Annotated in this window: 51 protein-coding genes and 1 riboswitch (1 of these 52 only partly in view); of the genes, 19 read left to right on the top strand and 32 right to left on the bottom strand. The window is 62.3% G+C overall.

The annotated features are described in order from the left end of the window. Positions 1 to 72 precede the first annotated feature (72 nt). The 10 genes from AB5Y89_RS18070 to AB5Y89_RS18115 form a co-directional block, all read right to left on the bottom strand. A complete protein-coding gene (locus AB5Y89_RS18070) occupies positions 73 to 261 on the bottom strand; it encodes a DUF2065 family protein (protein ID WP_010673197.1) in 189 nt (62 codons plus the stop codon). Between the two features lie 91 nt (positions 262 to 352). Beyond that, on the bottom strand, positions 353 to 1,237 hold the full coding sequence (hflC, locus tag AB5Y89_RS18075; protein ID WP_010673196.1) for a protease modulator HflC: 885 nt from the start codon (positions 1,235 to 1,237) through the stop codon (positions 353 to 355). Positions 1,238 to 1,240: 3 nt separating this feature from the next. Further along, the gene (hflK, locus tag AB5Y89_RS18080) at positions 1,241 to 2,392 is read right to left on the bottom strand and encodes an FtsH protease activity modulator HflK (protein ID WP_010673195.1); all 1,152 of its coding nucleotides are present in this window, start codon (positions 2,390 to 2,392) and stop codon (positions 1,241 to 1,243) included. 93 nt (positions 2,393 to 2,485) lie between these two features. Beyond that, a complete protein-coding gene (gene hflX / locus AB5Y89_RS18085) occupies positions 2,486 to 3,772 on the bottom strand; it encodes a ribosome rescue GTPase HflX (protein ID WP_010673194.1) in 1,287 nt (428 codons plus the stop codon). Between the two features lie 63 nt (positions 3,773 to 3,835). Further along, a complete protein-coding gene (gene hfq / locus AB5Y89_RS18090) occupies positions 3,836 to 4,099 on the bottom strand; it encodes an RNA chaperone Hfq (protein ID WP_011704864.1) in 264 nt (87 codons plus the stop codon). A gap of 72 nt (positions 4,100 to 4,171) precedes the next feature. Then, positions 4,172 to 5,089, bottom strand: a complete 918-nt coding sequence (miaA, locus tag AB5Y89_RS18095; RefSeq protein ID WP_080770083.1) for a tRNA (adenosine(37)-N6)-dimethylallyltransferase MiaA — start codon at positions 5,087 to 5,089, stop codon at positions 4,172 to 4,174. Between the two features lie 92 nt (positions 5,090 to 5,181). Next, positions 5,182 to 7,065 carry a DNA mismatch repair endonuclease MutL gene (gene mutL, locus AB5Y89_RS18100; protein ID WP_368212127.1) on the bottom strand — a complete coding sequence of 628 codons (1,884 nt, stop codon included), beginning with the start codon at positions 7,063 to 7,065 and terminating at the stop codon, positions 5,182 to 5,184. Positions 7,066 to 7,171: 106 nt separating this feature from the next. Then, entirely contained in the window at positions 7,172 to 8,722 is a 1,551-nt protein-coding gene (locus AB5Y89_RS18105; RefSeq protein ID WP_041211134.1) for an N-acetylmuramoyl-L-alanine amidase, read from the bottom strand. Next, positions 8,713 to 9,186: a tRNA (adenosine(37)-N6)-threonylcarbamoyltransferase complex ATPase subunit type 1 TsaE gene (gene tsaE / locus AB5Y89_RS18110; protein ID WP_286700526.1), complete on the bottom strand. Its 474-nt coding sequence runs from the start codon at positions 9,184 to 9,186 to the stop codon at positions 8,713 to 8,715. Before tsaE ends, AB5Y89_RS18105 begins: the two co-directional genes overlap by 10 nt. Before the next feature lie 17 nt (positions 9,187 to 9,203). Further along, positions 9,204 to 10,706: an NAD(P)H-hydrate dehydratase gene (locus tag AB5Y89_RS18115; protein WP_286700527.1), complete on the bottom strand. Its 1,503-nt coding sequence runs from the start codon at positions 10,704 to 10,706 to the stop codon at positions 9,204 to 9,206. A 99-nt stretch (positions 10,707 to 10,805) separates the two neighbouring features. On the opposite strand from AB5Y89_RS18115, the gene queG reads away from it, so the two are divergent. Together queG and ppgK are read left to right on the top strand one after the other, a co-directional pair. After that, positions 10,806 to 11,960: a tRNA epoxyqueuosine(34) reductase QueG gene (gene queG, locus AB5Y89_RS18120; RefSeq protein ID WP_324050194.1), complete on the top strand. Its 1,155-nt coding sequence runs from the start codon at positions 10,806 to 10,808 to the stop codon at positions 11,958 to 11,960. 83 nt (positions 11,961 to 12,043) lie between these two features. Beyond that, positions 12,044 to 12,787 (top strand): polyphosphate--glucose phosphotransferase, encoded by a 744-nt coding sequence (ppgK, locus tag AB5Y89_RS18125; RefSeq protein ID WP_010673187.1) that lies wholly within the window; start codon positions 12,044 to 12,046, stop codon positions 12,785 to 12,787. A gap of 52 nt (positions 12,788 to 12,839) precedes the next feature. Here ppgK and AB5Y89_RS18130 read toward each other — a convergent pair whose 3' ends face one another. Beyond that, entirely contained in the window at positions 12,840 to 13,295 is a 456-nt protein-coding gene (locus tag AB5Y89_RS18130) for a hypothetical protein (protein WP_010673186.1), read from the bottom strand. A 472-nt stretch (positions 13,296 to 13,767) separates the two neighbouring features. On the opposite strand from AB5Y89_RS18130, the gene metN reads away from it, so the two are divergent. From metN to rfaH, 4 genes are all read left to right on the top strand, one after another. Beyond that, positions 13,768 to 14,811, top strand: coding sequence for a methionine ABC transporter ATP-binding protein MetN (metN, locus tag AB5Y89_RS18135; RefSeq protein WP_128274134.1), 1,044 nt, complete (start codon positions 13,768 to 13,770; stop codon positions 14,809 to 14,811). After that, positions 14,792 to 15,445 carry a methionine ABC transporter permease gene (locus tag AB5Y89_RS18140; protein ID WP_029313844.1) on the top strand — a complete coding sequence of 218 codons (654 nt, stop codon included), beginning with the start codon at positions 14,792 to 14,794 and terminating at the stop codon, positions 15,443 to 15,445. Before metN ends, AB5Y89_RS18140 begins: the two co-directional genes overlap by 20 nt. Positions 15,446 to 15,471: 26 nt before the next feature. Further along, the gene (gene metQ / locus AB5Y89_RS18145) at positions 15,472 to 16,272 is read left to right on the top strand and encodes a methionine ABC transporter substrate-binding lipoprotein MetQ (protein WP_010673183.1); all 801 of its coding nucleotides are present in this window, start codon (positions 15,472 to 15,474) and stop codon (positions 16,270 to 16,272) included. A gap of 97 nt (positions 16,273 to 16,369) precedes the next feature. Further along, entirely contained in the window at positions 16,370 to 16,870 is a 501-nt protein-coding gene (gene rfaH, locus AB5Y89_RS18150; protein WP_010673182.1) for a transcription/translation regulatory transformer protein RfaH, read from the top strand. Between the two features lie 167 nt (positions 16,871 to 17,037). Here rfaH and AB5Y89_RS18155 read toward each other — a convergent pair whose 3' ends face one another. The 6 genes from AB5Y89_RS18155 to arcB all read right to left on the bottom strand — a co-directional run bounded on the left by AB5Y89_RS18155 (position 17,038) and on the right by arcB (position 28,890). Continuing rightward, complete coding sequence (locus tag AB5Y89_RS18155; protein ID WP_039040956.1) at positions 17,038 to 19,014, bottom strand: methyl-accepting chemotaxis protein; 1,977 nt, start codon at positions 19,012 to 19,014, stop codon at positions 17,038 to 17,040. 37 nt (positions 19,015 to 19,051) lie between these two features. Continuing rightward, positions 19,052 to 20,263 carry an EAL domain-containing protein gene (locus tag AB5Y89_RS18160; RefSeq protein ID WP_124245406.1) on the bottom strand — a complete coding sequence of 404 codons (1,212 nt, stop codon included), beginning with the start codon at positions 20,261 to 20,263 and terminating at the stop codon, positions 19,052 to 19,054. Continuing rightward, a complete protein-coding gene (locus AB5Y89_RS18165) occupies positions 20,256 to 24,530 on the bottom strand; it encodes a transporter substrate-binding domain-containing protein (RefSeq protein WP_368224242.1) in 4,275 nt (1,424 codons plus the stop codon). Before AB5Y89_RS18165 ends, AB5Y89_RS18160 begins: the two co-directional genes overlap by 8 nt. A gap of 144 nt (positions 24,531 to 24,674) precedes the next feature. After that, complete coding sequence (locus AB5Y89_RS18170; protein WP_368224243.1) at positions 24,675 to 24,878, bottom strand: hypothetical protein; 204 nt, start codon at positions 24,876 to 24,878, stop codon at positions 24,675 to 24,677. 293 nt (positions 24,879 to 25,171) lie between these two features. Further along, the gene (gene dgt / locus AB5Y89_RS18175) at positions 25,172 to 26,548 is read right to left on the bottom strand and encodes a dGTPase (protein ID WP_368224244.1); all 1,377 of its coding nucleotides are present in this window, start codon (positions 26,546 to 26,548) and stop codon (positions 25,172 to 25,174) included. Positions 26,549 to 26,577: 29 nt separating this feature from the next. After that, positions 26,578 to 28,890, bottom strand: a complete 2,313-nt coding sequence (gene arcB, locus AB5Y89_RS18180) for an aerobic respiration two-component sensor histidine kinase ArcB (RefSeq protein WP_368224245.1) — start codon at positions 28,888 to 28,890, stop codon at positions 26,578 to 26,580. Positions 28,891 to 29,092: 202 nt separating this feature from the next. Here arcB and AB5Y89_RS18185 point away from each other — a divergent pair, with 202 nt between their 5' ends. After that, a complete protein-coding gene (locus AB5Y89_RS18185) occupies positions 29,093 to 30,091 on the top strand; it encodes a DUF2860 family protein (RefSeq protein WP_324037141.1) in 999 nt (332 codons plus the stop codon). Between the two features lie 61 nt (positions 30,092 to 30,152). On the opposite strand, the gene AB5Y89_RS18190 is transcribed toward AB5Y89_RS18185, so the two are convergent. The 4 genes from AB5Y89_RS18190 to AB5Y89_RS18205 form a co-directional block, all read right to left on the bottom strand. Continuing rightward, positions 30,153 to 30,845, bottom strand: a complete 693-nt coding sequence (locus tag AB5Y89_RS18190) for a DUF3334 family protein (RefSeq protein ID WP_029313837.1) — start codon at positions 30,843 to 30,845, stop codon at positions 30,153 to 30,155. A gap of 118 nt (positions 30,846 to 30,963) precedes the next feature. Continuing rightward, positions 30,964 to 31,410 carry an HIT domain-containing protein gene (locus tag AB5Y89_RS18195; RefSeq protein ID WP_048208798.1) on the bottom strand — a complete coding sequence of 149 codons (447 nt, stop codon included), beginning with the start codon at positions 31,408 to 31,410 and terminating at the stop codon, positions 30,964 to 30,966. Between the two features lie 73 nt (positions 31,411 to 31,483). Further along, the gene (locus AB5Y89_RS18200; protein WP_368224246.1) at positions 31,484 to 32,107 is read right to left on the bottom strand and encodes a DUF2057 domain-containing protein; all 624 of its coding nucleotides are present in this window, start codon (positions 32,105 to 32,107) and stop codon (positions 31,484 to 31,486) included. 74 nt (positions 32,108 to 32,181) lie between these two features. Continuing rightward, positions 32,182 to 33,084 carry a LysR family transcriptional regulator gene (locus tag AB5Y89_RS18205; protein ID WP_042016837.1) on the bottom strand — a complete coding sequence of 301 codons (903 nt, stop codon included), beginning with the start codon at positions 33,082 to 33,084 and terminating at the stop codon, positions 32,182 to 32,184. Positions 33,085 to 33,181: 97 nt separating this feature from the next. On the opposite strand from AB5Y89_RS18205, the gene AB5Y89_RS18210 reads away from it, so the two are divergent. Beyond that, a complete protein-coding gene (locus tag AB5Y89_RS18210; RefSeq protein WP_041211120.1) occupies positions 33,182 to 33,784 on the top strand; it encodes a short chain dehydrogenase in 603 nt (200 codons plus the stop codon). Positions 33,785 to 33,908: 124 nt separating this feature from the next. On the opposite strand, the gene AB5Y89_RS18215 is transcribed toward AB5Y89_RS18210, so the two are convergent. The 3 genes from AB5Y89_RS18215 to dapA form a co-directional block, all read right to left on the bottom strand. After that, the gene (locus AB5Y89_RS18215; RefSeq protein WP_010673169.1) at positions 33,909 to 35,012 is read right to left on the bottom strand and encodes a phosphoribosylaminoimidazolesuccinocarboxamide synthase; all 1,104 of its coding nucleotides are present in this window, start codon (positions 35,010 to 35,012) and stop codon (positions 33,909 to 33,911) included. Positions 35,013 to 35,181: 169 nt separating this feature from the next. Beyond that, a complete protein-coding gene (bamC, locus tag AB5Y89_RS18220; protein WP_029313833.1) occupies positions 35,182 to 36,300 on the bottom strand; it encodes an outer membrane protein assembly factor BamC in 1,119 nt (372 codons plus the stop codon). Beyond that, the gene (gene dapA, locus AB5Y89_RS18225; protein ID WP_029313831.1) at positions 36,293 to 37,180 is read right to left on the bottom strand and encodes a 4-hydroxy-tetrahydrodipicolinate synthase; all 888 of its coding nucleotides are present in this window, start codon (positions 37,178 to 37,180) and stop codon (positions 36,293 to 36,295) included. Before dapA ends, bamC begins: the two co-directional genes overlap by 8 nt. A 188-nt stretch (positions 37,181 to 37,368) precedes the next feature. Between dapA and AB5Y89_RS18230 the strand changes: the two genes are divergently transcribed. The 3 genes from AB5Y89_RS18230 to AB5Y89_RS18240 all read left to right on the top strand — a co-directional run bounded on the left by AB5Y89_RS18230 (position 37,369) and on the right by AB5Y89_RS18240 (position 39,085). Then, positions 37,369 to 37,902, top strand: a complete 534-nt coding sequence (locus tag AB5Y89_RS18230; RefSeq protein ID WP_010673166.1) for a glycine cleavage system protein R — start codon at positions 37,369 to 37,371, stop codon at positions 37,900 to 37,902. Between the two features lie 23 nt (positions 37,903 to 37,925). Continuing rightward, on the top strand, positions 37,926 to 38,390 hold the full coding sequence (gene bcp / locus AB5Y89_RS18235) for a thioredoxin-dependent thiol peroxidase (protein ID WP_368224247.1): 465 nt from the start codon (positions 37,926 to 37,928) through the stop codon (positions 38,388 to 38,390). A 194-nt stretch (positions 38,391 to 38,584) separates the two neighbouring features. Further along, a complete protein-coding gene (locus AB5Y89_RS18240) occupies positions 38,585 to 39,085 on the top strand; it encodes a YfbU family protein (protein ID WP_039040945.1) in 501 nt (166 codons plus the stop codon). 52 nt (positions 39,086 to 39,137) lie between these two features. Here AB5Y89_RS18240 and yfbV read toward each other — a convergent pair whose 3' ends face one another. After that, positions 39,138 to 39,578 carry a terminus macrodomain insulation protein YfbV gene (gene yfbV / locus AB5Y89_RS18245; RefSeq protein ID WP_029313829.1) on the bottom strand — a complete coding sequence of 147 codons (441 nt, stop codon included), beginning with the start codon at positions 39,576 to 39,578 and terminating at the stop codon, positions 39,138 to 39,140. Between the two features lie 301 nt (positions 39,579 to 39,879). Between yfbV and AB5Y89_RS18250 the strand changes: the two genes are divergently transcribed. Together AB5Y89_RS18250 and pta are read left to right on the top strand one after the other, a co-directional pair. Beyond that, positions 39,880 to 41,082, top strand: coding sequence for an acetate kinase (locus AB5Y89_RS18250; RefSeq protein WP_010673162.1), 1,203 nt, complete (start codon positions 39,880 to 39,882; stop codon positions 41,080 to 41,082). A 70-nt stretch (positions 41,083 to 41,152) separates the two neighbouring features. Further along, positions 41,153 to 43,306, top strand: a complete 2,154-nt coding sequence (gene pta / locus AB5Y89_RS18255; protein WP_041214580.1) for a phosphate acetyltransferase — start codon at positions 41,153 to 41,155, stop codon at positions 43,304 to 43,306. Positions 43,307 to 43,784: 478 nt separating this feature from the next. Here pta and ilvN read toward each other — a convergent pair whose 3' ends face one another. From ilvN to AB5Y89_RS18285, 6 genes are all read right to left on the bottom strand, one after another. Beyond that, entirely contained in the window at positions 43,785 to 44,279 is a 495-nt protein-coding gene (gene ilvN / locus AB5Y89_RS18260) for an acetolactate synthase small subunit (protein ID WP_010673160.1), read from the bottom strand. After that, the gene (locus AB5Y89_RS18265) at positions 44,279 to 45,997 is read right to left on the bottom strand and encodes an acetolactate synthase 3 large subunit (protein WP_010673159.1); all 1,719 of its coding nucleotides are present in this window, start codon (positions 45,995 to 45,997) and stop codon (positions 44,279 to 44,281) included. Before AB5Y89_RS18265 ends, ilvN begins: the two co-directional genes overlap by 1 nt. Before the next feature lie 390 nt (positions 45,998 to 46,387). Continuing rightward, positions 46,388 to 46,540, bottom strand: a complete 153-nt coding sequence (locus tag AB5Y89_RS18270) for a hypothetical protein (protein ID WP_010673158.1) — start codon at positions 46,538 to 46,540, stop codon at positions 46,388 to 46,390. A 35-nt stretch (positions 46,541 to 46,575) separates the two neighbouring features. Then, a complete protein-coding gene (locus AB5Y89_RS18275; protein WP_043156168.1) occupies positions 46,576 to 47,685 on the bottom strand; it encodes an MJ1255/VC2487 family glycosyltransferase in 1,110 nt (369 codons plus the stop codon). Further along, entirely contained in the window at positions 47,682 to 48,185 is a 504-nt protein-coding gene (locus AB5Y89_RS18280) for a phosphatase PAP2 family protein (protein ID WP_202044164.1), read from the bottom strand. The genes AB5Y89_RS18275 and AB5Y89_RS18280 overlap by 4 nt, the downstream gene beginning before the upstream one ends. 125 nt (positions 48,186 to 48,310) lie before the next feature. Then, entirely contained in the window at positions 48,311 to 48,934 is a 624-nt protein-coding gene (locus AB5Y89_RS18285; protein ID WP_010673155.1) for a TetR/AcrR family transcriptional regulator, read from the bottom strand. 405 nt (positions 48,935 to 49,339) lie between these two features. Between AB5Y89_RS18285 and leuA the strand changes: the two genes are divergently transcribed. The 5 genes from leuA to AB5Y89_RS18310 all read left to right on the top strand — a co-directional run bounded on the left by leuA (position 49,340) and on the right by AB5Y89_RS18310 (position 55,183). Beyond that, positions 49,340 to 50,902 carry a 2-isopropylmalate synthase gene (gene leuA / locus AB5Y89_RS18290; protein ID WP_368224248.1) on the top strand — a complete coding sequence of 521 codons (1,563 nt, stop codon included), beginning with the start codon at positions 49,340 to 49,342 and terminating at the stop codon, positions 50,900 to 50,902. A 111-nt stretch (positions 50,903 to 51,013) separates the two neighbouring features. After that, complete coding sequence (gene leuB / locus AB5Y89_RS18295; RefSeq protein ID WP_069651849.1) at positions 51,014 to 52,099, top strand: 3-isopropylmalate dehydrogenase; 1,086 nt, start codon at positions 51,014 to 51,016, stop codon at positions 52,097 to 52,099. 32 nt (positions 52,100 to 52,131) lie between these two features. Then, complete coding sequence (gene leuC, locus AB5Y89_RS18300; RefSeq protein ID WP_069784572.1) at positions 52,132 to 53,529, top strand: 3-isopropylmalate dehydratase large subunit; 1,398 nt, start codon at positions 52,132 to 52,134, stop codon at positions 53,527 to 53,529. A gap of 12 nt (positions 53,530 to 53,541) precedes the next feature. After that, the gene (gene leuD / locus AB5Y89_RS18305; RefSeq protein ID WP_113069684.1) at positions 53,542 to 54,141 is read left to right on the top strand and encodes a 3-isopropylmalate dehydratase small subunit; all 600 of its coding nucleotides are present in this window, start codon (positions 53,542 to 53,544) and stop codon (positions 54,139 to 54,141) included. 112 nt (positions 54,142 to 54,253) lie between these two features. Further along, positions 54,254 to 55,183, top strand: a complete 930-nt coding sequence (locus tag AB5Y89_RS18310; protein ID WP_368224249.1) for a transglutaminase domain-containing protein — start codon at positions 54,254 to 54,256, stop codon at positions 55,181 to 55,183. Between the two features lie 51 nt (positions 55,184 to 55,234). Here AB5Y89_RS18310 and AB5Y89_RS18315 read toward each other — a convergent pair whose 3' ends face one another. Further along, positions 55,235 to 55,525 (bottom strand): PilZ domain-containing protein, encoded by a 291-nt coding sequence (locus AB5Y89_RS18315; protein WP_010673149.1) that lies wholly within the window; start codon positions 55,523 to 55,525, stop codon positions 55,235 to 55,237. 91 nt (positions 55,526 to 55,616) lie between these two features. Further along, a riboswitch (TPP riboswitch) is annotated at positions 55,617 to 55,707 on the top strand. An 83-nt stretch (positions 55,708 to 55,790) separates the two neighbouring features. Here AB5Y89_RS18315 and thiB point away from each other — a divergent pair. After that, on the top strand, positions 55,791 to 56,551 hold the 5' portion of the coding sequence (gene thiB / locus AB5Y89_RS18320; protein WP_201995988.1) for a thiamine ABC transporter substrate binding subunit. 220 nt of this gene lie beyond the right edge of the window; 761 of the gene's 981 nt are visible here — the first part of the coding sequence; the start codon lies at positions 55,791 to 55,793; the stop codon falls past the right edge of the window.

Raw genomic sequence — 56,551 nt, forward strand, 5'->3', positions numbered from 1 at the left:
ATAAAAAAGAGGCCCTCTGGCCTCTTTTTTATTGTCCGAATTCCCCGTGCCACTGTCGTATCAACACAGGCTCTAACGGGCCAACGCCCACAAGATGACACCACCTGCCACCACCAGACAGCCGCCGATGCGGCGCAGCTGTTCCGGCGGCAACTCCCCGAGCAGGCGCAGCATCTGCTGCCATGCCCTGGGAGCGAGCAAGGGCCCCAATCCTTCGAAGAGCAGCAGCAACCCCAGCCCCATCAACATGGATGTCAGCATCACCTCTCCCTATCCCTGTTCCCCTGCCGGTCTGTGGCCGGCAAACAAAAGGGCCTGAATCATCAGGCCCTTGGGTCATATCAACACATGTTTACTGCTTGTTGCCGTGCGGCGACTTGAGGTAGCGGAAGAACTCGCTGTCCGGTTTCAGGACCATGAGGTCGTTGCCACCGGCGAAGCTCTTGCGATAGGCCTCCATGCTGCGCACGAAACTGAAGAACTCCGGGTCCTTCTTGTAGCTGTCGGCATAGATCCTGGCGGCTTCGGCATCCCCTTCACCACGCAGTTGACGGGCATTACTCTCGGCGTCGGCGATCATCACGGTCACCTTGCGGTCGATGTCGGCACGCAGGATCTCGGCCTGCTCGCGGCCCTGTGAACGGTGTTCACGGGCAACCGCGGTCCGCTCGGCACGCATCCGCTGATAGATGGAACTGGAAACTTCCACCGGCAGGTTGATCTGCTTGATGCGCACATCCACCACCTTGATGCCGAGCTCGGAGGAGCGCGCCATCTTCATCAGGGCATCTTCCATCACGGTACTGCGCTCGCCGGAGACGATGTCCTTGATGGTGCGGTTACCGATCTCGGAACGCAGGCCGTTGTTGATCTTGCGCTTGAGCAGGTCTTCAGCCTGGATCTTGTTGCCACCACCGGTCGCCAGGTAGTACTTGGAGAAGTCCTCGATCTTCCACTTCACGTAGGAGTCGATGATGAGGTCCTTCTTCTCGGACGTAACGAAGCGATCAGCCTGGCCTTCCAGAGTCTGGATGCGGGCATCCATCTTGCGTACCTGGTCGATGAGCGGCACCTTGAAGTGCAGACCCGGCTCGTACAGGCGCGGTTCACCAGAGTCGACCCGTTTCACCTTGCCAAACTGCACCACGATCCCCTTCTGTCCTTCATCGACGATGAAGATGGAAGAGAAGCAGACCATGGCCGCCACAGCGATGACACCAATAGCTAGCTTTTTCATCTATCAGTTTCTCCCTGTGCTGAAACGATCACCGCCACGCAGCGGGGTCGGAGTGGAGTTGGCCCCTTCGTTGGACGGCTGGGCCGCCTCGACTGCCGGGGTGCCCGCAGGACGTGCCGGTTGCACGGCATTCGCCTTGCCAGAGAGCTTGTCGAGCGGCAGGTAGATCATGCTGTTGTTGCCAGCCGGCATGTCGACCACCACCTTGTTGGCCTGCTGATAGAGCTCTTCCATGGTTTCCAGGTAGATACGATCACGGGTCAGCTCGGGCGCGGCCTGATACTGGGGCAGCAGCTCGTTGAAGCGAGCGACTTCACCCTTGGCCTTCAACACGATCTGGGACTTGTAGGCTTCGGCCTCCTGCTCCAGACGTTTGACCTGGCCACGAGCCTTGGGCTCCACTTCACGGGCATAGGCTTCCGCTTCACGGATGAAACGCTGCTCATCTTCCTGGGCGGAGATGGCGTCATCAAACGCATCCTTCACCTCTTCCGGCGGACGCGCCGGCAGGAAGTTGACGTCCACGATCTGCAGACCCATCTGATAGGGCTCGATGATGCTGTCGATCACCTGCCAGGTTTCCTGACGCACCTTCTCACGACCCGTGGTCAGCACATCGTCCATCCGGGTGTGACCCACCACGTAGCGCAGGGCGCTGTCGGTGGCCTGGCTCAGGCTCTCGTCGGCGTTGGTCACGCTGAACAGGTACTGCTCGGGATCGACCACGCGATACTGTACGTCCATCTCGACCCGTACCACGTTCTCATCCTGGGTCAGCATGAAACCGGACGCCGGCAGGGAACGGACAGACTCCACGTCCACCGGGATCACCCGGTCGATGAAGGTCGGTTTCCAGCGCAGACCGGGATCCACGTTGTGGGAGTATTCGCCAAAGCGCAGCACCACGCCCCGCTCGGCTTCGCGAATGGTGTAGAAGCCGCTGACGACCCACACCACCACGGCCACCACCAAGGCGATGGAGAGGCCGAACTTGCCGACGTCACCACCACCGGATTTGCCACCACCGAGCAGACCGCCAAAACGACGGCTCACCTTGCGAAGCATCTCGTCCAGATCAGGGGGGCCCTGATTCTTGCCGTTGTTCCCCCAGGGGTCACGGTCTTTGCCATTGTTACCAGGCTCATTCCAAGCCATCAGCGTCTCCATTAATACATGCGGATGGATATCATCTCTATCGGGCCACAGAGGGGTGATGAAATCAGCAAACCAGTTATGTTCATCGACCCATCAATGCCTGATAAAGCGTTGTAAACTCTCACCTTCTTGTTTCATGAGGCGGTTCCAGTCAGCCAGTTGCAGGCGAACTTCCAGCACAAAGTCCCCCTCCTCGCTGAAACCTTCCTGCTCGATACCTTTCAGCCGATAGAGCGCACTGCGCAGTCTGGCGGCGGAAGGGGGCAGTTGCAGGGTGTGATGCACCATGGAGCCGGCCAGCAGTTCAGTCAGTGCCTGGAACAGGTATTCACTGCCCTCGCCAGTCTGGGCCGACAACCAGACTCGCACCGGTCGTCCAGCCTCATCCCGTTCAAGACCAGCCGGACGATCCCCCAGCTTGTCGATCTTGTTGCAGATCATCAGTTGGGGACGGTCATCCGCCTCGATCTCGGCCAGCACACGCTGGACCGACTCGATATTCTCCTGCATCTGTTCATCGGCGCAGTCCACCACATGCAGCAGCAGGTCCGCTTCGCGAGTCTCCTGCAGGGTCGCCTTGAAGGCCGCGACCAGATCATGGGGCAAGTGCCGAATAAATCCAACTGTATCCGCCAGGATCACATCACCCACATCCTGGATCACCAATTTGCGCAGGGTGGGGTCCAGGGTTGCGAACAATTGGTCGGCAGCATACACGCTGGCATCTGTAAGTTGGTTGAACAAAGTGGATTTTCCGGCGTTGGTATACCCCACCAGAGAAACGGTCGGCACTTCGTTGCGGTTGCGGGCACGGCGCCCCTGCTCCCGCTGCTTGGCCACCTTGTCGAGGCGGCGCAAAATGGCCTTGATGCGCTCACGCAGCAGGCGTCGGTCGGTTTCAAGCTGGGTTTCACCCGGGCCGCGCAGACCGATCCCCCCCTTTTGTCGCTCAAGGTGGGTCCAGCCTCGCACCAGACGAGTGGAAAGATGGCGCAACTGGGCCAGTTCGACCTGCAACTTGCCTTCGTGAGTGCGGGCGCGCTGGGCGAAGATATCGAGGATAAGGCCAGTCCTGTCCACGACCCGGCACTGGAACAGACGCTCCAGGTTGCGCTCCTGGGCAGGGGTCAGGGCATGGTTGAAGATGACCACGTCGGCGTCCAGCATCTGGACCTGGGACGCGATCTCTTCCGCCTTGCCGCTGCCGACAAAAAATTTGGCGCTGGGTGCGCTGCGACTGGTGGTGATCACCCCCAGTGCATTGACCCCGGCCGAGCTCACCAGCATCTTGAGCTCGTCCAGATCCTCCCGCTCGCCCTCATCGCTGAAGTTGACATGTACCAGAACGGCCTGTTCACCAGCTTCGTAACGGTCAAACAAGCGCTTGCTCCTTGACAGGTATCATGATGGATCTGAGTTGGCGAGTGAACTCGCCGCAGGATATCACGCCTCGGCTTCACCCTGCTCTTCACCGGCGGCGCCCGGGGCGTGCTGGTGATGGTTGACGGCACGGGCCGGCACCACGGTGGAAATGGCGTGCTTGTAGACCATCTGGCTCACGGTGTTCTTCAGCAGAATGACAAACTGGTCAAACGATTCGATCTGACCCTGCAGTTTGATGCCGTTCACCAAATAGATAGAAACAGGAATACGCTCACGGCGCAGCGCATTCAAAAACGGGTCTTGGAGAGATTGCCCCTTAGCCATCTTTCTTTTCCTTATAGTTTGTTGTTTTTAAACACCGGATATTCAATATAACAACCTGATTATACAGGAGTGTCAAGCCGGACCAGCTTGGGCGACGACCCTGGCCAGATTGCCAGACTCACCAGATTCCAACCAGGTCACATCAGGCCAACCGCGCAACCAGGTCATCTGACGCTTGGCCAACTGGCGGGTGGCAACAATGCCGCGATAACGCATCTCATCATACTCCACTTCCCCCGCCAGGTAGTCCCACATTTGGCGGTATCCCACGCAGCGAATGGAGGGAAGATCCGGGGTGAGATCCCCCCGCTCGTAAAGCGCCCTGACCTCCTGCTCGAAGCCGCTGCCCAGCATCTTGTCAAACCGCTGTTCGATGCGCTGGTGCAGCACGGCCCGATCCCTCGGCGCGATGGCAAACTGCAGCGCCCGGTAGGGCAGCCCCTCTCCCTGTACCTGGGTCAGCTCGGTGAGGGTCTTGCCGCTGATGCGGTAAACCTCGAGCGCCCGGCACAGGCGCTGGGGATCGTTGGGGTGGATGCGGGCACCGGCCACCGGGTCGATGCGCACCAGTTCGTCATGGAGCGCCTGCCAGCCGAGGCGGGCAGCCTCTTCCTCGATGCCGGCCCGAATGGCGGGATCGGCGGAAGGCAGCGGAGAAAGCCCCTCCAGCAGCGCCTTGAAATAGAGCATGGTGCCGCCCACCAGCAGCGGAATGCGACCACGGTCGGCGATCTCTTTCATCTCCCGCAGGGCATCCTTGCAAAAATCCGCCGCCGAATAACTCATGGCGGGATCCAGGATGTCGATCAGCCGGTGCGGGGCCTGCGCCAGCTCGGCTGGCGTCGGCTTGGCGGTGCCTATGTCCATGCCGCGATAGATTAGCGCGGAGTCCACGCTGATGATGTCGCAGGGCAGGGCCTGGCACAGTTCAATGGCGAGATCCGTCTTGCCGGAGGCCGTCGGCCCCATCAGAAAAATTGCAGTCGGCAAGTCAGCCACGTTAAACACTCCCTTCGGCCGCCCCTTCACGGGCGAACCGGCATAAAACTGGTCATATGGATGCAACAGACGACGAGACGCCGTCAGTTGCCATCGGCAAACTCGGCCAGCACGTTCGCCAGCGGCAACGGACGCACCATGCGAACGTCTGCCAGTTGGTCACTGAAATCGGCAACAAGTTCCGTCAACAACCGGGTGGCAGTGGCAAAATCGTATATTTTTTCGGCACTTATGCCTTGCTCCACCAACCACTGGCATAGTACTCCAGCCTGCGCATCGGCATCACTGTCAGATCCGCTCTCGACCAGCTGCAACAATTCGGGTAAGAGGCGGGCCAGATCGGTCTGGCGCAGCAGGGCAGGCACCCGAGTCAGGATCATGGTGTCGCGTCCCCCGCTTTTCAACTCCAGCCCCATGCGTTTGAGCAGACGTTCCCGCTCCTCCACCAGGGCGACCAGGTTTTTCGGCAGCTTGAAGGAGACCGGCAGCAACAGAGGCTGGGCCGCCAGCCCCTGGCCCCAGGCATCCAGCAGCCAGTGGCGCAACAACAGACGCTCGGCACGTACCAGGGAGAGCAGCGCCAGTTGCCCCTGACGCTCCATCAGCAGATAGGCCTGCTCGACCAGGCTCAGGGCACGCCACACCCCCGTTCGGGCAGGCGTCTCGACGGCACCGCTCTCGGCTACGGGCCGGGATGCCGGCATCGCCACCTCGGGCAGGGTGGTGAGCAAGGCGCCCATGCCTCGCATGGCGGCCCGGCTCGGGGGTTCGGGAGGCTGGTAGTGTCCTCCCCTGCCACCACTGCCTTCCCGCACGCCGTCGCCATCTCGCGCAGGGGCAGGAGCCCGATAGCCGTGTTCGGCACCGTACCACTCGGTGCGCGGCGCCTGACCCGGATAGGTGACCTCCGGGCTGCCCGGCAGCTCGACCTGGGTCTCGGCCAGGGGGGCATCGGTGGCGCTCCCTGCCCCGTCCTGGCGCAGTGCGGTAAACAGCGCCTGGAAGATGAAATCGTGGATGAGACGCGCCTGATGGAAACGCACTTCGTGCTTGGCCGGATGGACGTTGACATCCACCTGGCGGGGATCCAGCTCGATATAGAGCACATAGGCCGCGAAGCGATCGGCGGGCAGCAGCTCGTCATAGGCCTGGCGAATGGCGTGATTGATGAGCTTGTCCCGCATCATGCGGCCATTGACATAGGTGTATTGCAGGTCGTTCTGCGGCCTGGCTCCTGCCGGGGTGGCCAGCCAGCCCCACAACCGCACGTCGCTGTGTTCGCTCGATACCGCCAGGGCATGGTGCATGAAGGGGGAACCGCAGACGGCGGCGAGGCGGCGCTCCTGCTCCGCCACCGTGTTGGCCGCCTTGTACTGGCGCACCACCTTGCCGTTGTGGCGCAGGATCAGGGTAGCGTCGAAGCGGGAGAGCGCGATGCGGCGCACCAGTTCGTCGATATGGGCAAATTCGGTCTTTTCGCTGCGCATGAACTTGCGCCGCGCCGGGGTGTTGAAGAAGAGATCCACCACCTCCACCGTGGTGCCCACCGGGTGGGCTGCCGGCTTGACGGTGACGCTCATCTCACGCCCTTCCGCCTGGGCCTGCCAGGCCTCGCTCTGCTCTGCCGTGCGGGAGGTGAAGGTGAGGCGGGAGACGGAGCTGATGGAGGCGAGCGCCTCCCCGCGAAAGCCCAGGCTGTTGATCCCTTCCAGATCGTCCAGGGTCGCCACCTTGGAGGTGGCGTGGCGCGACAGCGCCAGCACCAGCTCATCCCTGGCGACACCGCAGCCGTTGTCACGAATGCGGATAAGCTTGGCGCCTCCCTTGTCGATGTCGATCTCGACCCGGTCAGCCCCCGCATCCAGGCTGTTTTCCACCAGTTCCTTCACCACGGAGGAGGGCCGCTCCACGACCTCACCGGCAGCAATCTGGTTGGCCAGAATCGGCGGCAATATACGGATTGGCATCGCTTGCTCCTGCAGATGAAAAAGGGGAAGAGGTGGACCTGGCGCCATCAACGCTCACCGCCCCTCCCTGCCATCGGCAGAGAAGGGCAGCGTTCTTCAGCCCGCGCTATTTTCGCGGAATATAGAGCACCTGCCCTATCTGGATGTCCCGTGACTTGAGCTTGTTGATCTCCACCAGTCGCGCCTGACTCACCCCATGTTTCTCGGCGAGACGGGAGAGACTCTGGCCACGGGTGACCACGTGGCGGATCATGTTGGACTTGTCGTTGCTCTGCACGCTGGCTACCGGCGCACTCGGCTCCTGGGCTGCGACCTTGTAAGGTTTGATCACGCCGGCACCGGAGGCGCTGCCGACGCTGCTGACCGGGGCGCCGCCCTCACCAACGCGATAGGGCTCGCTCGCCGGCATCCGGTTGGTCACGACCTGCTGCGTTGGCTGGGCAACCGGCTTGCTGACGGCGACCGGCTTGCTGGCAGGCGCCTGACGCGGCGGGGCGGCAACCTGGCCCTTGCCGGTGAGCATGGGCCCCTTGGTCGGATGGCTGCGGTAATAGTTGCGGATCCCCTCGAAGATGGCCCGGGCCAGCTGATCCTGATAGCTGGCGGTGGCCAGCAGCTTCTCCTCGGCGTGGTTCGAGATAAAGCCCGTCTCCACCAGTACCGAGGGGATGTCCGGCGCCTTCAGCACCGCCAGGCTCGCATGTTCCGGCGCCTTCTTGTGCAATCTGGCCACCCGGCCGAGCGAGCGTAGGATCTGGCGGCTGACGTCATAGCCTTCGGCCCTGGACTTGTCCATGGAGAGATCCAGGAAGGTCTGCGCCAGATAGGGGTTGGGATCAGACTCGGCCAATACCTTGCCAACGCCCCCCAGCAGCTCCCCCTGCTTCTCCTGCTTCTCGAGCCAGCTACCCATCTCGCGGTTGGCGCGGTTGGTCGACAGCACCCAGACGGAGGCACCGCGAGGAGTCGAGTTGTGGAAGCTGTCGGCATGCACCGACACCAGCAGGTCTGCCTTGGCCTTGCGGGCGATTTCGGAGCGTTTGTTGAGATCGACGAAGTAGTCGCCACGGCGGGTCAGCACGGCTCGCATGCCGGGCTCCCGGTCGATGAGGGCCGCCAGCTTCTGGGAGACCGCCAGGGTCACCCGCTTCTCGTAGGTGCGGCGCGGGCCGATGGAGCCCGGGTCTTCCCCGCCGTGACCAGGATCGATGGCGATGACGATGGCCTTGCCGTGCCCCCCGACGGGAGCGGGCTGCGCCGCAGCGCTCCCCTTCTCTTCATAGGGAAGATCGATCACAAGACGGTGGCCATAGGGACCTGCTGGCGCCAGCGGGAAGACCACCGGCTTGATGGCAGAGCCGAGATCCAGCACCAGTCGCAGGCCGCCCTTCTCCAGCGGCGTGCTCTCGCGGATCTTGCGCACCAGCTCGCTCTTGTTCTCGATGCGGGCCAGGTTGGTGGCGTTGCTCGCCCCTTTCAGGTCGATGACCAGACGGTTCGGACCGGTCAGGGTGAAGTAGTTGAAATTGGGGGCGCTGCTCATGTCGAGCACCACCCGGGTGTTGTCCGGTGATGGCCACACCCGCACACTCTTGAGCTGATTGGCCCAGGTGGGCAACGCCATCAGGGAGAGAACAAAGACAAGGATCACGCGCACTGAGATGACAACCGTTCCAGAATGGCTTCGCCGATAGCAGTGCGGGCATCAATCTGCACCTCGCGCTGCTCGTTTGCATAACTCAGGGTGATCTCGAGATCCGGGGCTGGCAGCCAGCCCTCGCCCTTCTGTGGCCACTCCACCAGGCAGAGGGTATCGGCGGCGAAATAGTCGCGAATGCCCATGAACTCCAGCTCTTCCGGGTCCGCCAGTCGATAGAGATCGAAGTGATAGACCTGCCACTGGGCAAGCTCATAGGGCTCCACCAGGGTATAGGTCGGACTCTTGACCTTGCCCTCATGACCCAGTCCCTGCACCCAGCCTCGGGTCAGGGTGGTTTTGCCGGCCCCGAGGGCACCGTGCAGAAATACCGTGGTGGCCTGTTGGCACGCCTTTGCCAGACGGCCACCCAGCGCCACTGTTGCTGCCTCGTCCGGCAGTGTCATCATCAAGGTTTTTGCCATGTTCTTCTTGTTACTTGTTACTGTGTCGGATTGACCAGACGACGGATCCAGGGCAGCAGATCCGATGCCAGCATGCCCCTCTCACCCTCGGCAGCGGCCAGATCGGCGGCCTCTGCGTGGATCACGGCCCCGAGTCGGGTGGCCATGCCCGCAGACCAGCCCTGAGCCAGAAGGGCGGCGATTATACCAGACAAGAGGTCACCCATGCCGCCACTGGCCATGCCGGGGTTACCCTCGTCGCACAGGGAAATGCGCCTGCCGTCGCAGATGAGCGACCCCGCCCCCTTGAGCAACACCACACCACCGTAGCGCTGTTGCAGTCGCGAGACGGCCGCAAACCTGTCCCCCTCGATCTCGGCGATGGTGCAGCCCAGCAGGCGAGCCGCCTCCCCGGGGTGGGGCGTGAGCACCCAATTATCCTGATGACGGGGGGCCTGCGCCAGCCAATTCAATCCATCGGCGTCCAATACCAGTGGCACGGCGGCTCCGATGCCCTGTTCGAACCGGGCCCGGCCCCACTCATCCTGACCGAGCCCGGGGCCCAGTACCTGCACAGATGCCCACCCTTCATCCATGTCCGCCGGGCATCCCATCAGCTCGGGTTGAACCAGGCTGGCCGCCGGGCAATCTGGGTGCTGGCGCAGGCGTACCAATCCCGCCCCCGCCCGCAGACAGGCCTGACCCGCCAGCAGGATCGCTCCCTGCATGCCGAGGTTCCCCCCCGTCAGCAGTACCTTGCCGCTGTGTCCCTTGTGAGCCGAGCGCCTGCGCGGGGTCAGCAACCCCTTGAGGCTGGGATAATCGATCCGCTCGGCAGCGGGAACCCGTTCCTCCCCCGGCGTCACTCCCAGGGGATCCCGGTCGAGGTGGCCGACTCCGTCCACCCCGTCGGCGGTGAGCATGCCCTGCTTGATGCCGATGAAAGTGAGGGTGCGGGTGGCGCGCACCAGTGCGCCCATGGCGCGGCCGGTGTCGGCATTGAGACCGGAGGGGAGATCCACCGCCAGCACGGGCGCGTTCAAGCCATTGATTGTTGCGACGATCTTTGTCATTGACGAGGAGAGGGGAAGCTGGACGCCGGTACCGAGCAGTGCGTCTATGACCAGATCCGGCGGCGGCAGCGTGGCGGGCAGCAGATCCTCGGCCATGGTCACGCTCCCCCCCGATGCGAGCCACTCTTCGGCAGCCCGCCTGGCATCTCCCCTCAGCAGGCCGGGAGCCCGGGCGGCAATCACCAGAGGCTCGAGGCCGATGCGCCGGGCAAGGCGGGCCAGCACGTAGCCGTCCCCGCCGTTGTTGCCAGGGCCGACGAAGATCCACCACTGACGGCTGTCGGGCCAGTGGTGACAGGCATAGTTGCACAGCGCACTCCCGGCCCGCTCCATCAGCACATAGAGGGGCAACCCTTCCTGCTCGGCCCAGCGCCGTTCCATGCTGCGGATCTGCTCGGCCCGCCACAGGGGTTGTGCTAGACTCTCCCACTCATTTTTGCGGATAGCGTCCCCGAACACCTCTACCATGACGGCCCCCACGTTTCATCATCCCATGACCCGGCAACTGGCACGCCATATTGCCGCCCTGCGCCTGCCACACTCCTGCAGGAAGAGAGGGGATGCTGCATGACGGCTGCCGAACTTGCGCAACTGGCCCACGATATCAAGCTCTGGGCAAGGGAGCTAGGATTTGACCAGGTCGGCATCGCCGACACCGATCTCACCCTGGAAGAGCCGAGGTTGCAGGCCTGGCTGGATGCAGGTTATCACGGCACCATGGACTACATGGCGCGCCACGGCATGATGAGGGCCCGCCCTCACGAGCTGTTGCCGGGCACCTTGCGGGTCATCTCGGTGCGGATGAACTACCTCCCGTTCGAGGCGGGCTTTGCCGCCACCCTGCGCGATCCCACCCTCGGCTACATCAGCCGCTATGCCCTCGGCCGCGACTACCACAAGGTGCTGCGCAACCGGCTCAAGCAGTTGGGGGAGCGCATTGAGCAGCGGTGCGACACCCTGTTGCGGGCGGCGGGACAAACCCTGGGCGAGTGGCGCCCCTTTGTCGACTCGGCCCCTATTTTGGAAAGGCCGCTGGCGGCCAAGGCCGGCCTTGGCTGGGTGGGCAAGCACTCGCTGCTGATCAACGAGTCCGCCGGCTCCTTCTTCTTTCTGGGAGAATTGCTCATCGCCCTGCCGCTGCCCGTGGATGCCCCGGTGGAGAAGGAGCTGTGTGGCAAGTGCGTGGCCTGCATCAATATCTGCCCCACCGGTGCCATCATCGCCCCCTATGTGGTAGACGGACGGCGCTGCATCTCCTATCTCACCATCGAGAATGACGGCCCCATTCCCGAGGAGTTCAGGCCGCTCATGGGCAATCGCATCTATGGCTGTGACGACTGCCAGCTCATCTGCCCCTGGAACCGCTATGCCGATGCCAGCCCGGAGCCCGACTTCAGCCCGCGCCCCAATCTGCACCGCCCGCCCCTCTTGACCTTGTGGGGCTGGAGCGAGGCCGAATTTCTCAAACACACGGAAGGCAGCCCCATCCGCCGCATCGGCTATCAGCGCTGGCGCCGCAACCTGGCAGTGGCCCTTGGCAACGGGCCGGCCAGCAGCGAGGTCCTGGCCGCCCTGCAACAGGCGCTGCCTGAGGCGGCGCCCATGGTAGCCGAGCATATCGAGTGGGCGCTGGCGACCCTGGCCAGGCGTCAGCAGGAAGAGAATAAAAAGACGCGATTGCTGATCCGCTGCATCGAAAAAGGTCTGCCGGATCACGCATAAGTGATCTGGCTCTTGCCGGATCGCAGCCATTTTTTCATGCTCTGCCGACCATTGAACATCGGCACAATAAAAGGAAGATTCTGATGCAGATGCTGGGAGTAGATATTGGGGGGTCCGGGATCAAGGGCTGCCTGGTCGACACCGAAACCGGGGAGCTGATTGGCGAACGCCACCGCATCGCCACACCGCAACCGGCAACCCCGGCCGCCGTGGCACACACCCTCAAGGCGCTGGTCGAGCACTTCCAATGGAAGGGGCCCGTGGGGTGCGGGTTTCCCGCCACCATCCACAACGGCATCGCCAAGAATGCCTCCAACATCGACAAGAGCTGGATTGAGACCGATGCCGCCCACCTGTTTGCCGATGTGACCGGCCTGCCCTGCCATGTCCTGAACGACGCCGATGCGGCCGGTCTGGCGGAGATGCGCTTTGGCACCGGGCAGGATCGCCAGGGGGTCATCATTCTCATCACCGTCGGCACCGGCATCGGTACCGCCGTCTTCGTCAATGGCCAGTTGCTGCCCAATACCGAGCTGGGTCACCTGATGCTGGAAGGCATGGTGGCCGAACACTATTGCTCCGATGCGGTGCGCAAGCGCGAGGATCTTTCCTGGGGCCGCTGGGGCAAACGTTTCAACAAATACCTGGCTCGCCTGGAGTTTCTGTTCTCCCCCGACCTCTTCATCCTGGGGGGCGGCAGCGCCGCCAAGCTCGACAAGTTCATCGACAAGATTGAGACCCGGGCTCCCCTGGTGGCGGCCGCGAACCTCAACCAGGCCGGCATCATAGGCGCCGCCCTCTATGGCGCGGCCCGGCAAGGGGGCTGACCGCCAGCAACATCAGAAGACCCGGCCCGTGCCGGGTCTCTCTCATCCGGGCTCAGAGATCGTCGAGGCGATGAGCACCGTGTACCAGACGGGTCAGGCGGGATTGGGCCATGGAGGCCAGGGCTTTCAGCAGCGCCGCCGTGTCGGGCGTGGGGCACTCCCGGGCCAGACGTTCCAGCTCGCCGATGAGCCTCTCCTCCTGGCGTGACACCAGGGCCACTATCTCCGCGGGCTGGGTTGTGGCGGGCAGCGCCAGACGATCCCCCTCGGCCAGCAGATCCTCGCCAAATCCCTGATCCAGCCAGGTCTCCTTCACCGCGCTTCCCATCTGCTCGCGATAATCGTGCAGATGAGCCGCCGCGGCATCCTCCCGCCCTTGCAAATAGGCCAGCAACATCCTGCTGCGCTCAGCATCCACCCGGGGGATCTGGCGCCCGTAAATGTGCCCTTGCCGATGATGAAGCTCCTCGAGATAGAGCATCAGGTCCTTGATCTGTTGGAATCGCATCTCGCCTCCCTCCTGGCATCCACCTGCAGCCAGTATAGGGAGCTGGCATGTCGACACGGCCACGAACTGGTCATTTATTGTTCTGCATCAAGGAGATGGAAAAGAAAACAGAAAAAGAGACGGCAGGAGGAAGGGGAAACCGGCAGCGATGCTGCCCGGACGACCGGGCACCTTGTCCGAAGGGGAGGCATCAAATCGACGACATAAGAGATATTTACCAGCTTATATTCGGACTAGAGTCATCAAATCGGAATCTAATATTGATACTGGTGGTGATACCTCCACACCATAGTCAAATGGCGGGAATCCTTATCCATTTTTTAGACGTCTAGACGTAAAAACATGCGTTGACACAGCCATCCGGACATCTTAGCATCATCCTCCATGATGACAGAGCTACCCAGTGAAACCTCTGCCCAATTTACCCGCCTGTAGCGCCCTGTGCTTTAAGGCTGTTAGCACGGAAGAATCCATGATTAAGTTGATCGGTCTCAACAAAGTCTACGGTAAAGGCAGTGATGCCGTGCACGCCCTGCGTGACGTGAGCCTGCATGTGCCCCAAGGCAAGATCTTCGGGGTGATCGGTGCCTCCGGTGCCGGCAAGAGTACCCTCATCCGCTGCGTCAACCTGCTGGAGCGCCCCACCGAGGGGCAGGTCATCGTCGATGGCCAGGACCTGGTCGCCCTGAGCGAGCGGGATCTGACTCAAGCTCGCCGCCAGATCGGCATGATCTTCCAGCACTTCAACCTGCTGGCCTCTCGCACCGTCTCCGCCAACATCGCCTTCCCGCTGGAGCTGGCGGGCTGGAGCAAGGACAAGATCCAGAGCCGGGTCAGCGAACTGCTGGCCCTGGTCGGGCTGGAAGCCCGTGCCCACGCCTATCCGTCCGAGCTCTCCGGCGGGCAGAAGCAGCGCGTCGCCATCGCCCGCGCCCTGGCATCGGCTCCCAAGGTCCTGCTGTGTGACGAGGCCACCTCGGCCCTCGACCCGCAGACCACCCGCTCGATCCTGACCCTGCTCAAGGAGATCAACGTCAAGCTGGGGCTCACCATACTGCTCATCACCCACGAAATGGACGTGGTGAAGGGGATCTGCGACGAAGTGGCCATCATCAGCGACGGCCGTCTCATCGAGCAGGGGGAAGTGGCCTGGTTCTTCAGCAATGCCAAGACCCAGCTGGCCCGGGATTTCATCCACTCCACCATCCACCTGGAAGTGCCCCAGGAGTATCAGGATCGGATGAGTGCCGAGCGGGTGCCCGGCAGCTATCCCCTGGTGAAGCTCGGCTTTACCGGGACCACGGTGGATTCGCCGCTGATTTCCGAGGCGAGCCGCCGTTTCAACATCGACATCAGCATCCTGAGCGCAGACATCGAATACGCCGGTGGCGTCAAGTTCGGCTTCCTGCTGGCGGAACTGTTCGGGGACGAGACCCAGTGCGAGGCCACCCAGCAGTTCCTCATCGACAACCACATTCAGCTGGAGGTAATGGGTTATGTCCGAAGCAATGATTAATCTGCTGATTTCGGCTCTGGGCGACACCCTCATCATGGTGTTTGCCTCCGCCCTGTTCGGCTGCCTGCTCGGCCTGCCGCTCGGCGTGGCACTGCACGTGACCAAGGCGGGCCAGATCCTGGCCAATCCGCTGCTCAACAAGGTCCTGGGCGTCATCGTCAACGTCGGCCGCTCGGTGCCCTTCATCATTCTGCTGGTCGCCATCATTCCGTTGACCCGCTTCATCGTCGGCACCAGCATCGGCACCATCGCCGCCATCGTGCCGCTGACCGTGGGCTGCATTCCCTTCATCGCCCGCCTGGTGGAAGGGGCCCTGATGGAGGTGCCTGACGGCCTGCTGGAAGCGGCCAAGGCCATGGGGGCCAAGCCCCTGCAAATCATCGCCAAGGTGTTGCTGCCCGAGGCCCTGCCGGGGATCCTCAACAGCGTCATCATCACCCTCGTCACCCTGGTGAACTACTCCGCCATGGCAGGTGCCATCGGAGGCGGTGGTCTCGGTGATGTGGGTATTCGCTACGGCTACCAGCGTTTCGATCCCACCGTCATGCTGGTCACCGTGGTCATTCTGGTGGTGCTGGTTCAACTCATCCAGAGCGCGGGTGAGCGCCTGGTCAAACAATGTGATCATCGTTAATCGTCGATTTCTGACAGGAGGTTTTTATGAAATTGGGCATCAAATCCGCAGCAGCTGCGCTGCTGGCAACCCTGGTACTGGTCGGCTGCGGCCAGAAGGAAGAGAACAAGACCCTGAAGGTGGGCGCCATCGCCGGTCCCGAGACCGAGCTGGTTGAGACCGCGGCCAAGGTTGCCAAGGAAAAATACGGCCTGACCGTCGAAGTGGTCACCTTCTCCGACTACGTCACCCCGAACGTGGCCCTGAACGACGGCAGCGTCGACGTCAACGCCTTCCAGCACAAGCCCTACCTGGATGCCCAGATCCGTGATCGCGGCTTCAAGCTGGTCCCGGTCGGCAACACCTTCGTCTACCCGATCGCCGGTTACTCCAAGAAGGTCAAGGCCCTGTCCGAGCTGAAAGACGGTGCCCAGATCGCGGTGCCGAACGATCCGACCAACCTGGGTCGCTCCCTGATCCTGCTGGAGAAGCAGGGCCTGCTGAAGCTTAAAGAGGGTGCCGGTCTGGAAGCGACCGTACTGGACATCGCCAGCAACCCGCGCAACTTCAAGATCGTCGAGCTGGAAGCCGCACAACTGCCGCGCTCCCTGGAAGACGTGGATCTGGCCATCATCAACAACACCTTCGCCGGTCAGATTGGTCTGACCCCGACCGAGAACGGCCTGTTTGTCGAAGACAAGGAGTCCCCCTACGTCAACCTGATCGTTGCTCGCGAGAACAACAAGGACGACGAGAAGGTCAAGGAGTTCGTTCAGTCCTTCCAGACCGACGAGGTCTTCAAGAAGGGGACCGAGCTGTTCAAGGGCGGTCTGGTGAAAGGTTGGTAATCACTCACTCTGGAAAAAAGGCCACGTCAAGCGTGGCCTTTTTTTTTACCCCCGTTATCATAGCCAGAAGCACGGCAACACGAAAAACAGAACAACAATGAAAAAATGGTATCTGGCCTACTGCAAACCCAAGGAAGAGGCCCGCGCCCGCGCCCATCTGGCAGCCCAGGGCGTTGAATCCTATTACCCCATGGTCGAGATTGAAAAACTGCGGCGAGGCAAGCGCGTGCCCCAGCGCGAGCCCATGTTCCCCAACTATCTCTTCATCTACGTGGATCTGGAAGAGGTCACCCCGGTCACCCTGAAATCGACCCGGGGCATCAGTCGCATCATCCACTTCGGCAAGGAGTGGACCCCCGTCAGCAGCCAGCTGATCTACCGGCTCATGAGCCGGGATGACAGCGACGAGGCGCGCGCCAGCTATGCCCGTCTGCCGACCCAGGGAGACAAGGTACTTATCGAATCCGGTCCCCTCGCCGGGTTTGAAGCCATCTATCTGGAGCCGGATGGCGAAAAGCGGGCCATCCTGCTGGTCAACCTGCTCAACCAGGAGACCTGCAGCAGCTTCGAAAACCAGGCCTTCCGCCGCCTGGAGTGACCCGTCCTACCGGCAGAAAGAGCCACAGGGCAGTACACAAGGCGCCATCCCCCTGCTTCCGAACGGTCAGGACCGCACCTGCGTCGTGCATCCTTCCACCACCAGGTTTTCGGGCCGAAAAAAACGGGGCAGACCCAGAGGTCTGCCCCGTTTTTCTCTCCCTTGCGTCAGGCATCCAGTTCGAAGCGGCTGATGGCCGATGTCAGTCTCCCCGTCTCCCGGGTCAGGCGGGCGGCGATCTGCTCCCCCTGCTGGCCATGCTCGCTGGACTGATGGCTGAGCCCAGCAATCTCCTCCACCGTGCCCGCCACCTCCTGCGCCGCCCTTGACTGCTGCTCGGTGGCGGTGGCGATGGCGGCAAGCTGGCCGCTGAGATCCTGCACCAGCGTCGCCATCGACTCCAGGGTCTCGGTCACCGAGGCCACGGCGCCGCGCCCCTGCTCCACCAGCAGGGTGCCGCTGCCCACGGTATCCGCGGTCTCCCGGGTCTGCTGCTGGATGCTGGCAATGGTCTGGTTGATCTCCATGGTCGATGCGCTGGTGCGGCTGGCCAACTGCCTCACTTCATCGGCCACCACGGCAAATCCCCGTCCCTGCTCACCGGCCCGCGCCGCCTCGATGGCCGCATTGAGTGCCAGCAGATTGGTCTGCTCGGCGATGGTGGCGATCACTTCGGTGACCCTCCCCACTTGCTCGCTCTGGCTGCTGAGCTGCGTCATCGCCTGGTTTGCCTGGGCAATCATGGCACCAATCTGCGCCATGGTGGTCCCCATGCGGGCGAGGGCCTGCTCTCCCTCCCTTGCCTGTTGCTCGGTCTGGCGAGCCGCTCCCGCCGCGTCCGCAATGTTGCCCGCCACATCCCGGGTACTGACCGACATCTGCTCGATGGCGGCTGCCACCGCATCGAGCCGCTGATTCTGGCTCGCCAGATCATCCACGATGGCATTGGTGGTCTGGCCCACCTCGCGGCCAGCCCCTTCCACCTGACCGACCGCCCCCTGGATCTCCCCCACCAGCTCGCGCAACTGTGCCGACATCCGGTTGATGGAGCCCGTGAGCCCTCCCAGCTCATCCTGACGAAGCACGGGCAAGGGGGTGACGGGGAGGCGGCCATCGGCCACCAGGCCCGCCCGTTTCACCAGGCTGGCGATGTCCCGGGTCAGGCGCCGGCTGAACAGCAGGGCCACCAGGGTGCCCAGCAGGATGACGCTGGTGGTGGCCAGCAGCAGGGTGCGGTGAATGGTCTGACTGGCGGCCGCCATCTCCCCCGCCATCTTGTCCACCTCGGCACGGGTATGGGTCACCTGGGTCGCCAGCTGATCCGCCAGCCGGGTCAGGGCGGGCTCTATCTCGGTGGCCATCAGGTGGTTGGCCCTGTCCCAGTCCGGGGCCTGGCGCTTCTCGATCACCTGACCGACCAGCTCTGCAAAGGGGGCTGACATCTCTTCAAAGAGCGTCCAGAGCCCCTTTTGTGCCTCGGTGAAGTTGGCCTCCTGCTGTTTCAGCTCGGCCACCCGCTGCTGGTGGAACTGGTAGTAGTCCCGATACTTGTCCAGGTACTCCTTCTCCCCCGAGATGAGGAAATCCCGCAGGGCGGAGAGCGCATTGCCCAGGCTGTTGTAGGCATCCCCCACCTGCTTGAGCAGCAGGCGCCTGTCACCGGGCAACGTCGCCTGGGGCGTCGCCACCTCTTCATTGGCAAAAGACTGCAACTGATCGAGGGCCGACTCCGCCAGGGGGCCGGCCTCCAGCAGCATCAGGGTGTGGGCGGGCAGGTTCTCTTCGGTGTGAGCCAGGGCCCACACCTGTGACTGTGCCCCCTTGAAATCCTTGAGAGCCCGGGTCAGGTCGGGGGTGAAACGCTGGCGATCGATGGCGTGCCAGGCCTCTTCCCACTCCTGCTTGATGCGATCACCCTGTGCCGGATCCTTGCCGAGGATGAGATAGGCCCGCAGGGATGAAACGGTGGCAATCAGGGCTTTCTGGCTCGCCTCGTCCCGCTGCAGGGCGGGCAGGGCCTGGGCCAGCAAGGCATCTTGCGAGCCTTCGATCCGGCCGAGCTGATGATAGACAAGGGCGGAGGAGAGAATGATGAGCAGGTTGATAAAACAGAAGCTCAACAACAACTTGCTTGATATTTTCATGGCCATCCTTGGAATTCGTCGGGCATCCTGCCCGGGATTAGCGTCTGATGAGCGCGGGCAAACGAGCCCGCCAACCCTGATGCCATCCCATCAGCTCCTCGCGGGGCATGGGACGGGCGGAGAAGAAGCCCTGGCATTGATCGCACCCCAGCTTCGCCAGCAATTGCCAGGTCGCCTCATCTTCGACCCCCTCGGCCACCGATTTCAAGCCCAACTTGCGAGCCAGCTCGATGCTGGACTCGATGATGGCTAGGCGAGAGGGATCTTCATAGCAGCGATCCACGAAGGATCTGTCCAGTTTCAACTCGGTAAAGGGGAGCAGGGCGAGCTGCTGCATGGAGGAGTAGCCGGTCCCGAAATCATCGATGGAGAGACCAAAACCGTGCATCCGCAAGCGGGTCAGCACCTCCAGCGACTTGCCGAGATCCTTGACGAAGGCGCTCTCGGTCACTTCGAGGGTGATGAGCTCGGGGTTGATGCTCCAGCGCTGGCAGTGGCTAAGCAGGGTGTTGCACAGATCCCCCTCGATGAGGGAGGTGGTGGAGAGGTTCATCGACAGGTTCAGGGAGAGCCCGGTCTTCTCCCACAGGTGGCCGTCCCGCAGCGCCTTGCCGATGATCACCTCGGTGAGCGGGTCGATGAGCCCGTTGTGCTCCGCCAGCGGGATGAAACGGGCCGGCGAGATGAGGCCATATTCGGGGTGCTGCCAGCGGGCAAGCGCCTCCATGCCGAGCCACTCCCCATTGTGAAAACCCACCTTGGGTTGATACCAGGGCAGCAACTGGTCCTGATCCAGCGCCCGGCGCAGCTCATCCAGGGTCAGGTGATAACCATCCTCTTCCTGGCTGCGCACCTGCTGGGGCCGCCAGGCACCGATGAGCTGCGCGATCTGCTGGGGAGACGCGGGTTTCTCGATGCGCCCCAACACCTGCAGGCCATAGGCCCGGCTCATGCGCAGCACGGCATCGACCACGTCATCCTCCAGGGCGCTGCACAGCACAATGCCGCCGCGGAACCCGCCAAGGGAGAGGCGGCGCAGCAGCGCCATGCCATCCATGCCCGGCATGCGCAGATCGCAGAACAGGATGTCGACCCTGTGGTGCTGGCACTGTGCCAGCGCCTCCTCCCCGTCCTGCGCCTCCAGCAGGTTGCCGTAGCCCAGTCCGCGGATCTGGTGCATCAGGGCCTTGCGCTGGAAGTTGTGATCCTCCACCACCATGATCGCCAACTCATGCCGTGCGCTATTCATCGAGCCATAACCCCGTTTCACCTCTGATAGAGTCCATCAATGCCTGTACCGCCCTGGCCAGGTCATCGAGCTTGTCCAGTTGTTTCAATCTGGCCGCCGCCTCCAGCCGGGCCGCCTCCTCTGCCAATGCCTGCTGTCCTACCATGCGCGCGGCCCCCTTGATGCGATGTGCCGTCTCCACCAGCGCCTGGGTATCCTGGCTGGCCAGCGCCAGCCTCATGTCCTCGCCATCCTGCTCGTTGGCTTCCAGGTATTCGCTGGCCATGCTGCGAGCCACCGCCTCATCCCCGAACAGGGTCAACCAGCTTATGCCTGGCAGCTGAACCCTGGCTTGCCGGGGCGCCTCCGAGGCGAGCTGTTCTTCCTGAGTCGGCAACCAGCGTCCCAGGGTCTGGCTCAGGGCATCCAGGCTGTAGGGCTTGAACAGCATGTCGTTCATGCCGGCATCACGCATCTGTTGGCTCGCCTCCTCAGAGGTATCGGCCGTCACCCCGATAATGGGAGCACTGTCCCCGGCATCCCGCAAGGCTAGCGTGAGGGCATAGCCATCCATCACCGGCATGTGGCAGTCGGTCAGCAGCAGGGCGAAGTCCTGCCCCTGCCAGGCGCGCAGCGCCTCCTCGCCATCTTCCACCACCTCGGATTCAAGCCCCAGGATAGCGAGCTGTCTCGTCAGCAATGCCCGGTTGACGGGGTGATCATCCGCCACCAGCACCCGCCCCCTGAGCTTCTCCCCCTCCATCCCCATCGACTGGCTCGCCTGCTGGTTGAACAGTGACTGGCAGGTTTCCAGCAACAGATCGGGGTAGAGAGGCGATTGTCCCAGTCGCCACCAGGCGTCGCCCCCCATGCGCCCCCGCAGGGCCTCATGGGGAGAGAGTACTATGCCCTTGAGGTTCGAACGCTGCAAACAGGCCAGCCAGTCACTGCCAAGGGCCTGTTCCAGGTGATTCTCCTGCGCCAGCAGATGCCCCTCGAGGGGCTGCTGCCAATGGTGTGCCTCCATGCGAACCAGTCTGGCGCCCAGCCTGGCCATCACCGATTCCAGCCCCTCATCCTCCCCAAACCACCACCATACCTGACCGGTCAGGGGCGGCGCTTCCCACTGGCACTCGGCCAGGGGCAGCGTGAAGGTCACGCAGGTGCCCATTCCGGGGGTACTTTCCAGGGTCAGGCTCCCCCCCATTTTCTGGGTGAGTTGATGACAGATGGCAAGCCCAAGCCCGGTGCCGCCAAACCGGCGGTTGGTGTCGGACTCCACCTGCTTGAACGGGATGAAGAGGGTGCGCTGCTGCTCCAGGGCGATGCCGATCCCGGTATCCCGGACCCGGAAGGCCAGCCGGTCGTCTTCATAATCCACCTGGATGGCGATCGCCCCTGCCTCGGTGAACTTCACCGCGTTGTTCAACAGATTGGAGATCACCTGCCCCACCCTTATCCCGTCAATGCAGGCCAGATCCGGCACCGTCTTCCCCCACCGCAGCGTCACGTTGAGCCCCTTGCCATAGGCCAGGGCCGCATGTCCCCGGATGACATCGCAAATCACCGAGGTCAGGCGGCAGTGATGGGGGTGCAGTTGCAACTGCCCGGCTTCCATCTTGGAGAAGTCCAGGATGTCGTTCACCAGATAGAGCAGATGGTTGGTGGAGGTCGAGATATTGCGCAACATGTAGCGCTGATCGTCGTCCAGCGCACTCATTTGCAGCAGCTCCAGCATGCCGTGCATGCCGGAGATGGGAGTGCGAAGTTCATGACTCATGGTGGCGAGGAAGCGGCTGCGCGCCTGGGTCGCCTCCTCCGCCACCCGCCTGGCCTGGCGCAGCTCCAGCTCCTGGCGCTTGAGCTTGGTGATGTCCTGCACCACGCCGTTCAATATGACCCCTTCAAGCCCCTCCTGGTGAACGAAGTGACCACGGATCTGCAAATAGCCCGCCTCCCCCTGGCGCCGGATCTCCACCTCGAGATCCAGCGGCTGCATGCTCAGGGCATGACGATCCACCGTGGCCACGAAGTCCTCGTGCGCCTTGCCTGTCAGCCCCAGGATGGAGGCACCGGTGACCGCCATGCCGACCAGGTCCTCTTCGACCCCCACCATCTCCCTGACCCCTTGCGAGGTGTAGAGGAAGTGCCCCTTGCCCGGCCCAAGCCAGTGATACTGATAGACCAGACCCGGCATGCTGTCGGTGATCTGGGTCAGCCGGGTCTGCGCCTCCTGGGCCGCAAACCGCGCCTGCTCCAGCTCGGTCACGTCGGTCAGCACGGTCAGGATCCCGAGCCGCTTGTCATCGGGCCCCGCAAAGAGCCGCTTGGTGTATATCATCTGGTGCAGGCGATCGTCATCAAACCGGATCTCGCCCCGGCCATGGAGCTCCTCTCCGCTCTCCCAGACGCTGGCATCCTCCTCCATCACCCTGGCACGGATCGACTCGGGCAATCGATCCTGGAGCAACCGCTCATAGGAGCCCGTCAGGTTCTCCCCGCCGAGAAACATCTGCCGGTACGCCCGGTTCGTCATTGCCACTTCATAGCGCTCGTTGGTCAGCACCACCTGGTTGGGCAGGGCATCCAGCATCATCTGGACAAACACCAGCTGCTCCTCGAGCCGCCGCTCGGCCTCCCGCCGCTGGCTGATCTGGCGGCGCAGCGTCCGGTTCCAGCCCATGAACAGCAAGAGGCAGAGCAGGAAGATGCCGCCGCCAAGGGAGGACCAGAGCAGCACCGTCTTCGGATCCAGTCCCGTCTGTATGGTCAGGGAGAGCCACTTTTTCTCCAGGGCGGAGAGCTCGTCGGGGGGAATGGCGATCAACACCTTGGTGAGGATCTGCTGCAGCATGGGGTCCTGCAACTGGGTCGCCATGGCGATGGGTACCCGCAGGTCGCTGCCGGAGAAGACCACCTGGTAGCGGTCGCTGAATCCCTTTTGCAACGACTGCTCCAGGGTGGTGGTGCTCATCAGCACATAGTCGACCTTCTGCTGGTCCAGCAGGGGCAGCAATTCGGCATCGCTGGCCACCGGCACGGCGATGGCCCCCACCTCGTTCAGCAAGACCTGCTCCACCGAGCCCCCTACCATGCCCACCCTGTGCCCTTTCAGTGCCCTGGCGGCGGTGAGCTCGGCCATCCCCTGCCTCGCCACGACCACCCGGTTGATCGACGCGTAGTTGGGGGTAAACCGGGCAAACTGCTGACGCTCCGCGGTGGGAGTCATGGCCGGGATGAGATCCAGCTTGCGATCCTGGAAGAGCGCCATGCTCTGGGCCCAGCTCCGGGTCGGCACCAGGGTGAACTGGAGCCCGGCACGCTGGCTCATCAGTGTCAGCAGATCGGCAATGAGCCCCTTGAGCCGCCCCCTGTCGTCCACCTCGCTCATCCCGGGCCAATCCGGGGCAACCCCGTAGCGGATGACCGGATGTGCTTGCAACCACGCCTGCTCCTGCGGATTGAAGACGATCTCCCTGCTCCTTTTCACCAGGGCATAGTCGAGGATATCCCCCGCCTCCAGAATGGCGCGACGCTCGAGGGGAGAGATATCCTCGAGGGCCCGCTCCAGCAATCCCTGCAAGACATCATTCCTGGGCGCCACGGCCATGGCGAGGGAGGTATCCCTCATCCAGTCGATCCTGGCCAGCGCCATGCCCGCCATGGCTTGCAGCCTGTTCAGCATGGGCAGCTCGGCCAGGTAGGCATCCGCCTTGCCCTCCTTGAGCATGAAGATCGCCTCGTCCCGGCTGTCGGCCGTGATCAGGTTCGAGATCCCAAGGCGCAGCAGCTCATCGCAGGCGCTGACACCGAAGACGCAGACCCAGCGCACCCCATAGGCCTCCTCCAGGGAGAGGCTCTCCCGCCCCCCCGTCAGCAGCACGGCGCGGGGCAGTGCCATCAGCTCGGAGGTAAATTGCATCTGCAGGGTGCGGGTCGGGCTCGGTGCCACCCCGATCAACATGTCGACCTTGCCATCCAGCAAGGCCTGCTGGACCGCCGCATTGTTGGCATAGGCACGGTAGCGAAGGCTCACCCCCAGCCTGGCTGCAATCTGGGAGGCGAACTCATCCAGGGGGCCGGTGAAGTTGCCGCGCCCATCGGTATAGACATAGGGTGGCCAGGCCGCCGAAGGCATGCCGACGACCAGTTCATCATGGGTGGCAAGCCAGTGCAGTTCGTCCAGGGTGAAGTTGCTCTGGTCCAGTTGCGCCGGCGCAGCCGCAACCATCAGGCTCCAGAAAGCCAGACCACATAGCAGGATGAGACGACAGCAGCGGCGGAACATTATCAACTCCCATACGAAACGGAGGGGGATCATAGAGTGTTTGGCGCAATGTGCGACAACTAAATTGAGACAATGCTCATCAGGAAAGAAAAATGGCAGGCCCAGGCCTGCCATCCACCAGGTCGGGGGCCATGCCCCCTCCCATCAGGTTATTCGGTTCCCGAGCCGGAAACCGGTTTGAAACTCCCGCTCACGGATGTGGGCGATCTGCACTTCCTTGCCTTCCAGCCCGATGTCTTTGAGCAGGGCAGGCGAAAGGTGCAGGTAGCTGACGCGACGCTCCAGCCAGGTGATCCTTTTTTGAACCAGGGTCTCTACGTGGCGCAGCAGGGCGAGTTCGATAGACATAATATTCTCCAGTTGAACGTGCGGTTCCCCCGGAGAGAGGTGATCACCCTGCGGGACAACCGCGGGTGATGAAAAAAGCAGGTGTTACCTGTCCCCTCCACGCGGCAAATAAAGAGCACGAGTCTTCGCGCTGCCAGAGCAGCGATCGAACGCAACGTTGAACATGGAATGTTGCATGGTCGTCTCCTTACCGTGTGAAAGTTGAACAAGTTGCCGCAGTGTAAAAAAACACCGAATTTTACGCAATATCTCTCCCACCCATATGGGTGGAATGCGGCCAAAAAGAGGTTCAGTCAAATCCCTGACAACAGCCGGAACTCCTCCAGCGCATAGGTATCCGTCATGCCGCTCACATAATCGAGCAGCAGCCGCACCCGGTAGTACCACTCCTGCTCGCTCTCCTTTTCGAAACGGGGATCCCGGCTCGCCACCGCCAGTCGGTACGCCTTGAGGTGGCGGGCAGAGAGGCGGTGGAACAACCGCCGGGCGAAGAAGAGCTCGCTCCCGCCGTTGCCTGCGAGCAGCCGCTCGAACTGGCTGGCAGGCAGGGCCAGCAGGCAGGCGTAGGTGGAGAGCACCCCGCGCAGGGCGGCATAGCCTTCCAGCTCCAGCGCCTCCACCTCCGGGCGCATGAACACCAGCTCGCGAGCCACCCGTTTGAGGGTATCGAGTACCCGGGCTGCCGGAGCCTGACCGTGCAGCAGCGCCTGGGGATAGGCCCCGCTCAGGATCTGATCGTGCTCGGCCACATAGGTATGGGCGGCCAGCGCCACCAGATCCCGGGTCAGATGCTGGCGAAAATGGGGGAAGAACCCCCGACCGGAGGCAAGCGCCTCATCGAGCAGGTCGGCCATGTAACCGCCCTCGTCCGCCTCGCGCAGAGCTGCCAGCAGCTCGCTCTGGGTGAGGATGCGCCTGTCCACCGCATCCTCGAGATCGGCGATGCAGTAAGAAATGTCGTCCGCCGCCTCCATGATGTAGACCAGCGGATGACGGCACCCCTCGGCCAGCCCCAGGCTCTGGCCGAGGGCACGATAGAGGGGTTGTTCGCTGAAGAAGATGCCGCGCTTGCTGGTCCAGCCGTGGTGCTGACCATAGCCCTGGGGATGGTGCAGGCCCGGCAGGGGCTGCTGCGGGTATTTGCACAGCGCCGCCAGCTGCCCCAGGGTGAGGTTCAGCTCATGCAGGCTGTGCACCAGTCGCAGGCTCTGGGCATTGCCGTCAAACACCAGCAGATCCTGGCGAAGGGTTGCCCACTGGGGGCTCGGCAACTCGTCGTGGGCACGGGAGAAGAGGCCGTCCAGCTCCTGGGCAAGCCACTGACTCATCACCTGCTCGCCGAAATGGCCAAACGGCGGGTTGCCGACATCGTGCAACAGGCAGGACATCTCCACCAGATTGATGAAGGCCCCCTCGCACACCACTCCGGCTGGCAACGCCGCCAGGATGCGGCGACTGATCTGGCGACCGGTCTCCTGTACCTCCAGCGAATGGGTGAGGCGGCTGCGCACCGAGGCTTTCACATCGAGCGGGAAGACCTGGGTCTTCTGCTGCAGGCGGCGCACCGGCGCCGCCTGCACGATGCGGGTGCGGTCCTGCTCCGTCGCCTCCAGCAGGTCTTCGTCTCCCCAGGGGTGAATGCGCTCGGGGGGGATCAAACGGTCATACATGTCGTGGCTCCTTGCCTGAGGCGTCGTGTCTACGAGAGCAGCCAGCGCCGCAGGCGGGCGATGTCACCCGGGTATTCCCGGCGCAGGGTTTCAATCCAGTCTTCCACGTTCTCCCACCAGGCGGGGTGATCCGGGCTCTGGATGAGCTGGGCCGTCTGCTGCAACCGGCGCAGGCCGATGGAGCCCGCCGCCCCCTTGATCTTGTGGGCCTCCTCCACCACACCGGCCTGATCCCTGGCAATCAGGTTGGAGTCGAGCACCGCCATGTAATCCGGCATCATCTTCTCGAACAGCTCGACGCTGGAGAGCAGCACCGGCTTGCCGACCGTGCTGGCGTAATCGGTGAGGAAGGGCAGATCCAGCAGGGCATCCTGATGGTGGACATCGTCCTGCTCGTCCGCCTCGTCCCCGGCGAGATCCGCAAACAGGTGGCCTATCACCTCCCGCACCGCCTTGGAGCCCAGCGGCTTGTTGATCACATCCTGCATGCCGTGATCCCGGTAGTACTGGCGATCGCCGGTGGCGTTGGCGGTGAGCGCCACCATGGGGGGCAAGCTGTCGCCGTAGCGCGCGAGCAGTTGCTCCGCCACATCGAACCCCGTCATGTCCGGCAGCTGGATGTCGAGCAGGATCAAGTCGAAATCATCCGGGTTGGCCATGGCCAGCGCCTCTGCACCATCCCGCGCCACCTTGACCTGATGGCCGAGCTTGTTCAGCAGGGCGCAGGCCACGGTGACGTTCAGCTCCACATCCTCCACCAGCAGGATGTCGAGGGAGGGCATCTCTGGCTCCGGGGCTGCGGCCCTGGGCTCGACGCAGTCCACCTCCAGCTCGGCGGTGAAGCAGGCGCCTTCGCCCGGGTCGCTGTCCACATAGAGTTGACCGCCCATGGCCTGCACCAGCTGGCGGGAGACCGCAAGGCCGATGCCGGTGCCGGTGGCGTGCTTCTTGCCCTGCACCTGATAGTACATGGCGAAGATCTTCTCCTGCTGGGCGCGGGGAATGCCCACCCCGGTGTCTTCCACCTCGAAGTGCAGCGCCAGCTTGCCCGGTTCATCAGCGGCGTGGGCGAGACAGCGTATGGTGACGCCCCCTTCATCGGTGAACTTGACCGCATTGCCCACCAGGTTCCACAGCACCTGGCGCAGCCGGGTGCCGTCCGCCATCACGAACTGGGGCATGTCGCCGTCCCGGTCGAAGTGCAGGTAGAGCCCCTTCTGCTCCGCCTGGATGCGCGACAGCGTCTCCAGCTCGTCGAGGAAGGCGGGCAAATCCAGCGGAGCCGGCGCAATCTCCAGCCGGCGACGGTCGAGCTTGTCCAGATCGATGATGTCGTTGAAGATGTTGCCGAGCGTCACCGCGCTCAGGTGGATGGTCTTGAGTTGCTGCTGCTGTCTGGCATCGAGGGGCGTATCCATCAGCATCCGGCTCAGGCCGACGATGCCATTGAGCGGGGTGCGCAGCTCGTGGCTGATGGTGGAGATGAAGGTGGTCTTGTCCCGACTCGCCTTCTCCAGCTTGTCCTGGTACTGCTTGCGCTCGGTGATGTCGCGACCAAAGCCGAGCAGGCCGAGCCGCTTGCCGAAGCGGTCGAAGAAGGGCACCTTGCGCAGCTCGAAGTAGGCCTTGCGGCCATCGGGATACTCCAGCCACTGCTCATAGGTGAGCGGCTCGTTCTGGGCGAAGACCTGCTTGTCGGTCTCCACCACCTTGCTGGCGATGTCGTGCTTGTAGACATCGAACGGGGTCAGGCCGATGAGTTCCGCCTCCACCTTGCCGGTGAGCTCCTCCATGGCGCGGTTGCAACCGGAGAACTGCTCGTCCTCGTTGCGGTAATAGACCAGATCGGGGGAGCAGTCGATGAACGAGCGCAAGAGGGCGGTACGCTCCCCCAGATGCAGCTGGGCCTTCTCCCGCTGGAACACTTCGTTTTCGAGATCCTCGATGGCTTGCTGGCGCAGGGTCTCGGCCCGGTTGGTCTCGGCGATCTGGGCATTGAGGCGGCTGATGTTCTCCTGCAACTGGCTGTTGAGCTCGAGATCCCGCTCGCGCATGTCTTGCAACTTGCGCACCATCCGGGTCAACCGCTGTCGGGAGTCCTCCAGCTGATCCACCACGATGGAGAGAAAATAGACGGCCCAGGGGGTCACCAGCAGACCGAAGAAGACAGAGCGCACCAGGTCGACGATGTCCACGGTGCCGCGCAAAAACAGGGTCACCCCCATCTGGATCGAAACGGCCAGCACTATGATGGCGGTGGCCAGGAACATGCTGAAGCGCACCAGTCCCAGCTTGGTCATCAGGTCGACGTAATATTGCGCCCAGGATTTGATCTGCTTCATCTCGTTGTTTTCTCCCCTTTTCTTGCGCAAACAGGATACCAGTACGGCGCCATGAACTCTTGTCCGTCGCGTATTCAATTATTGATTAACGTCACACTCCGGCTGGGGTAGCATGCCTGCCATGCCTCAGTCAGCACCGGTTCCACCGGAATACCGGGGCACACTGTCACCCTTCTCATTCGTTATGTCAGGAGCATACCCGATGCGAAATCATGTTCTGTTGAGCCTTGGCCTGCTGGTCGCCACCACCGCCCACGCCGATCTGGGGGAGATCCCCCGCCAGACCGGCTGGTCCGGTTTTCTGCTGGGCGGAGTCAATGCCGGCAGCCACAAGTCCAACTTCTATGCCGGTGACGACAGCAACAGCCGTATCGATGATCTGGGCTCCCCCGGCCGCGAAAGCGGTCTGAGCCCGCTGCTCAATGCCGATATCCGCTACACCTTCGCCGATACCCGCACCCAGGTCTTCCTCGGCAACCTCATCCAGGACGCGGTGCGCTTCGACTTTACCCAGCAACTCGGTCTGCGCCAGGAGATGGGTGACAAGGGTATCGTCGCCACCTCCCTGGTGTTCAACCTCATGCCGGTGGAAGTGTGGAGCGATCCCTTCGCCACCGGCGTGGACCGCAGCGCCACCGATCTCACCTCGAAAGGGGTGCGCTTTGCCTGGGACAGGATCTGGGGCAGCAACGTCTACGCCACCCTGACCAGCCGGGAAGTGGAGCTCGACGAGGAGCGCAGCGGCCAGCAATATGACCTGACCCACGGCACCCACTACGCCTCCATGCTGAGCCGCAACGGCAAGGTCCACGACCTGGCTGTCTCCTACCAGTACCACTTCGGCGGCGACCAGCTGCTGGAGCCCGCCTTCCTCTACAAGGAGGCCCGCCTGGACGGGAGTGCGGAGAGCTTCAAGAATACCGGTCTGCAGCTGACCTATGCCAAGCGCACCTCCCAGTGGTCCATCGTGAGCAACCTCTACGCCGGCAAGCGCAAGTATGACGAGGCGAATCCCCTGTTCGGCCAGCGCGCCGATGCCAGCGAGTTCGCCCTCAATGGCACCTTCTTCTGGCACAACCTGTTCGGCATCAAACCCCTTGCCGCCACCTTCACCGCGGCCTACTCCAGCGCCGACTCCGACATCGACTTCTACGATGCCGAGGCGCTTCGCTTCAGTACCGGGCTGCTTTACAACTTCTGACCCGTACCAAGCAAGGAGGCCACCCCCGGGGTGGCCTCTTCATTTGCACAACCCTCGATCATCAGATGCCGAGGGAATCCAGCAGATCGTCGTGCTCGTTGCTCGCCGGCGCGGCCGCCGGTGCCGGTTTGGCTGACTGCTTGGCCTGAGCGATCAGCTCGTCGGGATCCACCTCCTCCTGCACGCCGCCATCATGGATCCGGATAAACTCCGTCTTGTCCATGGCCAGCTCCAGATAGAAGATGTTGTTGCTGGCGGTGAAGAAGGTCACCCGGCGGGTCTCTGGATTGTCGAGGTTGGTGTCGACGCTCAGCATCACCTGCTTGTTGAGCGCCAGCATTTTGGGCTGGTTCTGGGTGATGTGGGTCTGCAGCTCGCGCCCCACCTTGGTGGTGAAGCTGCCGACGATCTGGTTCATCAGCTCGCCCATGACGTTGCTCACCTCGTCCGAGGTGTGGGAGATGGCAAGATCCTCCTTGGAGAGCCCCATGCTCAGCATGTAGCTCTGGTAGAGCTCCATGGCCGCGGCGGCGGAGAAGTTGATCACCACCAGCCCGGAGAAGCCGCCGTCAAACAGCACGAAACAGCCGATGTCAGGCTTGAGGCAGGTCTTGCTGATCCGCTGCACCATGCCGGAGAAGCGCACCTGGGTCTGGGTCGCCGCACTCAATACGCTCGTCACCGAATTGCACAGGCTCAGCAGTACGTCCTCTGTGGTCAATACGGCATCATCCTCGGATCTTGTCACTATCATGGAACCTTCCTGCTGATCGAAATAATGGGGCTGTCACTCGTGTCGCCCATGTCACCATGCACCGGCGCGATACGCTAACAGATTGCGTGATCCCGGTGCCCAAAGCGCGAGCCACCTCTCACTTGACTGGATTATCAGTCAGAAATGGCTGAAATCCATCCAGGGTAGCCAGACGGCTTTGCCAACTGGCAGCCGCCCCTTGCAAGGCCTGCTCCTCATAGGGAATGGCGGGACAGGCACCCCAGATGGGACCGGGCCAGGCCGCATCCGAGCTGAAGCGGGCCACGTGGTGCAGGTGCAGCTGAGGCACCAGATTGCCGAGGGCCGCCACGTTGATCTTGTCCGGGCCGAGTGCCCGCTCCATCAGGGTGGCGACGGCGCAGGACTCCTGCATCAACTGCTGTTGCTGCTCGGGGGCCAGATGATGGATCTCCCGCAGGTTGGCGACCCGGGGCACCAGAATCAACCAGGGATACTGGCTGTCTTTGGCCAGCAGGACGCGGCACAGGGGCAGATCCCCGAGTATCCGGGTATCCGCCTGAAGGCGGGGGTGCAATTCAAACATGGGGGCCTCGCTGATCAACATGGGCACATCGGGAATCAAAGATGTGCCCACGTTACTGCAACGGGGAGCAAACTTAAAGGCGCGGCACGGCCCAACCGATGAAGCGCTTGCGAAGCGCGGGGTCCGCCTGCAGGAAAAGCTGTTGCAACTGCCCTTCCAGGGCGCTGGCCGGCACGGAGGAGGCCCGGGGCGTCGCCACGGCGGCCGCAGTCACATCCGCCGCACCGGCGAGCACGGCAGGCCCCTCGCCACGGTTGTACTCCATCAGCCTGGCATGCCAGTCCATGCCGATCTGCATCCCCTGCACCATCAGCGTATCCTGGCGCACCTCGAGGGGCTGCTCCCCCGCCACCAGGCCCAGGACAGGGGCCCTGGCGTAGCGTTCCATCCCGGCCTCGTCCGCAGGCACGGGAGCCTGCAGGCGCACCGACTGCCCGCGGGCCTCATAGCGAAGCACCTGAGGCTCGGAGCGAACCTGGCGATCGTTGTCGCTGCTGTTGCGACTCGGGATCACCCCCTCGTAGCGCACCAGCAGTTGCTGCTCCCCGTCGGCCAGCACGGCATGCTGCTCGTCCTGCACCTTGCCGGCGCTCACCGCCAGGATCTGGAAATCCCGGGGCACCTCGACCCTGACCTCGGCCTGCACACCGCCGCAGCACAGCAGCGCAACCCCTGCCCAACCCTGATGACGCTTCATTCCCTGACTCTCCTTTCGCGATGAAGGGCGCAGGGTAGCAGCCCCAGATGACAGAAAAATAACGGGATGCAGGCTCACCCCAGCAGATAATGGGGCCGCTCGGCAAACCACTGGGCCAGCACCTGCTTGAACAGCCGGATCTTGCGCGGCACCCGGCGCTGCTGGGCGTGCAACACATGGATCGGGTGCAGGCCGGTCTGCCACTCCGTCAGCACGGCCACCAGCTCCCCTCGGGCCAGGCTGGCCTCCACCAGCATCAGTGGGCACTTGGCAAAGCCCATGCCCGCCCGGGCCAGTTGCAGCAGGGTGCTGTAGTGGTTGGCCCGCACTCGCCCCTGCACCAGGATGTGCGCCTCCTCCTCCCCCTGGCGAAAATGCCACTGCTCCCAGTCCGGGTTGTGGCCCTGCAGCAGGCAGGAGCGCCCCCCCAGCTCATAGGGAGTGGCGGGGATCCCCTCTCGCGCCAGCAGGGCGGGGCTTGCCACCACCACATCCTTGAGCCTGCCGAGCGGCAGGGCCACCAGGTTGTCGGGGATCAGCTCCATGGCCCGCAGGGCGATGTCATTCTCCCCCTGGCTCATGTCGATCATGGCATTGGTGAAGTTGAGCTCGACCTGGACGCCGGGGCACAGTTCGGCAAAACGGGCGAGCAGCTCGCTCACCATGCGGTCCCCCGTGCTGACCGGGCAGGTGAAGCGCAGGCGGCCGCTGTCCTCCTCGGTCAGGGCGCGGATCCCCTCCTCCGCCTCCCGGGCCAGGGCAAAGATCTCGCCGGCCTGCTGGTGAAGCACCCTCCCCGCCTCGGTCAGGCTGAGTCTGCGGGTCGTGCGCTGGAGCAGCTGGGCATTGAGGGCGGACTCCAGGGCGCTGACATGGCGGCTCAGCATCCCCTTGCTCACCCCCAGGGCATCGGCAGCGGCGGAGAAACTGCCCCGCTGCACCACTTCATAGAAACTGGCCAGGTGAGTGATATCCATCATTAGCTCCAATGTGGAAACAATGGGTTCATCATAAGCGCTTTTTCTCCCTTTTTATCCCGCTATCATCAACTCATCTCAACCAGGAGCGATAGATATGAAGATTGTGATTGTGGGTGCCTCCGGCACCATTGGCGCCGCCGTCAGCGAACTGCTTGCCCAGGATCACCAGGTGATCCGGGTCGGTCACAGCCAGGGGGATGCCAGAGTGGACATGCGCGACCCCGCCTCCATCAGGGCGCTCTTCGAGCAGGTCGGATCCTTCGATGCCCTGGTGGTCGCCAGCGGCAGCGTCGCCTTCAATGCCCTGACCGAGATGACGGACGAGCAGTGGCAGGTGGGGCTTCAGAGCAAGCTGATGGGCCAGATCAACCTGACCCGGGCCGCCATTGCCCACCTGAGCGACCGTGGCTCCATCACCCTCATCAGCGGCATTCTGAGCGAGGAGCCCATCCACTGGGGGGTGAGCGCCACCACCATCAACGGTGCCATCGAGCACTTCGTGAAAGGGGCCGCCTGCGAGCTGCCAAGGGGCATTCGCATCAACGTGGTGAGCCCCACCGTGCTGGAAGAGTCCATGGGCAAGTATGCCGACTTCTTCCCGGGCTTCGTGCCGGTACCCGCCGCCCGGGTGGCCCAGGCCTACAAGAAATCGGTACTGGGGGTACAGACCGGTCAGATCTTCCGGGTCAATGGCTGAGCGCTCCGGACAACCCAATGAAAACGGGCCCCGTCATGGGGCCCGTTTTGTCATCTGCGTTGCAAACGCCTCCCCTGCCACCGGCAAACGTTTGTGCCGCCTGCGGCAAAAAAAGCGGTCGGCCTCAGTCGATCAGGCCGTACTGCTCCCGCAGTACCTCGATGATCTCCTGCTTCGGATTGGCACTGCGTACCAGCGGCTGACCGATGATCATCTCGGCGATCCCCACATAGGTGCGGGAGATATCCATCATCACCTCGGTGGGCAGCTTGTTGTCCCGGGCCAGGGCGAAGCGCTCGGGCATGCGGTTCTTGTTGAGCAGGATGTCCGGATCCGGGAAGTGGTTCAGCAGCCACTGGCGGAAGCCCTCTTTGGACTTCTCGATGATCTCGCCGCCGCGAAGGGCTGCGCCGTCCCAGATGCGGGAGCTGTCGGGGGTGCCCACTTCATCCATGTAGATGAGCTTCTCGCGACCGGCGGCATCGGTCACGTAACCGAACTCGAACTTGGTGTCGACGAAGACCTGATCCAGGGCAGCCAGCGCCTCGCTGATGACGTTGAAGCCCTCTTTGAGCAGCGCCTCGTAGCGGTCGATGTCCGCCGGGGAGCGGAAGCCGAAGGCCTGATGGTGGCGCTCGATGTCGCCGCGGGAGACGTTGACGTCGTCCGCTTCCGGCACGCCATCCAGCCCCTTGAGGATCCCCTTGGTGGACGGGGTGATGAGGATCTCGGGCAGCTTCTGATCCTTCTTGAGCCCTTCCGGCAGGGTGATGCCGCAGAATTCCCGCTCACCATCCTTGTAGGCACGCCACATGGAGCCGGTGATGTACTGGCGGGCAATGGCCTCGATCATCACGGGACGGGCTTTTTGCACGATCCAGACGAAGGGGTGCGGGATGTCCAGGATGTGGCTGTCCGCCAGCCCCTGCTCCTTGAACAGCTTGAACCAGTGGCTGGAGATGGCATTGAGCGCCGCACCCTTGCCCGGCACGCCGTTCAGACCGTCCACCCCTTGCCAGATGCAGTCGAAAGCCGAGATGCGATCACTGATCACCATGAGGGCCAGGGGCGTATCGGCCGGCACATCATAGCCTTTCTCCCGAATGAGCCGGGCACTGTCTGCCGGGGTCAACCAGTAGACGCTGCGCACTTTGCCGGAATGGACAGGTTTATCGGTACGGATCGGCAAATCGTCGTTCACCGCCAATACTTGATCTGCAAGACTCATGGCTAATAACACTTCCTGTTGTGGGACTAGTTAGGCAGGGGCACCAGACCCCTGTCTGTGGGGGATTCACATCATCAGGTACTCAGGCCCGGGGCAACCGGCTCGGCACGCTGGCCCTGCGGCAACCCGGACATAACAAAACAGGGGCGCGAGGCCCCTGTTTCCATGCTTACTTCGCCCCCTGATCGGCCAAGCCCTTGGCAAAGGCCTCGGACAGGCTGATGTACATCTGGGAGATGACACCGGATGCGACAGGCTTCTTGTCCTTGTCGAACAGGGTGATGGAGGTCTTGCCACCCGTCATCTCGCCGAGCTGGAAGCGATACTTGTCTTCCTCGAGCTTGAAGGGCTCCGCTCCCTTGGCCTTCCAGAACTCGCTGTCCGGCTCGTCGTACTCCACGTCGATCCAGCCCAGGGACTGCTGGGTGTCCTTGATGGTGAAACCATAGGCAGGCAGCACCTGATTGAGGCGGCGCCACACCTGGTCAAACGACCCTTCGGCAATCCAGGCGCTCAGCTCGTTGTTGTCCAGACCCAGCTCCAGCCCCATGCCATCGCTGGACTTGTGCTGTTCACGGGCCTTGAGCTGCTTGTCGTAATAGAGGGAGAACTGGTTCAGGGCGCGGGTAGCATAACGCTGGGCGTCCGCCGGCGTCAGCACAGTGCTGGTCTCGCCGTCGATGGTCTCTTCATGATCCAGCACCCGTACCGACATCTTGATGGCATGGCGCTGCACATCGTTGCGCAGGGTGAACTGGTAACGCTGACGGATCTTGAAGTCATCGTCATCTTCCGCCCAGCCATCGAGCACCGCTGAGTTGTCAAACCAGCCGGTCTGCAAGACGCCGTCCTGCTGGTCCAGCTTCTCGGTGGTGACCTTGTGTTCGGCCAGGAAATTCATCAGGAAGGCCCAGGTATCGCGCTCCACGCTCTGGGAGGTGCTGAGGGCATAGAAGGCGACGGTCGGCTCGCTGGCATTGGCCACCACCTGGCTGCCGGGCACCACGGTGAGCAACTGGGCGGGCGGACGCACGTCCACCTTGGCCCCGAGGGCGCCCTCACGACTGCTCTCGGGCAGGGCCGGAATGTCGAAATTGCTGTTAAAGGCGGGGGTACTCAACCCGGCGGGCACAAGGAAGGCGCGGCCTTCGAGGCGGCTCTCTTCATACTCGAAGCCACGGTTGGCCATTTTGCGTTCCTGGGGTGAGCTGCAGGCAGCCAGCACGGCCACCGTCGCGACACTCAGTACCAGGCGCACTGCATTTCCCTTTCCATTTGCTTTAAACACTCGCCATCAACTCCGCAGTCGTCAGTGCTCGCGCCATCGCCGCTTCCCCCTCGGGGGTGAGATCGGTCAGGGGCAGACGCAAGGTCGCCGTCGCCATCAATCCCAGCCGGGCACAGGCCCATTTCACCGGGATGGGACTCGGTTCACAGAACAGAGTCTGATGCAACGGCATCAATCGATTGTTGATGTCATGAGCCTGCCCGGCATCACCGGCCAGGGCAGCACGACACATGTCGGCCATCTGGGGCGCCGCAATATTGGTGGTGACCGAAATGACACCATCGCCCCCTTGCAGCATAAAATCACATCCGCTGGCGTCATCGCCACTATAAAGCGCAAAATCCGGCCCGCACAGTTCGCGCAGCAGCGGGGTACGGCCAAGATCGCCAGTCGCTTCTTTCAAACCTATGATGCCGGGCACCTTGGCCAGACGGGCCACCGTCTCCGGTTTGAGGTCACAGCAGGTGCGACCGGGCACATTATAGAGAATTTGAGGCAGACCACTAGCCTCGGCGATCGCACAATAGTGACGATAGAGGCCTTCCTGGGTGGGTTTGTTGTAATAGGGGGTAACCGAGAGACCCGCCACCACGCCCATGGTGGCGAAACGCCGGGAAAGGGCGATGGCGTGAGCAGTGTTGTTGGAGCCGCAGCCCGCGATGACGGGAATGCGTCCGGCGGCGTATTCCACCGTCTTCTCAACCACGGCGATATGTTCCTGCTCGCTCAGGGTGACCGACTCTCCCGTGGTTCCCACGGCGACGATGGCGCTGGTCCCGGCATCCACATGATATTCCACCAGCGCTGCCAGACTGACCCAATCGATGTCGCCCGAGGGCAGCATGGGGGTAACGAGCGCAACAATACTACCGCGTAACATGGATAATTCTCCCGATTTTCAGGGGCGTAATGGTAAAGCTGCCCCTTTTGAAAAACAAGGGAGGCACGGGACAAGCCGTGTTACCATCCGGCACAAAACGTATGAATGCACGAGCGCACAAGAGGCCTCACGGCAGGGTGCCGGCACCCGCGGTCAACGCATTCTCAATAATGGACGAGAGACGATTTATGACTCACTACCTGGTCGTAACGGCCATCGGCACGGACAGGCCTGGCATCGTCAATGAGGTGACCCGTCACGTCAGTGGCTGCGGTTGCAACATTGTCGACAGCCGTCTTGGCATCTTCGGCAACGAATTCACCTTCATCATGCTGCTGTCCGGTGACTGGAACAGCCTGATGCAACTGGAAATAAGCCTCCCACTGCGCAGCCAGGAGTGGGATCTCATCACCATGATGAAACGCACCGAGCGCCACCACTCCCTGCAATATGACATCAGCGCCAGCGCAGAGGTGCTGATCCGGGATCAGCCGGGCATCGTAAGTCAGTGCACCCAGTTCTTCAGCGATCACGGCTGGGACATCCAGGCCATGCAGACCATCACCCTGGAACAGCAGCCCTTCAACCTGCTCAAGGCGAACTTTCAGTTGAATCTCTCCAAGCAGGGAGAAGAGCCAGGCTCGAAGACGGCCTTCGCCGATTTCTGTCGTGGACTGGGCGCCGAGTCGTTCGAATTCATCGTCAATCACAAGTACGCCTGACGGCGTTTATCCGAGGAGACCCCATGTCACCACTAGAAGCTGGTACCCAGGCCCCCGATTTCTCCCTCTCCGATCAGGACGGCAATCAGGTACGCCTTGCCGACCTGCGCGGCAAAAAAGTGCTCATCTACTTCTATCCCAAGGCGATGACCCCGGGTTGCACCACCCAGGCCTGCGGTCTGCGCGACGTCAATAGCGAGCTGGCTGCCCTCAATGTGGTGGTGCTCGGCATCAGCCCGGACAGCGCCAAGCGCCTGAAAAAGTTCGAGGAGCGCGACAACCTCAACTTCCGCCTGCTGGCCGATGAGGATCACGCGGTGGCCGATGCCTTTGGCGTCTGGGGCCCGAAGAAGTTCATGGGCAAGGAGTATGACGGCATCCATCGCCTGAGTTTCCTCATCGATGAAGAGGGCAAGGTTGCCCATCGCTTCGACAAGTTCAAGACCAGCGATCACCATCAGGTGGTGCTCGACTTCGTCAAGGGGTAAGCCACCAGCGGCATTGTTGCAGGGCTCGCCATGGCGGGCCCTGCTCGTTTCACCACGGCATCAGCCCCCACTCTCTGGCTGCTCACCAGGGCGCCTCCTCCCCCTTTTCTCGCCAACCTCCCCTCTCAGATCAAAAAATTCATCCTGGATATGGGTTAACGTGACCCCAGATTCATTTTCCAGCGAGACAGCCCATGAACATGAGCCACACCGAACGCCTGATCCTGAGCAACCAGTACGAGATCCTGGCCAAACTCAATCCGGAAAAGGCGGCGTTTTACCAGCGTGCCAGCACCATCGTCGAGCGCGGCTACTGCCTGCAGATCCTCGAGCTGGAGAAGAGCTTCGGCCATCTGGATCTTGCCACCTGCCAGGAGGTGCTGGACACCCTGGAGCTGCACCATGCACTGGCCATCTCCTGGGGCAACCTGGATGCCAGCGCCCGGGCCGATGTCAACGAGAGCCGCCTTGCCTTCAACGGCTACAGCCGCAGCCAGGAGCGGGAACTGGCGGATTACGTCTGCTTCCTGCTGGAAGTGGACAAGCGCTTCCCCGAACTGCCCTGCCCCTGCGACGAGCTCTCCAGCGACATCGCCATGCGGGACAAGTACCAGCGCATGCTGGCGGTCTGGCGTCAGTGCCCCCGTCAGTACAAGCTCTCCATCCAGGAGATCAGCAAGGTGCTGGCCGCCTGAATGTGAAAAAGGCGCCTGAGGGCGCCTTTGTCGTCAGTCTGACTCCGGAAAGTCATTCGTAGAGGAAGGATTTGTCCAGCTGCTTGAAGGCGGCGTTGAGGGTATCGGCCAGCTCTTCGTAGCGGGGACGGGCCACCAGCTGACGTTGACCGCCCTGCTCGTTCATCTTGCCGTTTATCTCCCGATACCAGGTGGCGAGGGAGGGGGGCAGCCGGGTATCGGCGCGCTGGCCGAGCCAGTAGTACCCTTGCAGCGGCAGGCTGAGCAGGAAGAGCACGGACGCCATCACGGAGGGCCAGTAATGAAGCTCGCCAAACTGGAACTGCACCATGACGCTGAGCACCGCCAGTGCCGGGATCACCTTGAGGGCGAATTCGGTGGCCTTGATCACCCGATTCTCCGGGAACATGGAATTAAGCTCGGGACGGCGCGGCCAAAGAGTCATATAATGACGGCCTTGCTGTAATTTAGTTCCAAAAATGTTCATGCTCATGCTACCTCCGAGCTCTTTTCGAACGCATTAACGGCAAAACCTCGACAATATTTGAGAGGCAATAACAAAGGTTGAGGATGACTTTGTTATTTTTCAACAATCAGGTTATCCTTTGTACGCCCATTTTTACGCTGGGGCACGGCCACTGACCAGTCAGGGACGTCTGAATTTCGGGTCTTGTATCACTATACAAGGGGCAAGCAACAGATTGCCAACCCTCATAAGGATAAGTTGATAGTTTTTGGACGCACCGCGTCCGGCGCATCCTCCAACCCAACCCAATCTGCGATAGGATTTATTCATGAGTAAGCTGGTTCTTGTTCTTAACTGTGGCAGCTCGTCCCTGAAGTTTGCTGTCATTGACGCAACCACCGGTGATGATCTGCTGTCCGGCCTGGCCGAATGCTTCAACCTCGACGACGCCCGCATCAAGTGGAAGCTGAACGGCGAGAAAGGCAACGCTGATCTGGGTGCCGGTGCCGCTCACCAGGAAGCGCTGGACTTCATCGTTCACAAGATCCTGCCGCTCAACCCGGAACTGTCCAAGAACCTGATCGCCATCGGCCACCGCGTGGTACACGGCGGCGAGCGTTTCACCTCCTCCGTTCGCATCTGTGATGACGTCATTGCCGGCATCGAAGCCGCCATTCCTTACGCACCGCTGCACAACCCGGCTCACCTGATCGGTATCCGTGCCGCCCTGAAGGTCTTCCCGGAACTGGCCGAGAAGAACGTCGCCGTGTTCGACACCGCCTTCCACCAGACCATGCCGGAAGAAGCCTTCCTGTACGCCCTGCCGTACAAGCTCTACAAAGAGAACGGCATCCGTCGCTACGGCGCCCACGGCACCAGCCACTACTACATCAGCCTGGAAGCGGCCAAGCAGCTGAACAAGCCGGTGGAAGAGCTCAACATCATCAACTGCCACCTGGGTAACGGCGGCTCTGTCTGCGCCATCAAGAACGGCCAGTCCGTCGACACCTCCATGGGCCTGACCCCGCTGGAAGGCCTGGTGATGGGTACCCGTTCCGGTGACATCGATCCGGCCATCATCTTCTTCCTGCACGACAAGCTGGGCATGAGCGTCGCCGAGATCAACACCATGCTGACCAAGGAATCCGGCCTGCAGGGTCTGACCGAAGTCACCTCCGACTGCCGTTTCGTTGAAGACAACTACGACAGCAAGGAAGAAGCCAAGCGCGCCATGGACGTGTACTGCTACCGTCTGGCCAAGTACATCGGTGCCTACGCCGCCGCCATGGACGGTCGTCTGGATGCCGTGGTCTTCACCGGCGGCATCGGCGAGAACTCCGCCCCGATCCGTGAGATCACCCTGAACAAGCTGGGCCTGCTGGGCTTTGACGTCGACCACGACGCCAACCTGAAGGCTCGCTTCGGCAAGGGCGGCGAGATCACCAAGGCTGGTTCCACCAAGGCCCTGGTTATCCCGACCAACGAAGAGTGGGTCATCGCCCACGACGCGCTGGAACTGGTCGGCGCATAAATTAGCTGTAGAGCAAGGCCGCCCCAGGGCGGCCTTTTCCTGATCCCAAAAAATGAACAAGGGGTAATAAGTGGCACGCACTATTATGCTCATCCCGGTCGGCACTGGTGTCGGCGTAACCTCCGTGAGTCTTGGCGTCGTTCGCGCCATGGAACGTCACGGTGTCAATGTCAGCTTCTTCAAACCGGTCGCCCAGCCGCGTCCGGGTGAAACCGGTACCGAGCGCTCCACCGCCGTGATCCGCGCCGCTGCCAACATCAACCCGCCCGAGCCGTTCGCCCTCTCCTACGCCGAGAACATGATCACCTCCAGCAACACCGACATCCTGCTGGAAGAGATCGTGGCCCGCTTCGAAGAGCACGTGAAGACCAGCGGTGCCGAAGTGGTGGTGATCGAGGGCCTGGTGCCGACCGACAAGCAACCCTTTGCCAACAAGCTGAACTACGACGTCGCCAAGGCGCTGGACGCCGACATGGTGTTCGTGACCCATCCGGGCAACGACTCCAGCCAGAAGCTCAAAGAGCGCATCGAGCTGGCCTGCTCCAACTTCGGTGGCGTCAACAACCCGCGTATCGTGGGCTGCGTCATCAACAAGGTGGGTGCCCCGGTTGACGAGCACGGCGTGACCCGTCCCGACCTGACCGAGATGTTCGAAGCGCACCACCACGGTGCCGATACCGGCCACAACCTGGAAGTGCTGCAAGTCTTCGGCAAGAGCCCGCTGCGCATCCTCGGCTGCATCCCCTGGAACACCCAGCTGATCGCACCGCGCGCCAAGGATCTCGCCAAGCACCTTGCCGCCAAGATCATCAACAAGGGTGAGCTGGAAAGCCGCCGCCTGCAGACCGTGACCTTCTGTGCCCGCTCCATCCACAACATGATCGAGCACTTCCGTCCAGGCAGCCTGCTGGTGACTTCCGGCGACCGCTCCGACGTCATCGTCTCCGCCTGCCTGTCCGCCATGAACGGCGTCAAGCTGGGTGCCCTGCTGCTGACCGGCAACTACCACCCGGAACCCCAGGTGATGGCACTGTGCCAACAGGCCATGGCCACCGGTCTGCCGATCATGATCACCGGCACCAACACCTGGCAGACCGCCGTCAGCCTGCAGAACTTCAACGTCGACATCCCGGAAGATGACCGCGAGCGTATCGAGCTGGTGCAGGACTACGTTGCTGGTCACATCGACAAGCACTGGATCGAGTCTCTCTCCGCCAAGTCCACCCGTTCCCGTCGCCTGAGCCCGCCGGCTTTCCGCTATCAGCTGACCGAACTGGCCCGTCAGGCCAACAAGCGCGTCGTGCTGCCGGAAGGGGAAGAGCCGCGCACCATCAAGGCGGCCGCCATCTGTGCCGAGCGCGGTATCGCCCGTCCGGTGCTGCTGGGCAACCCGGACGAGATCCGCCGCGTCGCTGAACAGCAGGGCGTGGTACTGACCGACCGCGTCGAGATCATCGATCCGGTTGCCGTACGCGAGCGCTATGTGGCTCGTCTGGTCGAGCTGCGCAAGAACAAGGGCATGACCGAAGTGGTTGCCCGCGAGCAGCTGGAAGACAACGTGGTACTGGGTACCATGATGCTGGAGCGCAACGAGGTCGACGGTCTGGTGTCCGGTGCGGTGCACACCACTGCCAACACCATCCGTCCGCCGATGCAGATCATCAAAACCGCCCCGGGCTCTTCCCTGATCTCCTCCATCTTCTTCATGCTGCTGCCGGATCAGGTGCTGGTCTACGGTGACTGCGCGATCAACCCGGACCCCACTGCCGAGCAGCTGGCCGAGATCGCCATCCAGTCCGCCGACTCCGCTGCCGCCTTCGGCATCGAGCCGCGCGTGGCCATGATCTCCTACTCCACCGGCACCTCCGGCGCCGGCGCGGACGTGGAGAAGGTGCGTGAAGCGACCGAGCTGGCCAAGGCCAAGCGTCCCGACCTCATCATCGACGGCCCGCTTCAGTACGATGCGGCCATCATGGAGAACGTCGCCAAGTCCAAGGCACCGAACTCCCCGGTTGCCGGCAAGGCCACCGTGTTCGTGTTCCCGGATCTGAACACCGGTAACACCACCTACAAGGCGGTACAGCGCTCCGCCGAGCTGGTCTCCATCGGCCCCATGCTGCAAGGCATGCGCAAGCCGGTCAACGACCTCTCCCGTGGCGCCCTGGTGGACGACATCGTCTACACTATCGCCCTGACCGGCATCCAGGCAGCCCAGGCCGAGTAATCGACCCGCAGTCCGATACAATGAAAAACCCGCCGAGAGGCGGGTTTTTTTATGGCTCGCGCCCAGAAATGTTGATCCGCAAGATCAGGTCGGGATCCCGTCCGGATCTACAGACAGATCCGCGTTCCGCCCTTGGCAAGGCTCGAGGGATAAGCAAACGCTCACACCCTCGCCAGGGGATTGCACAAATGCGATCCAGCCAGGATCAAATTGAAATATCCCTTTAAGATCATGCGACTAACGCCAGACACACCGCTAATCTACAGAGTTTTCCACAGCTTTTGTGGATAGTTTACCGATCATTTGAAAGAAAATGACAGGTGAAGCCCCTCCCTTCCCCCTTCTCTTTCACCCCCTCGATAACCTCCTGATGCTGTGGCCTGCATCCCTACCGGCCCCCCCACTTGCCCGCAACGCTGCCAGACACGAAAAAGGGCTCCGAAGAGCCCTTGAACAGCTATTTTCACATCCGGCCACATCAGGGACGCAGGGATTTGTCCGCCCGGGAGATGCCACAGACACCGGAGCGCACCACTTCGATGATCTCGTTGGTCTGGGCAGCCGTCTTGATGAAGGCGTCCAGCTTTTCGCTGGTCCCGACGAGCTGCACCGTGTAGAGCTCGGGGGTGACGTCGACGATCTGGCCACGGAAGATGTCCGCCAGCCGCTTCAGTTCGTCACGTGCACCACCGGCGGCGCGCGCCTTGACCAGCGCGATCTCCCGCTCGATGTGCTCACCCTCGCTCAGGTCACACACCTTGAGCACGTCCACCAGCTTGTGCAGCTGCTTCTGGATCTGCTCCAGCACCCGCTCATCCCCCATGGTGACGATGGTCATGCGGGACAGAGTGGGATCCTCGGTGGGGGCCACCGTCAGGGTCTCGATGTTGTAGCCGCGCTGGGAAAAGAGGCCCACCACACGGCTCAGGGCGCCGGATTCGTTCTCCAGCAGAACGGAAATTATATGTCTCATCAGGTTCTCTCCGTCTTGCTCAGCCACATCTCGTCCATGGCGCCAAATTTGATCTGCATCGGATAGACGTGCTCGTCCGGATCGACCGAGATGTCCATGAACACCAGTCTGTCCTTCATGGCAAAGGCCTTCTCCATGGCGCTCTCCAGCTCCGCCGGATCGCTCACCGCGATGCCGACGTGGCCATAGGCTTCCGCCAGCTTGACGAAGTCAGGCAGGGATTCCATGTAGGAGTGGCTGTGACGGCCGCCGTAGAACATCTTCTGCCACTGCTTGACCATCCCCAGCGCACGGTTGTTGATGGAGATGATCTTGATGGGCACCCCGTACTGCATGCAGGTGGAGAGCTCCTGGATGTTCATCTGTACCGAGCCGTCGCCGGTGACGCAGCAGACCACGGCTTCCGGGTTGGCAAACTGGGCCCCCATGGCGGCGGGAATGCCAAAGCCCATGGTGCCGAGGCCACCGGAGTTGATCCACTGGCGCGGCTTGGCAAACGGGTAGTAGAGGGCGGCAAACATCTGGTGCTGGCCGACGTCGGAGGCGACGAAGGCCTCCCCCTTGGTCACCTTGTAGAGAGTCTCGATGACCTGCTGCGGCTTGATCAGGGTGGGATGGGTCTCGTAAGCCAGGCAGTTGCGTGAGCGCCACTGGTTGATCTGCTCCCACCAGTCCGCCAACGCCTGCTTGTCGTTGTCAAAGCCGCATTCGCGGATCACTTCCAGCATCTGTTCCAGCACGGTTTCCACCGAGCCGACGATGGGCACATGGGCCTGTACCGTCTTGGAGATGGAGGTGGGGTCGATGTCGATGTGGACTATGGTAGCGTTGGGGCAGAACTTGGCTACGTTGTTGGTCACGCGATCATCGAAGCGGGCACCCACAGCGAAGATGAGATCCGCGTTGTGCATGCTCTTGTTCGCTTCGAAGGTGCCGTGCATGCCGAGCATGCCGATGAACTGCGGATGGGTGCCGGAGAAGGCGCCCAGCCCCATGAGCGTGGTGGTCACCGGCAGGTTCAGCAGCTCCGCCAACTTGGTCACCAGGTGATCCGCATTGGCGTTGATGGCGCCGCCACCCACGTACATGACCGGGCGGCTCGCCTCGGTCAGCAGCTTGGCAGCCCGCTTGATCTGGCCCTTGTGTCCCGCCTTGGTCGGATTGTAGGAGCGCAGGGAAACGGACTCGGGATACTGATAGGGGAACTTCTCTTTCGGATTCTGCACGTCTTTGGGCAGATCCACCACCACGGGCCCCGGGCGGCCACTGGCGGCAATATAATAGGCCTTCTTGATGGCCTCGGGAATGTCGCTGGCTTTCTTGCACAGGAAGCTGTGCTTCACCACCGGGCGGGAGATGCCGATCATGTCGGTCTCCTGGAACGCATCCTCCCCGATCATGCTGGTCGGCACCTGGCCGGACAGGATCACCAGGGGAATGGAATCCATGTAGGCGGTGGCGATCCCCGTGATGCAGTTGGTGGCGCCGGGACCCGAGGTCACCAGCACAGTGCCCACCTTGCCGGTGGAGCGGGCGTAACCGTCCGCCATGTGCACTGCGGCCTGCTCGTGCCGCACCAGGACATGCTCCATCTTGCCGTTTTCGAAGAGAGCGTCATAGATGTCGAGCACTGAGCCACCAGGGTAGCCGAAAACGTGTTCCACTCCCTGATCTTCCAGCGCTCTAACCACCATCTGGGCGCCTGATAACATCTCCATGATAAAGCCCTCCAGGCTTTGCTCCGTTAAGCGAAAGCTATCGACAGTCCGCTGCTTCCCGGCAGCGCCGATCCGAGTCTTGTTGTTGTCTGCAGGCAGATCAGGCGAGTTCGGAGCCGTCGATAGTAGAAAAATAGGGGTTTTCCATCATTCACCCGAAAAGCGGGTGAAAAACCAACTTAACCCGCCCGTGAACGCTTGTCCACGGCTTTGTCTGGCCATAACAGTCATAAATTTCAAACAGCTATTAACATTCAGTGACTTGGCCACCAGACGGGCAACAAAGAGGGGCCCTGGGGGGAACAACCAGGGGATCATGCTGCCCGCGTCGGTCAGGAACAAAATAAACGGCCCACCCCGAGGGGGTGGGCCGTCAAAAACTGGCTGGTTTCACTGCTCGTCTTCGGGTTCTGCCAGCCAGATCTGCTGATCCGGATCCGTCTCTTCGCAGACCGAAATGCTGACCCCCATGTCGAGCAGCTCATGCAGGGTGAGATTGTCTGCCAGAGTCATGGTGTCGCCGTTTTCATTGGTAAAGCGCATGGTGTCCGTCCTCTCCGTGGTGGGATCGACTCAGTTTAGTCAAAGGCGCTGAGTTGGGATAACCAGGGACGCTCCTGGCCGGTACGGCTGGCAAGCTCCCCCAGGCTGTCACACACCTCCTCCGGAAAGAGGGTCCTGCCCCAGAGGCGGCGGGAGAGCGCCCCCACCTCCTCCCCGGCCCCGGCCAGCAACCAGTCGGCCAGCTCTCCTGCCACATCGGGATAGCGTACCCTGCCAGGAGAAGGGGCCTCCAGCCAGCTTCGCACCGCATTGGCATCCAGGCTGTCCATCAACTGGGCCAGCCCCATCAGCTCCAGGGTCCTGCCGTTGGTCAACTGCTCGAACTGGCCACCCAGGGGTTTGACCAGCAGCTTCTTGCCAAGGGAGAGCGCCTCGGAGGCAAGCTCGAATCCCGCATTGCTGATGACCCCGCGACAACCGGCCAGCGCCAGCTTGAACCCCTCTCTGGCCTGAGGTTCAAAGCGGATGTTGCGCCACTCGCTGCGCTTGCGCACCTCGGGATGGAAGCAGATGAACGACTGCGGGCTGAAACGCGACAACAGGGCCGCGATCGTCTCTGTCTGCTCGAATGGCAGATAGACCAGGATCTGCTGGTTGTCCGGCACAGGCTCGAGGGGATCGACGATGGGAGGCAGCAGGGGCTGGCCGAAATGGAACCAGTGCAGTCCCAGGGACTGGCGTACCGGCGCAAAATGGCGCATCAGCTGGCGGTTGAAGCCGCTCTCCCCCCAGCGCGGGATCGGCCAGTCGAAGCTCGCCTGATGGCTGATGGTGAGGCTGGGTTTGCCCCAGCGGCGAGCAGCATGGGCACTGAGCGGCTCGAAGTCGCTGATGACCAGATCGTACTCGCGACAATCGAGGGCACGCAGATCTTGCCAGAAACGCAGGGGAGAGAGTCCCTTGAGGGTGCGCCAGCCCGAGATGCGCCCCTGATGGCTGGCGAAAGTGATACCGGGGAAGGTGCGATAATCCCCGAACTCCCCCATCTCGAAGTAGCCGTCGGCGGCGCGCCCGCTGAACAGATAGTCCACCGCCACGCCCCTGCTCTTCAATGCGCGCGCCAGGGTCCGGCTACGACTGATGTGGCCGTTGCCGGTCCCCTGAACGCCGAACAGTATCCTCATCCCTGGCTCCAACCCAGCGCCCAGAGTGCGCAACCACCGCCAAGCAGCGCCCCGGCCACCAGATCACTCAGATAATGCACCCCGAGCAGCAGGCGGGACGCCCCCACCAGCGCGGCCCAGACAAACAGCAGCGGTGCCCAGAGCGGGAAACTGGCGGCCAGTACGGTCGCCATCAGAAAGGCGGCCGCGGTGTGGCCCGAGGGCAGGCTGTAACGATCCGACGGGGTGATGAAGACAGGTAGCCCTGCCGGGCGCTGGCGTTTGAGGGCATTCTTGAGCAGCAGGTAGAGCGGCAACTCGAGGGCAAACGCCCAGAGCGCCATACTGACCGCCTCCTGCCCGGCGATCCCCTGCCACCAGAGCAGGCAGGCCGCCACGGCATAGAGGGGGCCGTCACCGGTACGGGAGACAAGCCGGCTTATCCTGGCCTGCGGCTGATTGTAGGGGTGGAGCAGGCAGACACGGCACACCCGCAGGTCCCATTGCTGGATCTTGTTCATCACGGCCCTCCCTTGCATCCTGAGTGCAGACTAGGAGGGCGGCATGACACTTCGTTGACGCCCAGATAACAGATTGATGAAAAAAAGGGCCCAGGGGCCCTTTTTCATCCGTCATCCCGAAAAAGTCAGTTCAGGGCACCGCGCAGGCCGTTTTCCATCAGGCGGCAGTTGTGGGCCGCGAGGCGGCTCATGAAGTGCTCGTCCACCGTCAGACCAAACACCTGTTCGTAGAGATCCTTCATCACGAAAGGCTGCCACATCATGCTGAGGAAGGAGATCTTCAGCATCTCGGGGTCCAGGTTGTCCGCCAGCTGGCCGTTGGAGCGCATGGATTCGAGCAGGGCATCGAACTGGGGAAGTTGACGATCCAGCAGGCGGCTCAGCACAAAATCACGCCCCGGGCTCTTTTCAGTGGACAATGCGCTGGAGATGGCAGAGGTCAGCTCGCTGTTGGGCGCCATCACCTGATAGTAGGTGTTGAGCAGATCGGTCAGGCTGCGGTTGCTGCTCTCGTCGTGCCAGGCTTGCTCGAGGGGCTCGGCCACATCCCCCAGCACCGCCTTGTAGAGGCCTTCCTTGCTGCCGAAGTAGTAGTGGATCATCGCCAGATTGGAGCCTGCCAGCTCGGCAATCTCGCGGGTCGTCACCTTGCTGTAGGGGGTGTTGAGAAAACGTTCGCGTGCGGCGGCAAGCAGCTTGTCACGAATGTCGGAACGTCCGACTGGACGGCCAGGTCTGCGTTTTTCCATGGAATACCTCAGATAATTCAGCAAGGGCTGATAAGTCGATCTGATTGTGCGGGTGATCGAGTACAGCAGGAATGACCAGATAATCAGGCATGAACCGAATATGGGACAAGAGAATTTGCACTCCTTTACAATCCGATTAAATAAACCAGTGGATTGAACCTGTCTATTCCGGTTGACACAGCATAAAAATCTCGTTATTGGTAGTAGCGTTATCGACTGGAAGGATTGAGACATCATGCGTATTGCCGCTCCGCTACTACTGCTCTCCCTAATCGCGACTCCTCGCGCGGGATCCTTGTAGCCGGGCTAAGGCATAGCCGGAATTTACAGAAACCCGTGCACCCCGCACGGGTTTTTTTATGCCATGCAGGATGCACGCAGCGAACTTAGGAAGAGGGAAGTCACATGTCAGATCGGGTCATCATATTCGACACCACCTTACGTGATGGTGAGCAGGCGCTGTCGGCCAGCTTGACGGTCAAGGAGAAGCTGCAGATCGCCCAGGCGCTGGAACGGCTCGGTGTCGATATCATGGAAGTGGGTTTCCCCGTCTCCTCCCCCGGCGATTTTCAATCGGTTCAGACCATCGCCCGCCACATCAAGAACAGCCGGGTCTGCGCCCTGGCTCGCGCCCTGCAAAAAGACATCGATGCCGCCGGCGAAGCCTTGAAAGTGGCAGAGGCGTTTCGCATCCATACCTTCATCTCCACCTCCTCCATCCACGTGGAGAGCAAGCTGAAAAAGAGCTTCGAAGACGTGCTGGAGATGGGGGTCGGCGCCATCAAGCACGCCTTGCGCTACACCGATGACGTGGAGTTCTCCTGCGAAGATGCGGGCCGCACCCCGATAGACAACCTGTGCCGCATGGTGGAAGCCGCCATCAAGGCCGGCGCCCGCACCATCAACATTCCTGACACCGTGGGCTACACGGTGACGACCGAATTCTCCGGCATCATCCACACCCTGTTCAACCGGGTACCCAACATCGACAAGGCCATCATCTCGGTGCACTGCCACGACGATCTGGGCCTCTCGGTGGCCAACTCCATCAGTGCCGTGCAGATGGGGGCCCGCCAGATCGAGTGCACCATCAACGGCATCGGCGAGCGTGCTGGCAACTGCTCTCTGGAAGAGGTCGCGATGATCCTGAAGACCCGCGCCGACCTGCTCGGGGTACACACCAACATTCGCCACAGCGAGATCCACCGCACCAGCACCCTCGTCAGTCAAATCTGCAACATGCCGGTGCAGCCCAACAAGGCCATCGTCGGCGCCAACGCCTTCTCCCACAGCTCAGGCATCCATCAGGACGGCGTGCTCAAGGCGAAGAACACCTATGAAATCATCACCCCCGAGAGCATCGGTCTCACCCAGAACAACCTCAACATGACCTCCCGCTCCGGCCGCCACGTCATCAAGCACCGGATGGAGTCCATGGGCTACGCCGAGAGCAGCTACGACCTCGACGATCTCTACGCCAAGTTCCTCACCCTGGCAGACAAGAAGGGCCAGGTGTTCGACTACGACCTGGAGGCCCTCGCCTTCTTCAGCCAGATCCACGAGGAGCCCGAGCACTTCAAGCTGGAGTACCTCGGCGTGCAGAGCGGCAGCTCGGTGCTCGCCACCGCCTCGGTCAAGCTCAAGGTAGGCCAGGATCTGGTGTGCGAGGCCGCCACCGGCAACGGCCCGGTGGATGCGGTCTACCAGTGCATCAACCGCATCACCGGCTACGAGATCCGCATCGATAAATACGAACTCAAAGGCAAGGGCGAGGGCAAGAACGCCCTCGGCCAGGTGGACATCGTCGCCGAGTACAAGGGGCGCAAGTTCCACGGCATGGGGCTGGCCACTGACATCATCGAATCCTCGGCCCAGGCCCTGGTCCACGTGATCAACAGCATCTGGCGCGCGGACCAGGTCGCCGAGCAGATGGAGCGCAACCACACCATCAAATCGGAAACAGTCTGAGCCCGCCGCCGGACAAGATGACAACATGACATGGGGAGGACCGGGGCCAGGGCAGTGGCCCGGACCGGCCTCCCGGATGAAACGGAATCACACTATCAAGACGGAGAGAGTATGAGCAGTTATCGGATCGCAGTATTGCCGGGTGACGGCATTGGCCCGGAAGTGATGGCTGAGGCCATCAAGGTACTGGAAAAGGTGCAGACCAAATTCGGCTTCTCCCTCGACTATGACCGTCACGACGTCGGCGGCATCGCCATCGACAACCACGGCACACCGCTGCCCCAGAGCACGATCAAAGGCTGCGAAGCGGCCGATGCGGTGCTGTTCGGATCGGTGGGTGGCCCCAAGTGGGAGCACCTGCCGCCCAACGATCAGCCGGAGCGCGGTGCCCTGCTGCCCCTGCGTGCCCACTTCAAACTGTTCTGCAACCTGCGCCCGGCCCGCATCTACACCGGTCTGGAGCAGTTCTCCCCGCTGCGTGCCGACATCTCCGATCGCGGCTTCGACATCGCCTGCGTGCGCGAGCTGACCGGCGGCATCTATTTCGGCCAGCCCAAGGGGCGTGAAGGGGAAGGCGCCACCGAGAAGGCCTTCGACACCGAGGTGTACCACCGCTTCGAGATCGAGCGCATCGCCAAGATAGCGTTTGAATCGGCCCGGGTGCGCAAGTCCAGGGTCACCTCCATCGACAAGGCCAACGTGCTCGCCTCCTCCATCCTGTGGCGCGAGGTGGTGACCGAGGTCGCCAAGTCCTACCCGGACGTGGCCCTGAACCACATGTACATCGACAACGCCACCATGCAGCTCATCAAGGATCCGTCCCAGTTCGACGTGCTGCTCTGCTCCAACCTGTTCGGTGACATCCTCTCCGACGAGTGCGCCATGATCACTGGCTCCATGGGCCTGCTCCCCTCCGCCAGCCTTAACGAATCCGGCTTCGGCCTGTTCGAGCCGGCCGGTGGCTCGGCCCCGGATATCGCCGGCAAGGGGATTGCGAATCCCATCGCCCAGATCCTCTCCGCCGCCCTGATGCTGCGTTACAGTCTCGGCCAGGAAGCCGCCGCCCAGGCCATCGAGCAGGCCGTGGCCCAGACCCTGGCAGAAGGCTATTTCACCGCCGACCTGCATCAGGCCAGCGCCACGCACCCGTTGCAGAGCACGGCCGACATGGGCAGCCAGATCGCCGCGCGCATCTGACCCCACGGCATCGATAACAAGGAAACCGAGCAATGTCCAAGACCCTCTATCAGAAAGTGTTCGACGCCCACGTGGTGCGGGAAGTGGAAGGGGAAACCCCTCTCATCTACATCGACCGTCATCTGGTGCATGAAGTGACCAGCCCCCAGGCATTCGACGGCCTGCGCGCCATGAACCGCCAGCTGCGTCGCCCGGATCTGACCTGGGCCACCATGGATCACAACGTCTCCACCACCACCAAGGACATCGCCGCCTCCGGCGAGATGGCCCGCATCCAGATGGAGACACTCGCCGCCAACTGCAAGGCGTTCGGGGTTCGTCTCTATGACTTGAACCACAAATACCAGGGCATCGTCCACGTGATGGGCCCCGAGCTCGGCATCACATTGCCCGGCACCACCATCGTCTGCGGTGACTCACACACCGCCACCCACGGTGCCTTCGGGTCGCTCGCGTTCGGTATCGGCACCTCCGAAGTGGAACATGTAATGGCCACCCAGACCCTGAAACAGGGCCGCGCCAGGACCATGCGTATCTCTGTCAACGGCAAGCTGGCCACAGGCATCAGCGCCAAAGACGTGGTGCTCGCCATCATCGGCAAGGTGGGTCACGCAGGCGGGACCGGCTACGTGGTGGAGTTCGCTGGTGAAGCCATCGAGGGGCTCACCATGGAAGGGCGCATGACGGTGTGCAACATGGCCATCGAGCTCGGCGCCAAAGCGGGCATGATTGCCCCCGACCAGACCACCATCGACTACATCCGTGGCAAGGAGTTCGCTCCCAAGGGGGAGGCGCTGGAACAAGCCATCGCCTACTGGCTGACCCTCAAGAGTGACGAAGGTGCCCACTTCGACGCCGAAGTGGTGCTGGACGCCGCCGACATCGCCCCGCAAGTGACCTGGGGCACCAACCCGGGCCAGGTGATTGCCGTCAATGAGCCCATCCCTGCCCCGGAATCCTTCGCCGATCCGGTGGAGCAGCAGTCCGCCCGCAAGGCCCTCGCCTACATGGACCTGCAACCGGGCCAGAAGCTCTCCGACGTGGCCATCGACAAGGTGTTCATCGGTTCGTGCACCAACAGCCGCATCGAGGATCTGCGCGCTGCCGCCGCCATCGCCCGTGGCCGCAAGGTCGCCGCCGGGGTACAGGCTCTGGTGGTGCCGGGCTCCGAGCAGGTGAAGGCCCAGGCCGAGGCCGAGGGGCTGGACAAGATCTTCATCGAGGCAGGCTTTGAGTGGCGTTTGCCCGGCTGCTCCATGTGTCTGGCCATGAACAACGACCGGCTGCAACCGGGGGAGCGCTGCGCCTCCACCAGCAACCGCAACTTCGAGGGGCGTCAGGGTCGTGCCGGCCGCACCCACCTGGTGAGCCCGGCCATGGCCGCCGCCGCCGCCGTCACCGGCCGCTTCGCCGATATTCGCGCACTGTAAGAGGAAACAGCGATGACAGGATTCAAACAGCATAAAGGGATCGTCGTTCCCCTCGACAGCGCCAACGTCGACACCGACGCCATCATTCCCAAGCAGTTCCTGCAGAAGGTGAACCGTATCGGCTTTGGCAAGCACCTGTTCCACGACTGGCGCTTCCTGGACGATGCAGGGGAGCAGCCCAACCCCGAGTTCGTGCTCAACCAGCCGCAGTTCGCCGGTGCCAGCATCCTGCTGGCCCGCGAGAACTTCGGCTGCGGCTCGAGTCGTGAGCACGCCCCCTGGGCGCTGGCGGACTACGGCTTCAAGACCATGATCGCTCCGAGCTTTGCCGACATCTTCTACGGCAACGCCATCAACAACGGCATGGTGCCGGTTCGTCTGAAAGAGGAGGAGGTCGACGCCCTGTTCCAGCTGGTCGCCGCCCAGCCGGGTATCGAGATCGAAGTGGATCTGGAGGCCAACCAGGTGCGTGCAGGCAGCCTCACGTTCGGCTTCGAAATCGACGAGTTCCGTCGCTACTGTCTGCTCAACGGGCTGGATGCCATCGGTCTGACCCTGCAGCACGAGGCCGCCATCAGCGCCTTCGAGGCGAAGCAGCCAAGCTGGATTTGACGAGCCTGCGACAAGAAAGCGAGTAGAATCAACAGGGAGCCAAGGCTCCCTGTTTTATTGTCGGGTCGCTGTACAAAGCCCACCACCTCTGCATGTCCGACAGGAGACACCCATGTCCGCAAGGGGCGCCCTTTCATTGCTCTGCCTGCTGCTCAGCCTCCCGGCCCTGGGCGGGCAGACCTCTTTCACCAACAGTGGCGGTCAGCTCAACGTCGGCTGGCAGGACAGGGAGGGCAAGGCGCAGCAGCTCAGCTACCGGCTGGAGGCGGGCAAGCTGCCCCCTCTCATCGCTTACCGTCCGGCCAGGATGCAGGAAGACGTACTGCAAAGCCTGCTGCAACAGGCCCCCCTGGCGTTCCCCGAGGTGCAGTTCTCCCTCGTTCGCCCCGCCATGAGCCTCAGCATCAAGAGCCGCAACACCGACAAGGCGCGGGAAGCCTCCCAATGGGTCAAGCCCGAGCAGGCCAAACTGGAGGCTGCCTGGCTCACGCAGCACTACTTCCAGCCCTTCACTGCCCCCGACGGCGCTCCCGCCATCAAGCAGGATCATGTGCGCATCGCCCTGGAGAGCCGGGACGAACTGGCCCCGTTGATGGAGCAGCTCAAGCAGGAAGGGGCCACCGAGACCGAGGCGCGCCAGAAGACGGTGGCCCACATGCTCGACTTCATCCAGGCCATCCCCTATCAACTGCTCGACAGCCAGTCGGGCCGCTCTGGCAAGGGGTTTCTGAGCCCGCGCCAGGTGCTGGAGCAGAACCGGGGGGATTGCGACAGCAAGGTGACCCTGATGGCCGCCCTGCTGGCCCAGGGGTATCCCGATCTCAAGCAGGCCATGGTGTTCGTGCCGGGACATGCCCTGCTGGGGGTGGCCCTGCCAGCCAAACCGGGGGACGCCACCTTGAGCCGGGCGGGGGAGACCTATCTCCTGATGGAGCCGACCGGCCCGGCCCAGCTGCCCATGGGCCAGCTCGCGCCCACCAGCAAGACGCTGGTCGACAGCGGCCAGTTGAGCGTGCAGCCGGTGCAGGATGAGGGGAAATGAGACAGGCCAGCCCATGGCTGGCCTGTCTCGAGGAGGACGGGCGCCCGGGTCTCAGGTGAGGGAGAGAAACTCCAGCGCCAGCAGGAGACCGTCTTCTTCCTCCAGCACCCGCACGATGCGAGCCTGGGCCTCGAAGGGAGGCAGAAGATTGCTGCTGGTCGCCAGGCTCACCCGGATGGGCTGGGCCAGATCGAACTCGTGCTTGTTCACCTCGACGCCCATGCCGTTGGCGCTGAGATCCCGGCAGACCCCCTCCAGCACCTGCTGATGCTGGAATAGGGTGACGGGGGCATTGATGACCATGCGCTGGAAGGCACGTCTTTCCTTGGTGCTGGTGATCACTGGGGACTTCCTCCTTGGTGGTGGCTCGCACGATGCGGCCCGTGAAACATAGTGCTGGCCTCCCCCCAGGAACGCCAATACAATGCGATGCGTTGCTCAAACGGGGTGCGGTTTACCGCTGAGATTATACCCGTGAACCTGATCCAGATAATGCTGGCGGAGGAATTTGAGGCATGGCGCGCGTTTTTTGTGTCCTCATCCGCCGGCGCTCACCACACGCGAGGTGCCATTGATGAGCACCCCGATACCCACAGGAGTGCCATTGATGAAGACCCTGCTGCTGATCGCCACCAGCCTGCTCTCTGCCCAGGCGTTTGCCGCCGACACCCTCACCGTCTACACCTACGGCTCCTTCGCCGCCGAATGGGGGCCGGGCCCCAAAATCAAGCAAGCCTTCGAGAAGGAGTGCGGCTGCACCCTCAATCTGGTGCCCCTCGAGGATGGCGTCGCCATCCTCAACCGGCTGCGGCTGGAAGGCCAGCACAGCAAGGCCGACATGGTGCTGGGGCTGGACGATGCCCTCATCAGCGAGGCCAAACAGAGCGGCCTGTTCGCCCCCCATTCCACCAGGCTCGATGGCCTCAAGGTGCCGGGTGGCTGGCAAGACGACACCTTTGTCCCCTATGACTACGGCTACTTCGCCTTCGTCTATGACAGCAACAAGCTCAAGCAGCCCCCCAAGAGCCTGAAGGAGCTGGTGGCGCGCCCCGATATCAAGGTGATCTATCAGGATCCCCGCACCTCCACCCCTGGTCAGGGGCTGATGCTCTGGATGAAGTCGGTCTACGGGGATGAGGCCCCTGCCGCCTGGGCCACGCTTGCCAAAAAGACGGTCACCGTCACCAAGGGGTGGTCAGAGGCCTACGGCATGTTCCTCGACGGCGAGGCGGACATGGTGCTCTCCTACACCACCTCCCCCGCCTATCACCTGATTGCCGAGAGCAAACCCCAGTACCGGGCGGCCGCGTTCGAGGAGGGGCACTACCGCCAGGTGGAAGTAGCGGCCAAGCTCAAGGGCGCCACACA

This window comes from Aeromonas sp. s4 (genome assembly GCF_040907855.1).
GTDB lineage: Bacteria > Pseudomonadota > Gammaproteobacteria > Enterobacterales > Aeromonadaceae > Aeromonas > Aeromonas caviae.

What these genes read in the sequence shown, in the direction of transcription:
- AB5Y89_RS18070 (WP_010673197.1), bottom strand. Translation starts at nt 261, where the DNA reads ATGCTGACATCCATGTTGATGGGGCTGGGGTTGCTGCTGCTCTTCGAA.
- hflC (WP_010673196.1), bottom strand. Translation starts at nt 1,237, where the DNA reads ATGAAAAAGCTAGCTATTGGTGTCATCGCTGTGGCGGCCATGGTCTGC.
- hflK (WP_010673195.1), bottom strand. Translation starts at nt 2,392, where the DNA reads ATGGCTTGGAATGAGCCTGGTAACAATGGCAAAGACCGTGACCCCTGG.
- hfq (WP_011704864.1), bottom strand. Translation starts at nt 4,099, where the DNA reads ATGGCTAAGGGGCAATCTCTCCAAGACCCGTTTTTGAATGCGCTGCGC.
- mutL (WP_368212127.1), bottom strand. Translation starts at nt 7,065, where the DNA reads ATGCCAATCCGTATATTGCCGCCGATTCTGGCCAACCAGATTGCTGCC.
- tsaE (WP_286700526.1), bottom strand. Translation starts at nt 9,186, where the DNA reads ATGGCAAAAACCTTGATGATGACACTGCCGGACGAGGCAGCAACAGTG.
- AB5Y89_RS18115 (WP_286700527.1), bottom strand. Translation starts at nt 10,706, where the DNA reads ATGGTAGAGGTGTTCGGGGACGCTATCCGCAAAAATGAGTGGGAGAGT.
- queG (WP_324050194.1), top strand. Translation starts at nt 10,806, where the DNA reads ATGACGGCTGCCGAACTTGCGCAACTGGCCCACGATATCAAGCTCTGG.
- ppgK (WP_010673187.1), top strand. Translation starts at nt 12,044, where the DNA reads ATGCAGATGCTGGGAGTAGATATTGGGGGGTCCGGGATCAAGGGCTGC.
- AB5Y89_RS18130 (WP_010673186.1), bottom strand. Translation starts at nt 13,295, where the DNA reads ATGCGATTCCAACAGATCAAGGACCTGATGCTCTATCTCGAGGAGCTT.
- metN (WP_128274134.1), top strand. Translation starts at nt 13,768, where the DNA reads ATGATTAAGTTGATCGGTCTCAACAAAGTCTACGGTAAAGGCAGTGAT.
- AB5Y89_RS18140 (WP_029313844.1), top strand. Translation starts at nt 14,792, where the DNA reads ATGTCCGAAGCAATGATTAATCTGCTGATTTCGGCTCTGGGCGACACC.
- metQ (WP_010673183.1), top strand. Translation starts at nt 15,472, where the DNA reads ATGAAATTGGGCATCAAATCCGCAGCAGCTGCGCTGCTGGCAACCCTG.
- rfaH (WP_010673182.1), top strand. Translation starts at nt 16,370, where the DNA reads ATGAAAAAATGGTATCTGGCCTACTGCAAACCCAAGGAAGAGGCCCGC.
- AB5Y89_RS18155 (WP_039040956.1), bottom strand. Translation starts at nt 19,014, where the DNA reads ATGAAAATATCAAGCAAGTTGTTGTTGAGCTTCTGTTTTATCAACCTG.
- AB5Y89_RS18160 (WP_124245406.1), bottom strand. Translation starts at nt 20,263, where the DNA reads ATGAATAGCGCACGGCATGAGTTGGCGATCATGGTGGTGGAGGATCAC.
- AB5Y89_RS18165 (WP_368224242.1), bottom strand. Translation starts at nt 24,530, where the DNA reads ATGTTCCGCCGCTGCTGTCGTCTCATCCTGCTATGTGGTCTGGCTTTC.
- AB5Y89_RS18170 (WP_368224243.1), bottom strand. Translation starts at nt 24,878, where the DNA reads ATGTCTATCGAACTCGCCCTGCTGCGCCACGTAGAGACCCTGGTTCAA.
- dgt (WP_368224244.1), bottom strand. Translation starts at nt 26,548, where the DNA reads ATGTATGACCGTTTGATCCCCCCCGAGCGCATTCACCCCTGGGGAGAC.
- arcB (WP_368224245.1), bottom strand. Translation starts at nt 28,890, where the DNA reads ATGAAGCAGATCAAATCCTGGGCGCAATATTACGTCGACCTGATGACC.
- AB5Y89_RS18185 (WP_324037141.1), top strand. Translation starts at nt 29,093, where the DNA reads ATGCGAAATCATGTTCTGTTGAGCCTTGGCCTGCTGGTCGCCACCACC.
- AB5Y89_RS18190 (WP_029313837.1), bottom strand. Translation starts at nt 30,845, where the DNA reads ATGATAGTGACAAGATCCGAGGATGATGCCGTATTGACCACAGAGGAC.
- AB5Y89_RS18195 (WP_048208798.1), bottom strand. Translation starts at nt 31,410, where the DNA reads ATGTTTGAATTGCACCCCCGCCTTCAGGCGGATACCCGGATACTCGGG.
- AB5Y89_RS18200 (WP_368224246.1), bottom strand. Translation starts at nt 32,107, where the DNA reads ATGAAGCGTCATCAGGGTTGGGCAGGGGTTGCGCTGCTGTGCTGCGGC.
- AB5Y89_RS18205 (WP_042016837.1), bottom strand. Translation starts at nt 33,084, where the DNA reads ATGGATATCACTCACCTGGCCAGTTTCTATGAAGTGGTGCAGCGGGGC.
- AB5Y89_RS18210 (WP_041211120.1), top strand. Translation starts at nt 33,182, where the DNA reads ATGAAGATTGTGATTGTGGGTGCCTCCGGCACCATTGGCGCCGCCGTC.
- AB5Y89_RS18215 (WP_010673169.1), bottom strand. Translation starts at nt 35,012, where the DNA reads ATGAGTCTTGCAGATCAAGTATTGGCGGTGAACGACGATTTGCCGATC.
- dapA (WP_029313831.1), bottom strand. Translation starts at nt 37,180, where the DNA reads ATGTTACGCGGTAGTATTGTTGCGCTCGTTACCCCCATGCTGCCCTCG.
- AB5Y89_RS18230 (WP_010673166.1), top strand. Translation starts at nt 37,369, where the DNA reads ATGACTCACTACCTGGTCGTAACGGCCATCGGCACGGACAGGCCTGGC.
- bcp (WP_368224247.1), top strand. Translation starts at nt 37,926, where the DNA reads ATGTCACCACTAGAAGCTGGTACCCAGGCCCCCGATTTCTCCCTCTCC.
- AB5Y89_RS18240 (WP_039040945.1), top strand. Translation starts at nt 38,585, where the DNA reads ATGAACATGAGCCACACCGAACGCCTGATCCTGAGCAACCAGTACGAG.
- yfbV (WP_029313829.1), bottom strand. Translation starts at nt 39,578, where the DNA reads ATGAGCATGAACATTTTTGGAACTAAATTACAGCAAGGCCGTCATTAT.
- AB5Y89_RS18250 (WP_010673162.1), top strand. Translation starts at nt 39,880, where the DNA reads ATGAGTAAGCTGGTTCTTGTTCTTAACTGTGGCAGCTCGTCCCTGAAG.
- ilvN (WP_010673160.1), bottom strand. Translation starts at nt 44,279, where the DNA reads ATGAGACATATAATTTCCGTTCTGCTGGAGAACGAATCCGGCGCCCTG.
- AB5Y89_RS18265 (WP_010673159.1), bottom strand. Translation starts at nt 45,997, where the DNA reads ATGGAGATGTTATCAGGCGCCCAGATGGTGGTTAGAGCGCTGGAAGAT.
- AB5Y89_RS18270 (WP_010673158.1), bottom strand. Translation starts at nt 46,540, where the DNA reads ATGCGCTTTACCAATGAAAACGGCGACACCATGACTCTGGCAGACAAT.
- AB5Y89_RS18275 (WP_043156168.1), bottom strand. Translation starts at nt 47,685, where the DNA reads ATGAGGATACTGTTCGGCGTTCAGGGGACCGGCAACGGCCACATCAGT.
- AB5Y89_RS18280 (WP_202044164.1), bottom strand. Translation starts at nt 48,185, where the DNA reads ATGAACAAGATCCAGCAATGGGACCTGCGGGTGTGCCGTGTCTGCCTG.
- AB5Y89_RS18285 (WP_010673155.1), bottom strand. Translation starts at nt 48,934, where the DNA reads ATGGAAAAACGCAGACCTGGCCGTCCAGTCGGACGTTCCGACATTCGT.
- leuA (WP_368224248.1), top strand. Translation starts at nt 49,340, where the DNA reads ATGTCAGATCGGGTCATCATATTCGACACCACCTTACGTGATGGTGAG.
- leuB (WP_069651849.1), top strand. Translation starts at nt 51,014, where the DNA reads ATGAGCAGTTATCGGATCGCAGTATTGCCGGGTGACGGCATTGGCCCG.
- leuC (WP_069784572.1), top strand. Translation starts at nt 52,132, where the DNA reads ATGTCCAAGACCCTCTATCAGAAAGTGTTCGACGCCCACGTGGTGCGG.
- leuD (WP_113069684.1), top strand. Translation starts at nt 53,542, where the DNA reads ATGACAGGATTCAAACAGCATAAAGGGATCGTCGTTCCCCTCGACAGC.
- AB5Y89_RS18310 (WP_368224249.1), top strand. Translation starts at nt 54,254, where the DNA reads ATGTCCGCAAGGGGCGCCCTTTCATTGCTCTGCCTGCTGCTCAGCCTC.